This is a genomic window from Litorilinea aerophila (genome assembly GCF_006569185.2).
GTDB classification, from domain to species: Bacteria; Chloroflexota; Anaerolineae; order Caldilineales; family Caldilineaceae; genus Litorilinea; species Litorilinea aerophila.
In genome coordinates this window covers 173,014-230,684 of the sequence record NZ_VIGC02000006.1, presented here as the reverse complement: position 1 = coordinate 230,684, position 57,671 = coordinate 173,014, and the positions used below count along the sequence as shown (strand labels likewise).

General features: G+C 59.8%; 40 protein-coding genes, 6 tRNA genes and 1 pseudogene (2 of these 47 only partly in view). 20 read left to right on the top strand and 27 right to left on the bottom strand.

Features of this window, described 5'->3' with window-relative positions; genetic code table 11:
- Nucleotides 1–986: the final stretch of a glycosyltransferase family 39 protein gene (locus FKZ61_RS06390; RefSeq protein ID WP_141609237.1), read on the top strand. The gene continues 1,621 nt to the left of window position 1, outside the view; the window shows 986 of its 2,607 coding nt (coding positions 1,622–2,607); its start codon lies off the left edge, out of view; the stop codon is at nucleotides 984–986.
- 277 nt (nucleotides 987–1,263) lie between these two features.
- On the opposite strand, the gene FKZ61_RS06385 is transcribed toward FKZ61_RS06390, so the two are convergent.
- The 3 genes from FKZ61_RS06385 to pyrC form a co-directional block, all read right to left on the bottom strand.
- The gene (locus FKZ61_RS06385) at nucleotides 1,264–3,159 is read right to left on the bottom strand and encodes a hypothetical protein (RefSeq protein WP_141609236.1); all 1,896 of its coding nucleotides are present in this window, start codon (nucleotides 3,157–3,159) and stop codon (nucleotides 1,264–1,266) included.
- An 8-nt stretch (nucleotides 3,160–3,167) separates the two neighbouring features.
- A complete protein-coding gene (pyrB, locus tag FKZ61_RS06380; protein WP_141609235.1) occupies nucleotides 3,168–4,160 on the bottom strand; it encodes an aspartate carbamoyltransferase in 993 nt (330 codons plus the stop codon).
- A 138-nt stretch (nucleotides 4,161–4,298) separates the two neighbouring features.
- On the bottom strand, nucleotides 4,299–5,423 hold the full coding sequence (gene pyrC / locus FKZ61_RS06375) for a dihydroorotase (protein ID WP_170199349.1): 1,125 nt from the start codon (nucleotides 5,421–5,423) through the stop codon (nucleotides 4,299–4,301).
- Between the two features lie 340 nt (nucleotides 5,424–5,763).
- On the opposite strand from pyrC, the gene FKZ61_RS06370 reads away from it, so the two are divergent.
- From FKZ61_RS06370 to FKZ61_RS06355, 4 genes are all read left to right on the top strand, one after another.
- Complete coding sequence (locus FKZ61_RS06370) at nucleotides 5,764–6,939, top strand: SPFH domain-containing protein (RefSeq protein ID WP_141609233.1); 1,176 nt, start codon at nucleotides 5,764–5,766, stop codon at nucleotides 6,937–6,939.
- A 63-nt stretch (nucleotides 6,940–7,002) separates the two neighbouring features.
- A complete protein-coding gene (locus tag FKZ61_RS06365; RefSeq protein WP_141609232.1) occupies nucleotides 7,003–7,401 on the top strand; it encodes a DUF6941 family protein in 399 nt (132 codons plus the stop codon).
- A 189-nt stretch (nucleotides 7,402–7,590) separates the two neighbouring features.
- Nucleotides 7,591–8,361, top strand: coding sequence for a peroxiredoxin (locus tag FKZ61_RS06360; protein WP_141609253.1), 771 nt, complete (start codon nucleotides 7,591–7,593; stop codon nucleotides 8,359–8,361).
- Nucleotides 8,358–8,624: a glutaredoxin family protein gene (locus tag FKZ61_RS06355; RefSeq protein WP_211358439.1), complete on the top strand. Its 267-nt coding sequence runs from the start codon at nucleotides 8,358–8,360 to the stop codon at nucleotides 8,622–8,624. The genes FKZ61_RS06360 and FKZ61_RS06355 overlap by 4 nt, the downstream gene beginning before the upstream one ends.
- A 27-nt stretch (nucleotides 8,625–8,651) precedes the next feature.
- Here the strand turns inward: FKZ61_RS06355 and FKZ61_RS06350 are convergent, their stop codons facing one another.
- The 21 genes and pseudogenes from FKZ61_RS06350 to FKZ61_RS06250 all read right to left on the bottom strand — a co-directional run bounded on the left by FKZ61_RS06350 (nucleotide 8,652) and on the right by FKZ61_RS06250 (nucleotide 31,430).
- Nucleotides 8,652–10,265 (bottom strand): DUF2029 domain-containing protein, encoded by a 1,614-nt coding sequence (locus FKZ61_RS06350; protein WP_141609231.1) that lies wholly within the window; start codon nucleotides 10,263–10,265, stop codon nucleotides 8,652–8,654.
- The gene (locus tag FKZ61_RS06345; protein WP_141609230.1) at nucleotides 10,262–11,299 is read right to left on the bottom strand and encodes a radical SAM protein; all 1,038 of its coding nucleotides are present in this window, start codon (nucleotides 11,297–11,299) and stop codon (nucleotides 10,262–10,264) included. The genes FKZ61_RS06350 and FKZ61_RS06345 overlap by 4 nt, the downstream gene beginning before the upstream one ends.
- A 443-nt stretch (nucleotides 11,300–11,742) precedes the next feature.
- Nucleotides 11,743–13,470: a PhnE/PtxC family ABC transporter permease gene (locus FKZ61_RS06340; RefSeq protein ID WP_141609229.1), complete on the bottom strand. Its 1,728-nt coding sequence runs from the start codon at nucleotides 13,468–13,470 to the stop codon at nucleotides 11,743–11,745.
- Nucleotides 13,471–13,578: 108 nt separating this feature from the next.
- Nucleotides 13,579–14,319, bottom strand: coding sequence for a phosphonate ABC transporter ATP-binding protein (locus tag FKZ61_RS06335; RefSeq protein ID WP_141609228.1), 741 nt, complete (start codon nucleotides 14,317–14,319; stop codon nucleotides 13,579–13,581).
- A gap of 23 nt (nucleotides 14,320–14,342) precedes the next feature.
- Complete coding sequence (locus tag FKZ61_RS06330) at nucleotides 14,343–15,236, bottom strand: putative selenate ABC transporter substrate-binding protein (protein ID WP_141609251.1); 894 nt, start codon at nucleotides 15,234–15,236, stop codon at nucleotides 14,343–14,345.
- Nucleotides 15,237–15,355: 119 nt separating this feature from the next.
- Entirely contained in the window at nucleotides 15,356–16,348 is a 993-nt protein-coding gene (locus tag FKZ61_RS06325) for a radical SAM protein (RefSeq protein WP_141609227.1), read from the bottom strand.
- A 19-nt stretch (nucleotides 16,349–16,367) separates the two neighbouring features.
- Complete coding sequence (locus tag FKZ61_RS06320; RefSeq protein WP_170199347.1) at nucleotides 16,368–17,186, bottom strand: methyltransferase domain-containing protein; 819 nt, start codon at nucleotides 17,184–17,186, stop codon at nucleotides 16,368–16,370.
- Nucleotides 17,187–17,197: 11 nt separating this feature from the next.
- Nucleotides 17,198–17,890, bottom strand: a complete 693-nt coding sequence (locus FKZ61_RS06315; RefSeq protein WP_211358437.1) for a glycosyltransferase family 2 protein — start codon at nucleotides 17,888–17,890, stop codon at nucleotides 17,198–17,200.
- Between the two features lie 72 nt (nucleotides 17,891–17,962).
- On the bottom strand, nucleotides 17,963–18,640 hold the full coding sequence (locus FKZ61_RS06310) for a TIGR04282 family arsenosugar biosynthesis glycosyltransferase (protein WP_141609225.1): 678 nt from the start codon (nucleotides 18,638–18,640) through the stop codon (nucleotides 17,963–17,965).
- A gap of 12 nt (nucleotides 18,641–18,652) precedes the next feature.
- Nucleotides 18,653–19,324, bottom strand: coding sequence for a TQO small subunit DoxD (locus FKZ61_RS06305; protein WP_170199345.1), 672 nt, complete (start codon nucleotides 19,322–19,324; stop codon nucleotides 18,653–18,655).
- Nucleotides 19,325–19,340: 16 nt separating this feature from the next.
- On the bottom strand, nucleotides 19,341–19,883 hold the full coding sequence (locus tag FKZ61_RS06300) for an NUDIX domain-containing protein (protein WP_141609223.1): 543 nt from the start codon (nucleotides 19,881–19,883) through the stop codon (nucleotides 19,341–19,343).
- Nucleotides 19,884–20,258: 375 nt separating this feature from the next.
- Nucleotides 20,259–26,909 carry a CARDB domain-containing protein gene (locus tag FKZ61_RS06295; protein WP_141609222.1) on the bottom strand — a complete coding sequence of 2,217 codons (6,651 nt, stop codon included), beginning with the start codon at nucleotides 26,907–26,909 and terminating at the stop codon, nucleotides 20,259–20,261.
- 439 nt (nucleotides 26,910–27,348) lie between these two features.
- Nucleotides 27,349–27,420: transfer RNA gene (locus FKZ61_RS06290), tRNA-His, on the bottom strand.
- Nucleotides 27,421–27,494: 74 nt separating this feature from the next.
- Nucleotides 27,495–27,565: transfer RNA gene (locus tag FKZ61_RS06285), tRNA-Gln, on the bottom strand.
- Nucleotides 27,566–27,676: 111 nt separating this feature from the next.
- Nucleotides 27,677–27,749: transfer RNA gene (locus FKZ61_RS06280), tRNA-Phe, on the bottom strand.
- Nucleotides 27,750–27,779: 30 nt separating this feature from the next.
- A tRNA-Gly gene (locus FKZ61_RS06275) sits at nucleotides 27,780–27,851 on the bottom strand.
- Nucleotides 27,852–27,890: 39 nt separating this feature from the next.
- A tRNA-Ala gene (locus FKZ61_RS06270) sits at nucleotides 27,891–27,962 on the bottom strand.
- A 13-nt stretch (nucleotides 27,963–27,975) separates the two neighbouring features.
- Nucleotides 27,976–28,059 (bottom strand) — tRNA-Leu (locus tag FKZ61_RS06265).
- A gap of 736 nt (nucleotides 28,060–28,795) precedes the next feature.
- Complete coding sequence (gene moaD / locus FKZ61_RS06260; protein ID WP_141609221.1) at nucleotides 28,796–29,578, bottom strand: molybdopterin converting factor subunit 1; 783 nt, start codon at nucleotides 29,576–29,578, stop codon at nucleotides 28,796–28,798.
- Between the two features lie 73 nt (nucleotides 29,579–29,651).
- Nucleotides 29,652–30,125: pseudogene (moaC, locus tag FKZ61_RS06255) on the bottom strand (cyclic pyranopterin monophosphate synthase MoaC); the annotation flags it as partial.
- A 36-nt stretch (nucleotides 30,126–30,161) separates the two neighbouring features.
- The gene (locus FKZ61_RS06250; protein ID WP_141609219.1) at nucleotides 30,162–31,430 is read right to left on the bottom strand and encodes a molybdopterin-binding protein; all 1,269 of its coding nucleotides are present in this window, start codon (nucleotides 31,428–31,430) and stop codon (nucleotides 30,162–30,164) included.
- Nucleotides 31,431–31,833: 403 nt separating this feature from the next.
- Between FKZ61_RS06250 and FKZ61_RS06245 the strand changes: the two genes are divergently transcribed.
- The 15 genes from FKZ61_RS06245 to FKZ61_RS06175 all read left to right on the top strand — a co-directional run bounded on the left by FKZ61_RS06245 (nucleotide 31,834) and on the right by FKZ61_RS06175 (nucleotide 54,142).
- A complete protein-coding gene (locus FKZ61_RS06245; RefSeq protein ID WP_141609218.1) occupies nucleotides 31,834–32,712 on the top strand; it encodes an ABC transporter permease in 879 nt (292 codons plus the stop codon).
- Between the two features lies 1 nt (nucleotide 32,713).
- On the top strand, nucleotides 32,714–33,835 hold the full coding sequence (locus tag FKZ61_RS06240) for a virginiamycin B lyase family protein (RefSeq protein ID WP_141609217.1): 1,122 nt from the start codon (nucleotides 32,714–32,716) through the stop codon (nucleotides 33,833–33,835).
- Between the two features lie 2 nt (nucleotides 33,836–33,837).
- Nucleotides 33,838–35,199: a glycosyltransferase family 39 protein gene (locus FKZ61_RS06235; protein WP_141609216.1), complete on the top strand. Its 1,362-nt coding sequence runs from the start codon at nucleotides 33,838–33,840 to the stop codon at nucleotides 35,197–35,199.
- A 58-nt stretch (nucleotides 35,200–35,257) separates the two neighbouring features.
- Nucleotides 35,258–36,916 (top strand): glycoside hydrolase family protein, encoded by a 1,659-nt coding sequence (locus FKZ61_RS06230; protein ID WP_141609215.1) that lies wholly within the window; start codon nucleotides 35,258–35,260, stop codon nucleotides 36,914–36,916.
- Nucleotides 36,917–37,103: 187 nt separating this feature from the next.
- Nucleotides 37,104–38,588 (top strand): glycoside hydrolase family protein, encoded by a 1,485-nt coding sequence (locus tag FKZ61_RS06225; RefSeq protein ID WP_141609214.1) that lies wholly within the window; start codon nucleotides 37,104–37,106, stop codon nucleotides 38,586–38,588.
- A gap of 23 nt (nucleotides 38,589–38,611) precedes the next feature.
- A complete protein-coding gene (locus FKZ61_RS06220) occupies nucleotides 38,612–39,925 on the top strand; it encodes an ABC transporter ATP-binding protein (RefSeq protein ID WP_141609213.1) in 1,314 nt (437 codons plus the stop codon).
- 5 nt (nucleotides 39,926–39,930) lie between these two features.
- Nucleotides 39,931–42,654 (top strand): ArnT family glycosyltransferase, encoded by a 2,724-nt coding sequence (locus FKZ61_RS06215; RefSeq protein ID WP_141609212.1) that lies wholly within the window; start codon nucleotides 39,931–39,933, stop codon nucleotides 42,652–42,654.
- 20 nt (nucleotides 42,655–42,674) lie between these two features.
- Nucleotides 42,675–43,391: a class I SAM-dependent methyltransferase gene (locus tag FKZ61_RS06210; protein WP_141609211.1), complete on the top strand. Its 717-nt coding sequence runs from the start codon at nucleotides 42,675–42,677 to the stop codon at nucleotides 43,389–43,391.
- 34 nt (nucleotides 43,392–43,425) lie between these two features.
- Nucleotides 43,426–44,946 carry a hypothetical protein gene (locus tag FKZ61_RS06205; protein ID WP_141609210.1) on the top strand — a complete coding sequence of 507 codons (1,521 nt, stop codon included), beginning with the start codon at nucleotides 43,426–43,428 and terminating at the stop codon, nucleotides 44,944–44,946.
- Nucleotides 44,947–45,093: 147 nt separating this feature from the next.
- On the top strand, nucleotides 45,094–47,004 hold the full coding sequence (locus FKZ61_RS06200; RefSeq protein ID WP_141609209.1) for a right-handed parallel beta-helix repeat-containing protein: 1,911 nt from the start codon (nucleotides 45,094–45,096) through the stop codon (nucleotides 47,002–47,004).
- Nucleotides 47,005–47,137: 133 nt separating this feature from the next.
- Nucleotides 47,138–48,478 (top strand): glycosyltransferase family 2 protein, encoded by a 1,341-nt coding sequence (locus tag FKZ61_RS06195; protein WP_141609208.1) that lies wholly within the window; start codon nucleotides 47,138–47,140, stop codon nucleotides 48,476–48,478.
- Nucleotides 48,465–50,765: a glycosyltransferase gene (locus tag FKZ61_RS06190; RefSeq protein WP_141609207.1), complete on the top strand. Its 2,301-nt coding sequence runs from the start codon at nucleotides 48,465–48,467 to the stop codon at nucleotides 50,763–50,765. Before FKZ61_RS06195 ends, FKZ61_RS06190 begins: the two co-directional genes overlap by 14 nt.
- Nucleotides 50,766–50,804: 39 nt before the next feature.
- Nucleotides 50,805–51,533, top strand: a complete 729-nt coding sequence (locus FKZ61_RS06185) for a hypothetical protein (protein WP_141609206.1) — start codon at nucleotides 50,805–50,807, stop codon at nucleotides 51,531–51,533.
- Nucleotides 51,534–51,617: 84 nt separating this feature from the next.
- The gene (locus FKZ61_RS06180) at nucleotides 51,618–52,904 is read left to right on the top strand and encodes a glycosyltransferase family 4 protein (protein WP_141609205.1); all 1,287 of its coding nucleotides are present in this window, start codon (nucleotides 51,618–51,620) and stop codon (nucleotides 52,902–52,904) included.
- The gene (locus FKZ61_RS06175; RefSeq protein WP_141609204.1) at nucleotides 52,901–54,142 is read left to right on the top strand and encodes a glycosyltransferase family 4 protein; all 1,242 of its coding nucleotides are present in this window, start codon (nucleotides 52,901–52,903) and stop codon (nucleotides 54,140–54,142) included. The genes FKZ61_RS06180 and FKZ61_RS06175 overlap by 4 nt, the downstream gene beginning before the upstream one ends.
- 99 nt (nucleotides 54,143–54,241) lie before the next feature.
- Here FKZ61_RS06175 and FKZ61_RS06170 read toward each other — a convergent pair whose 3' ends face one another.
- The 3 genes in view from FKZ61_RS06170 to FKZ61_RS06160 are tightly spaced (at most 26 nt apart) and all read right to left on the bottom strand, a layout consistent with a single transcriptional unit that may run on beyond the window.
- Nucleotides 54,242–55,225, bottom strand: a complete 984-nt coding sequence (locus tag FKZ61_RS06170; protein WP_170199343.1) for a nucleoside hydrolase — start codon at nucleotides 55,223–55,225, stop codon at nucleotides 54,242–54,244.
- Between the two features lie 26 nt (nucleotides 55,226–55,251).
- Nucleotides 55,252–57,009, bottom strand: coding sequence for an adenine deaminase (locus FKZ61_RS06165; RefSeq protein WP_141609202.1), 1,758 nt, complete (start codon nucleotides 57,007–57,009; stop codon nucleotides 55,252–55,254).
- On the bottom strand, nucleotides 57,006–57,671 hold the 3' portion of the coding sequence (locus FKZ61_RS06160; RefSeq protein WP_141609201.1) for an ABC transporter ATP-binding protein. 516 nt of this gene lie beyond the right edge of the window; the window shows 666 of its 1,182 coding nt (coding positions 517–1,182); its start codon lies off the right edge, out of view; it ends in the stop codon at nucleotides 57,006–57,008. The genes FKZ61_RS06165 and FKZ61_RS06160 overlap by 4 nt, the downstream gene beginning before the upstream one ends.

The window sequence follows — 57,671 nt, the reverse complement described above, 5'->3', positions numbered from 1 at the left end:
CGGTGAGTGATCCCAACGGGCTCATCCGGACCTGGCTGGCCGACCACGGGCGGCTGCTGCTGGATCAGGCGTACCCGGGCCGGGACTACCTGCGGCTCCAGCTTTTCGAGACGGAGGGCACGGCCGCACCCACGGATCCCGCGATCGCCGATGGGGTGACCTTCGGCGACCCGCTCCGGCTGATCCAACACTGGCAGCCCCAGGAACAGGCGGCCGGCTCCTGGCTCTATGTGGCGCTGGATTGGGCGCGGACAACAGAGCCCCCGGGCGATCTGGCCATGAGCCTGCGTCTCTACGACGCCCAGGACGAGCTCTGGGCCCAGCAGGATCAGGGACCCTTGCCGCCCGTGGCCGAATGGCCCGCCACCGGGCAGATCCAGGTGCTGGGCCTGCCCATCCCCCTGGCCCTGCGGCCCGGCACCTACCGGTTGGAACTGGTGGTCTACCGGCGGGAGAACGGTGAACCCCTGGCCGTGCCCGAGGGAGAGCGCAGCCGCTTCGGCCAGCGCTGGCTGCTGGGCCAGGTCACGGTGACGCCCCCTCCCGAGGCGCTGCCCCTGCCGGCCGCCTGGCCCAGGCTGGCCCGCTTCGACTACATCGACTTGCTCCAGGCCAGCGTGCAGACGCCCACGCCGGCCCCCGGCGCTGCGGTAACACTGGATCTCATCTGGCGGCCCAATCCCAGCCCCTACCAGGACACCTACGCCGCGGTGCTGTCGCTCCAGGATGGCCAGGGCCGTCTGCGCCAGCAGTGGCGGGAACCCCTGGGCGGCGACAGCTACCCCAGCGGCGCGTGGCCCGCCGGCGTGCCCGTGTGGGATCGCCTGCACCTGCCCCTGGCGCCGGACCTGCCGCCAGGCCGCTATCGCCTGGTGGTCGGCCTGGTGCGGACCAGCGATGGCCTGGCCATTCCCGCCCGCCGCCCCTGGCGGCCCTGGCCGGTGGACGGGGTGGAGATTGGGGAGATCGCGATTCCGCGCCCATAGGAGCACGCCGTTCACCCGGAGAACGGCGCTGGTTCCATGGCAGGAACCAGAGATTCCACAGATTTTTCGCCCCCCATTGGCCCAAGGCGGATGGCATCCCGTGCCGTAGGTGCGGCCAGAGGCCGCACGGTGGCGCCCGATTTGAGGGGGCGTGGGTATCCCGTAGGGGCGGGCCCCCGTGCCCGCCCGATGGTGCCACACCCAGGCGGGTGGAGGAATGGCAACGGCTTGGGGACGAAATATGTTTCGCCCCGACGAGTCGCGCCCGGCGCGAGGCTTAGCGGGCGATGACTGGCAGGAAGATCTGGCTGGCCGCACAGAGGAGGTTGACCCGGGCCACCTGTTCCACCACGCCCTGTTCGGTGCTGGCCACCACCCGCACGCCGGTGCTCACGAAGTCGGCGGGGCGGTCATTGGGATTCACCGTGACCAGAACCGTGCCCGGCGTGGTGCCGCTGGCCTGGTCCAGCTCCAGCCAGGCGGCCTCGTCGGTGATGGTGGCGGCGTAGCTCAGGCCGGCCGTACCACCCACGTGCAGGGCCTGGGTCTGGGCAGGCAAATTCGGGCCGCACGGGACGTAGTGAAAATTGAGGCTTTCCGGATCCAGGATCAGGCCGGGGCGAACGGTGAGCGTCAGATTCACGAAGAGGGGTGAATTGTCCACGCCGGCCTCCTCGGCCTCCACGATGAGCCGGGTGGTGTGGGTGCCCAGGGGAAGGTCCCGGGCGTTGAAGCGCACCTCCACCGTGGTCGGGGTGGTGTCCCTGGAGAGGGAGAGGCTGCTGATCCACGCAACGGAGCTCTCCAGCCGCGCCGAGATGGGCACCGCCGAGCCGGTGGTCACATCCGAAACGGCGATGCCGTAGGGATCGCTTTCGGCGTTGGCCACCAGCTCCACCGAGAGGGTGGTGGGCGCGGCGCCCAGCCGGGGGCGGTCGCCCACACCGTTGGCATCCAGGTTGGCGATCTGGATGCTGTGTTCGTTGGTGCCCACCTCCCGCTCTACCCGGGACACATCGATCTCCGGCTGGGTGTAGAGGCGGAGGCGATTGTCCCGCATGATCACCAACTCGTCCCGGCCGTCGCCATCCACATCGCCGCCCGCGCCCACCCGGTAGCCGTTGTCCGCGTCCAGGGTGTCCTCCATCCAGTCATCCCGGTTGTTGGAACGGATAAAGAGGCGAGCCCGGGGCTCGAACTCCGGCCGCACCACCCGCAGCATGGCTGCTTCGTCGTCCCCGTCGCCGTCCACATCGGCCAGGAAGACGAATTTGGGCGGCGGCAGGAAGAAGCGGCTGTAGAAGTCGTCCAGGGTGTCGGCCACGTACTGGAAGGCCAGCAGGTTGGCCAGGGGAGAGTCGGCCGAACGGACCGCCAGCAGCTCGGCCGGCCCGCCCGCCAGGAACTGGCCGAAGGCCACCGCCTGCCAGGGCCGCTCCTGGGCAGAGTTGCGGTAGAAGCGCTCAAAGCCGTTGGCCGTCACCCGGTAGACGCTCAGGTTCCCCCGCTCCCGATCCACCAGGGCGATCTCGTCGATGCCGCTGCCGTCCAGGTTGCCGGCGGCCACCTGGGTCCAATCATTGCCCGTGTCTTGGGTGGTCAGGACGTTCCAGCTGCGGCCGTCGGGCTGGGCGGCGGCTGCCCGCAGGATCACGAAGCGGAAGGGGTCGTCGGGCTTGACCCGATCCTGAACCGGGAGGAGGTATTTGTAGATGATCTCGTGGCCGGGCCGGGCGGTGTCGAACTCGCCGGTGGCCACCAGGGAGGGGATCCCCGGCAGGTTGACCGCGTAGAGGGTATCCCAGGGGATGCCGTTGATGACCTGGTCGGGATTGGGGGCCGGCCCCACCACCACCGGGTCGAAGACAGCCAGCTTGCCCGTGGCGCCGTCCGCGCCGATGGCCACGATCTCAAAGTCGCCGTCGGCGTTGAAATCGCCCAGGGCCAGATCGATCCAGCCGGCGGAGGGGCTGACCCACTGGACTTCCCGACCGTTCACCGGGGTGGGGTCCCACACCCGGATCACGCCGTCCTGGCCGATGTAGACCACTTCCTCGTCGCCGTTTTCAGACTGGCCCCTGGCCGCGGGCGTCCCCGCGGCCAGGAGGGCGGCCAGGCAGAGCAAGGCAGCCAGGAAGAGGGCTCCAGGGTGACCCGGGTGCAGGGTTCTCACGGTCAGCCTCACGCCCTCCCCAGGACGGCGGCCAGCAGGGCCATGCGGATGTACATGCCGTTGCGCATCTGGCGGAAGTAGGCGGCCCGGGGGTCGTCGTCCACCGCGTAGCTGATCTCGTTGACCCGGGGCAGGGGGTGCATCACGATCATGCGCTCCTTGGCCCGCTGCATCAGCTCGGGGTCCACCACGTACTGGTCCTTCACCCGGTCGTACTCGGCCAGGTCGCTGAAGCGCTCCTTCTGGACCCGGGTGACGTAGAGGACATCCACCTCGCCGATGACGTCGTGGACATCCTCGGTGACGGTGAAGCGGTGGCCCGAGGCCCGCACCACGTCCAGCACGTCCTCGGGCATGCGCAGGATGTCCGGGCTGACGAAGACGAACTCCACGTCGTAGTTGGTGAGCAGCTTGGTCAGGCTGTGGACCGTGCGGCCGTACTTCAAATCGCCCACCATGGCCACCTTGAGGCCATCCACGCCGCCCAGCTCCTCCACGATGGTGAAGTGGTCCAGCAGGGCCTGGGTGGGGTGCTCGCCCACACCGTCGCCGGCGTTGATTACCGGCTTGCTGGCGTAGCGGGCGGCGGTGGCCGCGGAGCCCACCTCCGGGTGGCGCAGGACGATGACGTCGGCGTAGCATTCCAGGGTGCGCACCGTGTCCGGCAGGCTTTCGCCTTTGGTCACCGAGCTGTACTGGACGTTGTTGATGGGGATCACCTGGCCGCCCAGGCGCAGCATGGCCGCCATGAAGCTAGAGCTGGTGCGGGTGCTGGGCTCGTAGAAGAGGTTGGCCAGGATCTTGCCCTGGAGGAGGTCGGCGCTGCCGAAGCGCTCCACCAGCACCCGCATTTCGTGGGCCACGTTGAAGATGTACTCCAGGCGGGTGCGGTCGAACTGGCTGACGCTGATGATGTCCTGGCCGTAGAAGCCGTTGTCCCGGTTATGGCCGGGCTGTTGCCCCACATCTTTTAAGGTCACTTTTGCATTTGAATCTACCATTGGCCTGTTCCTTTGCTATCCTTTCACGTTGCGGGTTTGCCCCATAGTGGGGCTCGCCGCCAAGAACCGACTGGGCGTTCGTTGGTTTCCATAAAAAAGCCGACGGTTGCATGTTCCGTCGGCGCCCCAACATCTCTGTCACGTGGGTTGAAACAGGACCCGGCCGCTGCCCGGCTCGGCCAGCACCCGGCCCTCCTCGTAGACGGTCCTGCCCCGCAAGATGACCCGCTGCACCCGCCCGTAGACGGGCATGCCGGCGAAGGGCGTCCAGCCCACCCGGGTGTGCATGGCCTGGTTTTCCAGGGTGTAGTGGGCATCCACATCCACTTCCACCACCGTGTCCGGCTGTTCGGGCAGGCCGTAGATGCGGCGGGGTGCGGTGACACAGCGCTGGACCACGTCCTCCAGGGTGAGGCGGCCAGCGTGGACCGCGGTGAGGAGCAGGGGCAGCATGGTCTCCACCCCGGGCACGCCGGGCGGTGGGGATTCCACCGGCTGGCCCTGGAGCCCCTTCTCGGCCAGGGTGTGGGGCGCGTGGTCGGTGGCGAAGATGTCGATGGCCGCCAGGTGCTCCCAAAGTGCGGCCACGTCGTCGGGGGTGGCCAGCCGGGGCCGCATGTCCCCCAGCGACCCCAGACGGGGGAGATCTTCCATGCTGAGGAAGAGGTGATGGGGCGTGGCCTCGCAGGTCACCTGCACGCCCCGCTCCTTGGCCCGGCGGATGGTCTCGATTTCGCTGCGCCGACTCACGTGGACCACGTGCAGGGGGACGTCGTAGAGCTGGCTCAGGGCCAGGCAGGCGGGCACCATGAGCTCTTCCGCGTGGACGGCCACGGGGCCAAGTCCGTGGGGATTCTCGGGCGAGCGGTAGCCGATCTGGGCGGCCCGTTCGGCCCAGGTGCGGAAGAGGCGATGCAGCAGATCCAGGGTGTCGATGCGCAGGCTGCCGAAGGTGTCGTTGACATAGATCTTCAGGCCGCAGGCCCGGTGGGCGGCCGGCAGGTAGGCGTCGCCCTCGGTGCGGGTGGCGCCCACGAAAAGGCCCACATCGCAGACGGCTTTGGCCTGGGCCAGCCGGGCCTTTTCCGCCAGGCGTTCCGGCGTGGATGTGGGCGGGTTGGTGTTGGGCATATCCAGCACGGTGGTAACGCCGCCAGCCAGGGCAGCGGCAGTGCCGGTGTAGAAATCCTCTTTATGTTCGTAGCCCGGCTCTCGCAGATGCACGTGGGCATCCACCAGGCCGGGCAGGCGTTCAATGGCCATTGCTCCTCCCATGCCATGGGGCGGTTTCTGTGGGCCCATCGGCCCACCATCCCTGACATTGTAGTCATCCCGGCACAAAGGCCCAAATGGCCAATGTCGTTGTACCGGCAGCTATCTTGGGGCATTGGCGGTTCCCGGGTACAATAGGTCGGCCAGAAACAGTGGCTGCTGTGGGAAAGGGGCCGACCTTGCCACAACCCGCTTCCGCCCCAGGGCTACGACAGGCGGGCGGAAATCCCACAGCCGCAATTCAACGACATCCCTCCTGGCGGAAACCAGCGACGAATCTCTGCCGGGGCTTCCAACAGGTCTCGACAACCAGATTGCAGAAAGGCACGCCATGTCCAATTCAACCCGACTCTCCCTCCCCATGCGCCCCATCGTGCTGGCGTTGCTGGCCATCATCGTGTTGCTCCTGATCTTCAGCTTCTCCAGCCAGTTCTTTTACTTCTTCGAACGGGTCGACGAGCGAGAGGTGGGCGTCCAATTTGTAAGCGGGCGCATCAAAGATGTGGTGGGCCCTGGCGTCTACAGCGATTTCGGCCTCTTCGTGGAGCTGAAGCGGGTCTCCAGCCAGGCCATTCCCTTCAGCGTGGGTGACGAAGAGCTGATCACCAGGGACAAGCAGCGCATCGGCCTGATGGTGACCGGGGATGTCTTCCGGCCTCGCCTGGAGGAGAAGGACCTGCTCAAGTCCCTCTGGGCCGAATACAGCGAGCTCTACCTGAGCGACGATGCCGCCCGGGTGCGCATCGAAGATCGGGCCAAGCAGGCCATGAAGGTGTGCGTGGGCAACCGCAACTTCGACGACGCGGTCATCGGCACGGCACGGGATGAGCTGCGGGAGTGCATCGACGACGAGCTCAACAAACTGGCCCAGAACTATGGCCTGCGGGTGGACAACGTGGCCGTGCCCGAGGTGATCCTCTCGCCGGAGGTCCAGGCCCGGCTGGACGAGATCGTCCAGAGTCGGCTCCAGACGGAAAAGGCAGCCCAGGACAAGCTCAAGGCCGAGGCAGAGGCGGCCGCCGAGCAGGCCCGGCAGGAGGGCGAAATCCGCATCCAGCAGAGCCGCATCCAGGAGGAAGCCCGCCAGCAGAAGACCCTGGCCGAGCTGGAGCAACAGAAGATCGCGGCCCAGCGGGCCGTCATCGAGGCAGAACGGGCCAACGAGCTGGCCCGGGTGGAGGCAGAGCGGGCCATCATCCAGGCAGAGAAGGAAAACGAGCTGCTGGCGGCCCAGCTGGATCTGGAGATCCAGAGCGCCCGGGCCCGCGCGGCCACGGAAAAGGCCAAGGCGGAGATCGCGGTGCAACTGGCCCTGGCCGAACTCTACGCGGCCAACCCCGGCTATCTCCAGCTCATGATGGTCCAGGCCAACGCCAGCGCGCTCCAGCCCAGCGACAAGATCATCTTCACGCCGGAAGGTACCATCCCCACCCTGGTTCTGCCCGGCCCTGGCATTGTCCCCACCATCGAGACAGGCACGGCCGATGCCGCCCAGACCACGCCCTGACGGCGCCGGCGCCCGGCCCATTCACCATCCAGCAGCGGCCCCGGCACAGGGGGGAGCGCGACCATGCAACTGGAGATCCTGACCTTTTGCGATGCGGCGACGGAATACGGCGGGCGCCTGAACATCCTGGGGGCGACCGACTCCTTGCTGGTGCCCGCCCTGCCCTTTCGCTATCCTCACTGCGCCATCGTCATGCGCTTCCGGGTTTCCCGCATCGAGGAGGGAGACCACACGGTGCGCATCATGGTCATCGACGCGGATGGCCGGCCCATTCTGAATGTGGCCGGCCATGTGGTCATCAAGCTGGGCGGCGGCATGAGCGGCGCGGTGAATATGATCGTCAACGCCAACACCCTGGAGTTCAAGGAAGCCGGCGAGTATGCCATCGAAGTGGCCGTGGACGGCATCCAGCTGGGCTCCAGCCCCCTCTTCGTCAAGCTGATGGAGCAAAAATCGGGCTAGCCCCCTCCATCTCCGTCCCACGGTGCAGACAAAACGCTTGCATACCTCCAATGGAAGGCTAACATTCAGCCCGGGCGCACTAACTTCCCTATAACGTTTCTGCGCGATAGATCCCCATAAAGGAACCATAGCGAAGTCATCGATGCAATCGGTGGATGCCAGAACACAGAAAGGAGGAGACCTATGCTCATGGCCAACCTTCGCCATCAGCGTTTGCAGGAGCTGCAGGAATCCTTCTCTCAGCTGGAATCCCAGGTGCCGGCCGGGCCGGTGAAGGACGCCCTGGCCCTGCTCCACGCCATGATCCAGGAAACCTGGCGGGTGGGCAACCTGCCCGGCGGCGCGCAGGCGGAAAATGAACAGGCCTTCCGCAAGCTGGAACAACTGATGAGCTATCACAAGCACGCGCCGGCCATGGAAGGCCCGGCCCAGAACAGCGGCCTGCCGGTGGGTACCCCCGCGCCGGACTTCGAGCTGCCGGATGCCAACGGTCGCCCGGTGCGCCTGTCCGACTTCCGGGGCAAGCCCGTGGTCTTGGTCTTCTACCCGCTGGACTGGAGCCCGGCCTGCAGCGACCAGCTTTCCCTGTACCAGATGGAGCTGGACGAATTCCGCAAGCGGGGCGCGGTGCTGCTGGGGATTTCGGTGGACTCCATCTACAGCCACGGCGCCTGGGCCCTGTTGCGGGGCCTGGAGTTCCCGCTGCTCTCCGACTTTGAACCCAAGGGCGCGGTGGCCCGCCGCTACAACGTCTACCGGGAGCAGGACGGCTTCTCCGAGCGGGCGCTGTACATCGTGGACGGCGAGGGCATCATTCGCTACGCCCACGTCTCGCCCCAGCTCCACCACATCCCGGACATCTACGAGCTGTTCGAGGCGCTGGACCGGGTGAACCAGGGCACGGCCGAACCGGCCACCGCAGAGGAGGCCCATTCGCCTGTGAAGGAGGTGGTCGCATGATCGGGATGCTCGGCTATGCACCCAACATCCAGCTCTTCGGCAGGCGCTGGTGCGCCCACACCCAGATGCTGCGGCGCTACCTGGACCGCCTGGGCGTCCCCTATGTCTACCGAGACATGGACCGGGATCCCCAGGCCCGGGCTCAAGTTCGCTGGTGGACCGGCCGGGACGTGAACCCGGTGCTGTACATAGACGGCAATGTCCTGGTCGAGCCCACGTTGGAAGAAGTGAACTGGGCCCTGCGCAGCCACGCCTACGCGTGACATCCTCCCCACAGCCCCGGCCTGACCTCACCGGGCCGGGGATGGCCAGGAAGACGCCTCCACCCCCTGGAGGCGTCTCAGCCGTAGCCTGCGCCAGGCCAACCCAGCGCAGGCCAACAGGGCCGGCCCCCAGATGATGGCCACCATCCCCGCGTAGAGTGCCGTCCGCGAGACCACCGGCTCCGGCTGGCGGGTCAACACATCGTAGACCACGTTGCTGGCCAGTGCGCCCCACCCCAGCCAGGGCAACACCCGGCGGGCCATCAGCCCGTGGGGCAGCAGCGCCGCCGGCGCCGCCGCCCAGAGCACGTACCAGTGCTGAAACCAGAAACTCCCCACCGCCAGGTAGAGCAACGCCACCAGGAGCATCCCCCGCCAGAGCTGCCGTCCGGGTGAGTCAGACGCGCCGCGCCAGGCCAGCCAGGCGGACGCGGCCACGGCCAGCAGGACGAACAAATAGGTAGGCACGCGGATGGTGTAGAAGCGGGCTACATCCAGGGGCCAGCCCTGCTCACGCAGGAGGTGGTAGGCCAGCTGCCACGGGGAATTGGCCACGAACAACATGCGCTCCTGGAGCATGCGGGGCAGGGTTTCCCATCCCCCCAGGGGCCGGTAGAGCAGCCAGGAGACAGGCAAGCCCACAGCCAGGGCTACCACGCCGCTCCCCACAGCCCGGCCCAGCCCCTGCTGCCGCCAGAGCCACAGCCCCCAGAGGGGAGCCCAGATCAGGGCCGTCAGCTTCACGTGGGCGGCCAGCAGCAGGGCCAGCCAGGCCAGCGTCGGCCGCCGCGCCTGCAGGCAGAGGAGCCCCCCCACCAGCCAGACCAGCATCAGGGCGTCGTTGTGCGCGCCCAGGGCCGTGGCCAGGATCACCACCGGGTTCCAGAGCCAGTAGACCAGCGCGGCCAGGCTGTGGGCCGGCTCCTCCCGCGACACCAGCCGGTAGATGAAGAAGCCCGTCACGCCGGCCAGCAGGATGGACAGCAGCCGGTAGCCGGTGACATAGGCAGCCAGCATGACGCAGGAGCGCTCCGAGAGGGGACAGGTGGGCGCGGTGGGTGCCCAGGCCCCCCGCCAGCGCAGGCCCTGCTGAACCAGCCAAGAGACGCCGCCGCTGGCATATTCCCACACCGGGCCGTAGGTATCCACATGGCGCTTCCAGGCGGTGTAACGGTAGAAGGCCTGCCGCACCGTCTCCTGGGGCGCCACGGCCAGGGGGCTCACCCCCTGCTCCACCAGCAGCCGCCCCCGATACAGGTAGTCGTAGACGTCGTGGGAGTCGCCCGCGGGCGTGGCGGCCAGCAGGAGCAGGGACGCGGTCAGCCAGATCCCCACCACCAGCCCCCGGGCCAGGCGCTCCCCACGTCTGCCCAGGGCCAGGGCCACGTGCAGGCCGCCCATCCAGAGCAGGGTCAGGGCCAGGTAGACGGCCAGGTGCACGGGCAACGGCCCCCATTCGGCCCGTTCCGGAGGGAACCAGCCGCCCCGGGGCCATTGGAAGGAATCCCACAGGGGGTAACGCCACGCGATCCAGGCATAGCCCGGCAGGGTCAACGCCCCCAGCAGGGCAAGGACGCCCGGGGAAGGCCGGAGCTGGGGGAAGAAAACGAGGCGGTTAAGGAGGCGGAAGCAACGGGTCATAGACTCCACTTCACGCCGCAATGTTGGCAGGGCCAGGGAGCCGGGTCGGTGCTGAGGACGGCTTCCCGCAGGGCCTGGTAGCGCGGGCTGTTCCAGACCTCGGCCAGGGGCTGTTGGAAGACGTTGCCCAGGACGATATCCGGGTAGTTGGGCGTGGCGAAGGGGGCGATGCAGCAGGGCAGGGCGTTGCCATTGGCCGTGATGTACATCAGGGTCCACGGCCGCAGGCATCCTTGCCAGGGGGAATCGCCCCGGACCGCCACACTCTCATGGGGCGTGGTGGCACCGGAGGCCCGGAAGGTCAGCCCCAGTTGGTCGGCCAGGGCTTCACATTCCAGAATGAGGGCCGCCTGCTGCTCTTCCAGGGTGCCAAAGAGGGATTGCTCCGGGACCATGGTGGCGTCCTCGGCGATGCGGTGGCCGTCGCCGAAGTAGACCAACCGCTGGAGGTAGACTTCGGGCACCCCCAGCGCCGCGCCCAGCCGCACAAAGTCCGGCAATTGGTGCAGGTTTTCCTGCATGCCCACAAACCAGAGGGAGACCCGGGGGCGCTCCCGCCCCCCATGGCGTCGCACAAAGGCCCGCAGGTTCTCCACGATGCGGGGCAGGGCGTCGATCCCCCGCAGCCGGGCGTAGAGTTCCGGCGTCACCGCGTCCAGGGAGATCCGGAGCTCGTCCAGGCCGGCCTCCACCAGGGCATCCCCCCGCGCCTGGTCCAGCAGGACGCCGTTGGTGTTGAAGAGGACGTGGGCGCCCCGCTCCTTCAGGTGGGCCACAAAGCGGGGCAGGTTGCGGTTGAGCAGGGGCTCGCCGATGCCATGGAGCACCGCCCGGTGGATCTCGGGGAGCTGATCCACGATCCGGCAGAAATTTTCCCAAGAAAGATGATGTTTGGGCTCGAAGGGCAAGAAGTGGTCATAGGTCAGCGGACAGGAGACGCACAGGGAGTTGCAGTGGTTGGTGACCTCGATGTAGAGCTGGGTGGGCAAGCGGGCTACCTGGGTCTCCCGGTCCTCCAAATGAATTTGTACCATGGTGCGCTCCTTTCCAATCGCGGCCGGCGCTTACCGAAAACCGGTGCCGTCCCTTCACCTATCGGGGGTCAATCGGGGCGAAACATGTTTCGCCCCCACATCCCGGCCTGCGCATCCGTCGCCGGCCCTTTACCCACCTGGGTCCGGCGCCATCGGGCGGGCACGGGGCCCGCCCCTACAGGACACCCACGTCCCCTCAAATCGAGGGCCACCGTGCGGCCAGAGACCGCACCTGCGGGACACCGGTCCCCCCTGTCGTAGGCGCAGCTCGAAGCTGCGCATCCGTCGCCATCCCTTCACCTATCAGGGTTCAATCGGGGCGAAACATGTTTCGCCCCCACATCCCGGCCTGCGCATCCGTCGCCGGCCCTTTACCCACCTGGGTCCGGCGCCATCGGGCGGGCACGGGGGCCCGCCCCTACGAAAACCGACATCCGCCCTGTTCAACGCAGCAGTCGCCGGGCCCACGCGCTCCCCAGGTCCACCAGCCCGGTCAACAGGAAAAAGACCAACAAGGTCGCGCTGACGCTGTGATAGTCGAAGCGGACCAGCTGTTCCTGGAGCAGCCGCCCCAGCCCCCCTGCACCCACCAGACCCACCACCACCGTAGCCCGGATGCAGACTTCCCAACGGTACAGGGCATACCCCACAAAACGGGGCAGGGCCCGGGGCCAGACCGCGTAGAGAAAGGCCTGCAGCCGGCTGGCCCCCTGGGCCTGGATGGCCCGGGTAGGACGCTCATCCAGGTTCTCCACCACCTCCGCGTTGAGCCGCCCCAGGATGCCCAGGTTGTACAAGCCCAGGCCCACCGCCCCAGGCAACAGGCCGGGGAAAAGGACGAACATGGCCAGCAGCGCCCAGATGGGCTCCGCGATGGAGCGGGTCAACAGGAGAAGGCCCCGGGTGAACCAGGCAACAGGCCGAACCATCCAGCCGACGGCGTCTTCCGCCCCGCCCCCCAACCAGGCGGCACCCGCCGCTGGAAATGCCAACAGCATCCCCCCCACCCCGGCCACAGCACTGGCCAGAATGGACATGGCCAGGGTATCCACCGCCGAAACGGTGAGCTCCCGCCAGAAGGCCAGCTCCAGCCGGGGCGGAAACATGGTGGCCACCATCTCCCGAAACAACTGGCCGCTACGGGGTGCCCACAGCAGCTCCCAGCGGGCGCCGATAAACCAAAAGGAAAAGAGGGTCAGCCCCAAGGCCAGCCACAGGGAGGAGCGGAAGAGCCGGTCGTTAGGGCCGGCTGTGGCCTCCCCATCAGTGACCTTGCAGACGGCCAGGGGCCGGGAGAGGCTCAGGCGCCAGCGCAGGCGGGCGCTCCACAGGTCGGTCAGTCCACAGAGCAGGATCAGGGCGTAGAGGAAGGTCCACATCTGCTCGTAGCGCAGGGACTGGAGGCTCAGCAAGATCTGGTAGCCCAGGCCGCCCGCGCCGATGAGGCCCAGAATGGTGGCCGAACGAATGGCGCACTCGAAACGGTAGAAGGTGTAGCTGAGCAGGTCCGCGAAGGCCTGGGGGATCAGGCTGTAGAAAAAAGCCGCCAGGGGCGGTGCACCACCGGCCCGCAGCGCCTGGAGGGCCCCCCGGGGCGTCTCGTCCAGGATCTCGCTGAAGACCTTGGCGGTGATGGCGCCGAAGGGGATGCCCAGGGCCAGGATGCCGCTCACCGGGTCCAGGCCGAAGATGTTGATGAAGATGAGTCCCCAGATGGCTTCGTGGATGGCCCTGGGCACCGACAGGAGGGAGCGGACCACCAGCCAGGGCGCGCCGCCGGCCACCAGGCCCCCTTCTCCTTGAGAGGCCCGCACCGTCTGCCACCAGACTTCCGACGAGAGGATGCCGCCTACCACGCCGATGGCCAGGCTCAAGGCCGTACCACAGACGGCGTAGGCCAGGGTGATCAGGGTGGAATGCAATGTCAGGCTGAGCAGGTCCGGGGTCAAATCCGGCTGCAGGGCGGCCCGGCCAAAGCGCAGGGCCAGGACCCACCCCCCCGCGTTGACCAGTTCGCCCTCCAGCAGCCCGGCCCGCACCAGGGACCAGCCCACCAGTAGCAGGGCCACAGCCAGCACCCCGTTGCGGCCATTCCAGGGGGACGGCCGCCGGATGGGCCGGGCAGATGGGCGGGAGAGGCTCAGTTCCGTCACGGTGCTGCCTCGTGTCATGACTTGGAGTCCACTGCGGAAACCACAGATTTCACAGAAAGGGTATTTTTTAACGCAAAGGCGCAAGGGCGCAAAGATGCAGAGAAACGCAGGAGAGAATTCCTGATATTACAACTGATAGAGCCCGGCCAGCAAGGTGCCATCCACGGCGCCGGCCGGGCAGTCAAACTGGACCCGCCCCTGGCGCAGGCCGACAATGCGGTGGAAGTGGCTCTGGGTGAACTCGATGGCGTGCAGGCTCACCACCAGGGTCTTGCCGGTCGTCTCGCTGATGTGCACCAGCAGGTCCATGATTTCCCGCCCTCGCTCCGGATCCAGGTTGGAGATGGGCTCGTCGGCCAGGATGGCATCCGGGTTCTGGACCAGCACCCGGGCCAGGGCCACCCGCTGCTGCTGGCCGCCCGACAGGTCGCTGGTGCGGGCGAAGAGCTTCTCGGGGATGCCCACCTGTGCCAGCGCCGCGGCCGCCTGGTCCACCCCCAAAGGCCAGGCCAGGGAGATCAGGGATTTCCACAGGGGCCAGGAGCCCAGACGGCCGGCGTTGACGTTGTGGATCACCCGCAAATTTTCCACCAGGTGAAACTGCTGGTAGACGGTGCCGATGCGCCGCTGGATGGCTTGACGCTCTCGGGGGGAGAGGCGGGCCAGGGGCCGCCCCAGGACCCGCACTTCCCCTTGGGTGGGCCGCTGGGTCCCATTGAGCAGGCTCAGGAGGGTGCTCTTGCCGGCGCCGCTGGGGCCGATGAGGGCCACCCGCTCCCCCCGCTGGATGGTGAGGTTGACCTGCTCCAGCGCGGCCAGGTTGCCGAAGCGGACCGTCACATTGTCGAGCACGAAGATGGGTTCCATGGCGTCAGCTCGGGGGAGGCCGCCTACGGCTCGACGATCAGGCCGATTTCACGGGCCACCGCCTCGATGGCCGCGTAGTTTTCATCCTGGGTGGGGATGAATTTCTGGGCGCCAAACAGGTCCAGGATCTCCTTGTGCTCAGGGTTGGCCGGGTCCAACTTGAAGAGGGCCTCCTGGATGCGGGTGACGATTTCCTCGCCGTAGCGTTCCACCACGCTGGGGTGGAGCACCCAGTGGTAGTCGTAATATTCCGGCGTGGTGTAGAAGACCTGCACCCGCTCCGTGTCCACCCGCCCCTCCGCCAGCCGGCTGTTCCAGACCTGGGCATTGAGGGCACCAGCATCGTAGGCGCCAGCGGTGACCAGCTCGATGGTCTTGTCGTGGGAGCCTGAGAAGCCCGGCTGCCCCTTGAAATCGCTGAGCTGGATGCCATGCTGCTGGAGGAAGTACTGGGGCATGAGCCGGCCCGAGGTGGAGGATTCGCTGCCAAAGGTGAAAGTGTGGCCCGGAAGATCCTCCAGGCTGGTAATGCCGCTGGCCGTGTTGGCGATGAAGACGCTCACAAACTTTTCGTCGATGTCCCGCTGGGCGATGGCATGGGCGCCAGGCACCTGCAGCCGGGCCTGCACACCCGTCAGGCCGCCGTACCAGACCAGATCCAGGTCGCCCACCTTGAAGCCCGTCACCGAAGCGGCGTAGTCGGTCACCGGCTTGTATTCCACCGGGATGCCCAGCTCCTGGGCCAGGTAGTCGGCCACCAGGCCATAGAGGCGCTGGAGCTTCTCCGGATCCTGGTCAGGGATGGCGGAGATCACCAGGGGCCGCTCTACCGTCTGCATGGCGCCGTTTGTCGCCCCAGGCTGAACCGGTGCCACACAGGCGGTCAGCCCCAGAGCTACAGCCAACCACAGGGCCATCCAAAGCCAGAATCGACGATATCGACGATACGGTGCCGTCATGTTCTTCTCCTTTTGCGATGGTAATGTTTGAGGTAGACAGTAGACGCCCGACTACTGACTACCGTCTACCATATCTATCACGCGACGATCGTCGTACAGACATTGCGGCTGCGCACCAGGTCCACCGCGGGGGCGGCCTCCCAGGCCAGGTCGATGGTTTCGCCCCGGGCCCAGGGGCAGTATTCGTCGTGGTCGTCCAGACGGCCGTTGATGGCGCGGCGGCTGGCGCAGCCCCCCTGGCAGGGGCAAGCGGCCGCGGTGGATGGGATGGTGCGGGCATCGGCAAAGAAGGGGTGTTCCAGCACCGACTCGCCCCGGCCGGGGAGATCGGCGATGGTGTAGGGTTCGTGCTCCACCACGGGCCAGTAGACGCAGGGGATGATCCGCCCCCGCATGTCGAAGCGAATGCTGTTGTGGCCGCAGGGCGAAGCTACGTCGGGCAGGCCCATGGCTGCGCGCACGATGGGCTCGCTACAGCTCACCACCTTACCGGCCGAGAAGAGGCGCTGGTAGGCCTCCCAGAACTGCTCATAGGTGAGGCGGAAAGCGTCGGTGCGCACCGCCTGGTAGACGTTGACCCGCAGGTGCGCGCCCAGGGAGCGGGCCAGCTCCACCATCCGGTCCATCAGGTGGTAGTTGGTGCACATGAGGGTGGCCAGGATGGAGACCGATTTGCCGGCCGCGTGGCAACGCTCAATCGCCCGGTGGACCAGATCCCAGTTGCCGGGTCCCCGCAGCGCGTCCTGCTGCTCGGCCGTGGGGTAGTCGATGGAAAGCTCCAGGTCATTGAACATGGCCAGCAGCTCATCGCTCATGGTCATGATGCTGTGGCCGTTGGAGGCGATGCTCAGCTTCACGCCCCGGCCGTGGAGGTAGCGCACGATGGCCTCAAACTGGGGGTGCAGGATGTTTTCGCCGGTGCCCATGCCCATGCTGCCCACTGGCAACGACTCACAGATGGCCTGGATCTGCTCCAGGGGCACGTAGTCGATGCGCTCAGTGGGGCGATAGCAGTGGGCACAGGCCAGGTTGCAGGCATTGGTCAGGCCAATGCCGACCGAATAGGACATGGTTTCCTCCTGTCGTTCCCTATGCCGTTACCACCACAATATACTCGTTGATGCTGGCAAAGAAAAGCCCGGCCGCCAGGCGCTCATCCAGCTCAGCGACCCAGGCATCGTGCTCCGCCTGGGTGATGACGCCCTGTTCCAGGGCCAAAGCCGCACAGCGTCGCAGGCTGCCGAAGTGGGTGGTCTCCTCGTTTCGGCCAATGGAGACCAGGCCCTGGACCGTACGCACCTGCCAGCCGGCCTCCAGACAGCGGCGCACCAGCTGGCGGCCCATCCAGTTGTTGCCGTCCACGTGGTCGGTGCGCCAGGCAAGAATCCGGCGGGTCAACTCCCGCTGGCTGTGGTCCACGGCCACCGTGCCCCAATCCGCCTCCAGGATGGCCAGACGTCCTCCGGGGATCACCACCCGGCGCAGCTTCGCCAGCACGGCCTGGGGCTCGGGCACGTGCATCAGGGTGCGGGCCATGAGGGCGCCGTGGAAATAGCCATCCGGGAAGGGCAGGGAGGTTGCGTCGGCCTGTTCGTAGCGTGGCGCCGGGGAGACCTGGTCCGCCGCTGTCTGCTGCCGGGCATAGTCCAGCATGGCCCGGCTGATGTCCACCCCCACCACTTCACCGCTGGGGCCCACCTGGGCGGCCAGCCTGCGGGTCAACACACCGCTGCCACAGCCCAGATCCAGCAGACGTTCGCCGGCCTGGGGGGCCAGGGCAGCCAACAGCGCGTCGTGGGCCTGTCGCTGGTCGGGCCGGGCAGCCCGCTGGTCGATGAAGCGAGCCAGATCCTGGGCTTCCTCGGCTGGCAGACGATCTGGGTTGGACCAGGGGTTCTCTCGTGACATGGTCGATAGTGTCATTGGCTGTAGCGGGCCAGCACCTGGAAGATGCGATAGGTGGCCCGGACGGTGCCGATGGGATGGCCTCCCACCTTGGAATGGCCGCCCAGCCGTGGACGATAGGTCACCGGCAGCTCCATCACCCGGGCCTGACATTGGGCGGCCTTGATCAACATCTCCACCGGCCAGCCGTAGGTGCGTTCTTGCATGTCCAGGTGCTCCAGGAGCTGGCGCCGAATCGCCCGAAACGGCCCCAGGTCGGTGATGGGCAGGCCGTAGCGCCGCCGCAGGATGGACGCGATGAACTGGTTGCCCAGGCGCTGGTGGAGGGGCATGGACCCCGGCGCCATGCCGCCTAGCATCCGGGAGCCCACCACCAGGTCGGCCTGGCCCTGGCGCAGGGGGGCCACCAGCCGGGGTAACTCCGCAGGCAGGAAGCTGCCATCCCCGTCCATGAAGGCCACCAGGGGCGCCGACGTCGCGGCCACCCCCGCCGCGCAGGCGTAGCCGTACCCGCGACGGGGCTCCTGAACCACCCGCGCGCCGGCCCGCCTGGCCTCTCCGGCGGTGTCATCGGTGGAGCCGTTGTCCACCACCACCACCTCGGCCGCCTCCCCCGGTGGCAACTCCGCCAGGAGGGGACCGATACAGGCCGCTTCGTTCAACGCTGGAATGATCAGGGCCACATCCGTAGGCAGCATGGGTCGCATAAAGGGTTGATTTCTGTGACAAGGTGACTGGGGGATTGGGTGATGGGCACAGTGCCCTGCCCTCCCAATCCCCTACGCCCCCAATCCCCTTGCGGCGAACCAGCCACGGGTAGCCGGAGCCACGGTGGCCGGCAGGGTGGCCAGCTCCTGTTCCAGGCGTTCCAGCTCGGCCGCGGTGTCCACATCATACCAGGTGGGCAGGAGCGCCACTGCGAGCCTCAGCTCCCGGGCAATGGCCAGGGTATCCTGGAGCACATGGTCGGTGCTCATGGTCACCTCCCGCAACAGCCGGGGTTGGGGCCGGGTCAGGCCGATGAGGTAGTAGCCGCCATCGTCGCACGGCCCCAGGACCACATCGGCGCCCTGATCCAGCGCCTGGAAGGCGTCCGCCAGATAGGCTGGCGGCAGGGTAGGGCTGTCGCTGTCCATGACCACGGCCTGGCTGGGGCCAGGCGTCCCGGTTTCCTGCAGCAACCCGGTGAGGAGGTTGTCCAGCCGTTCACCCAGGTCCGCACCCTGTTGGGGCACCAGGGCGAAATCAGGCGCCAGCGCCCGGAAATAGGCCAGCTCCTCCGGCGGCGCATAGGCCAGCGTCCGGCAGACATCGGGAACCTGGCGCATGAGGGAGAGGGTATCCTGCAGGAAACAGGCATACAACGTCGCCGCGGCCGTGCCATCCAGGGGGGGGCAGAGCCGGGTCTTGGTCTGGCCGGGCGCCGGCCGCTTGGCCACCACACTGAGGAAGCGCATGGGCCCGGTCCCTCAGGTCAACAGTTGGACCAGCCGCGCCACGGGTCCGCTGCGCCCTGAGAATCGGCGGCGCAGGGCAGCATCCACCCCGAAGTGGCGCCCCGCCCCGGCCCCCAGCAGGACCACCGCCAGCAGGACCATGGTGCCGTAGGACCATTCCCACTCGTAGGGCCGGGGGATGTTGGCCAGGCCAACGTAGAGCTGCAGGGATACGCCGATGGCCACCAGGGCGCCCAGCCGCGTCAGGAACCCCAGGGCCATGGAGAGGACGATCCAGAACTCCGCCAGCCAGATCAGCCAGCCAAAGACCGCGATGCCCGGCCGGATGACGTTGTCGATGAGCAGGGCGTTCAAGCGGGCCAGGGGCGTGATGGTGATGCCGATACGGGGCAGGCCCGCCGGGCGCATATCGGCGACCAACACCTGGCGGGGCTGGTCAGCGTAGATAGACTCCATGCCCAGCCAGAAACAGAGGCCGCCGCTGCCGTTTCCTTCCCAGTAGTTCTGGGCGGCCGGCACCGGAAAGGCGAAGTCGTTGGTACAGCCAAAGGTGGGCGGCAGCTTCCAGAAGAGCTGGGTGAAGAAGAGGTACGCCAGCCCCAGGCGGCCGATGATCACGGTGAGGGTGCGCAGACGGCGTTCCCAGCTGGCAGGGTCCGCAGACGGCGTGGAAAGGGCGGTCAATGGATGGTCACTCCTTTCAGCCCTGGCGGGAGAGGGCCGCATGAAGCACTGCGATGACGGTCATACTGTCCCGGATCTCACTACGCCGGACCATCTCCAATACTTCTTCGAAGGGGAAGACGGCCACTTCGAAGAATTCAGTCTCATCCGGGGGCAGGCTGGACTGGCGGAGATCGTAGCCCAGGTAGAGGTGGGCGATCTCGTGGCAGATGCTTTTGGACGTATAGTAGGTGCTGACCCATTCCAGGCGGCCAGCGGTATAGCCGATTTCCTCCTGCAGCTCCCGGCGGGCGGCGTCCTCGGCCGTCTCTCCTGCCTTGATTCCGCCTGTGGGCATCTCCCAGCGGTGGTTCTCCCCGAAGACATAGCGATACTGCCGCAGCAGCATCACATGATCCGGGTCCACAAAAGGCAAAACGCCCACGCACTCGCCAAAATCCACCACGCCGTACAGGGTGGTTCGGCCATCGGGCAACTCGGCAATGTCCTCCCGGAGGCACATCCACGGGTTTTCATACACAGGGCGGCTGGACAGGGTCTTCCATGGGCGTGGCGGCATGGGCAGCTTCTCCTGGATCGGGCTGGATTCGGTTGTGGGTCGCAGGGCCGGCGGCTGGCCTGTCGTTGGGCAGGCTCTCAACGCCAGGGGGACGTGGCAGGCCCGGCAAGAAAGGCAAGGCCATTGTATCAGAAGAGGGGAGAGGTTCGTCTGTAAGCCAGCCAACCTAGACCAGTCACCCTACCCAGTGCCGGGGGTGTCTGCAGCCCTATCACCTATCCCTGCGTGACCTACGATGGGATACCGCGCCGTAGGTCCGGCCTCCCGGCCGGACATGGATGCCGAGGGTATTTGCACCCATGTCACGCAAGGATGCGTGACCTACGGCTATAGCCCTTGCGTACCTCGATGGCGCCGATTAATGTGTTGGAGGGTTTAGCGCCGAACCGAAGGCAGGTAAAGCTGGTGGGCAGGCGTCGGCGTTGCAGTGCCGGTAGCCACCGGTGGGCTGCCGGACGTCGTAGGCTGTGGCGTCGGGGTTGGCGTGGACGTCGGCGACGTGGCGCCCGGTGGGTTGCCAGGTTGCGGCGTTGCTGTGGGCGTGGGCGGCACCGGCGTCGGGGTTGGCGTAGGTGGTACTGGTGTCGGCGTCGGTGTGGGTGGCACCGGCGTGGGGGTTGGCGTGGGCGTGGCCACGGGCTCCACCTGGGCTGAGGTCTGGGCCACGTTGTCGGTGGTGTCCGTCTCGGCTACCCGCCCGTAGGGGTTGACTACGGCCTTCACCGGCACGTCGCCGCTGAAGCCGGTGGTGTCCCAGTCCGTGCCCACTGTTACCTGCCCTCCGGCCGGAATGTTGGCCACAAAGTCGCTGCCGATATACCAGTCGCCCCAGCCCTCGGCCGTGGCGAAGAAGGCCACCGTCACCGGCCCGCTGTACCGGCTGCCGCTGTTCTGGACCACTGCCTGCACCGGGACCACGTCCCCTTCTCGCCAGGCAGCCGCCTGGATGTCCGCCGCCGCCACACTGACGCTGCCGGCCACCAGGTCTGTGGCCGGGTTGGCCGTGGCCCGGAACTCCTCCAGGCGCACTGGATGGTCCGGCGCGACGAAGATGCGGATGGGCACGTCCACCTCGCCGCCCTTGCCGCTCAGGGAGGCGTTGACCGCCCCGGCCAGGTTGCCGCTGAGCAAACGGTGGGGCAGGCCGGCCGTGGTGCTGGTGGACCAGTCCACCGTGCCGTCGTCGCCCACGTCCAGGGAGACGGCCAGGGGGCCGGAGCCGCTGCCCTCCACGGTGAAGTCCAGGTTGGAGGTGGTGTAGGTGGCGCCGCCGGGCAGGCGCACGGTGCGCAGTTTGCTGCCCGCGGTGTCCACCCGCAGGTTGGTGAGGAGCACCTGGCCGCCCTGGCTCAGGGAGACCTTGACGGGCACGTCCAGGGTCCCTGTGGTGGGCGCGCCCTGGGCCGACCAGTAGGCGTTGAAGGCCCCGGCCAGGTCGGCGGTGGTGAGGGTGGCCGCGTTGTCCACGTTCTGGGTGGTCTCCCAGTCCCAGGAGCCGTCGTTGCCCACGTCCACCCGCACGGTGACATCGCCGCTGCCCACCTGGCTGACCAGCACGTCCAGGGTCGCCGCGCTGAGCATGGCCGAGGGCAGGCGCAGGGTGGTGGCCTGCTCGCCGGCGTCGGCGAAGTCCAACCGGCGGCCGTACTGGACCTGGTAGGCGCGGCTCTCGCCGTCGGGGATGTTCTCCGGCAGGTTGAGACGGCCCTGGGTGTAGGGCACGGATTCCACCTGCTCGGCGATGTAGCAGTTTAGTTTCTGGGTGCTTGCGGCGGGGTTAGTGGAACCAGAAAGGGGTTCACAATACTCGATGTATATACGCCCTACACTGCCTGAACCTGCGGACTTGCCTCCCGCACCTCCAACTGCAGTAACACGACCAGCACCGAGGGACAATATGCCAGCTCGAATGATTATTGAACCGCCGGCGCCACCACCCCCGCCGCCATCGAAGACTTCGATAGCACCGCCTGCCCCACCATTAACGCTGATCGTTCCATTTACAACCAGTTGAGCAACTGAAAGGAATACGATGCCGCCGCCAGCACCACCACCACCCGCGGAATTTCCGTCCTTGACTCCGCCGCCGCCGCCGCCGCCAAATATCAACGGTTGGGGGGACGCAGAACTGAATCCAGTGCCGCCTAGGCCAGCTTCTACGGAACCTGCCACAGAACTGGCTCCTCCACCGCTGCCACTGGCAGCATTCCCACCGCCGCCACCACCTGCAAATGCAGCATCGGTCTTGTATGCTCCCCCTCCTCCGATCCCATTAGCTAGTCTTGATCCAACTCCTAGTCCTGCGTTACCTTCCCCTTGTTGTCCTTGAGCGACCACGAAGCAACATGTTGTGGAGTCCCCTTGCCCACCACGAAAACCTGCCCCAATACCGCCGGCAGCATATTTGTGGGGTGATGGATAGCTACCGCCGCCGATGAATGAACCATTATTACCTGTTGCTTGGATAGCACCGACAATTGTCATCGGACTGTTACATAATACTGCGAACAGACCGCCCTTTATGCCGTCCCACCCTAACAAGGGTGTGACCGTTCCAGTCACATTGCATGTCGAGTACTGTGGCACGCGCAACACCTGGGCATGGTTGTTCCCGCCGCTGGTATAGTTGCACTGCAGTGCCTTGGCTAGCTGAATCGTCGCCGTGCCACCTGCATAATCCGACACCGCCTTGTTCAACTCCCAACAGCCGGCATTCGTCCCCTGGGTCTGGTGGATGAGCACCACATCGCCAGGGTTGATGCGCCAGCCAGCGTAGGCGTCAGTCACGTTGATGCTTGTCGCGCCAGCCGCGCCGCTGTTGACGATGGCGATGCCGGCGCCGTTGTCGTTGTCCAGGTTGCCGCTGGAGGGCATGACGCCATCCCGCCCGTCGCCGAACATGTCGTAGGAGGCGGTGCCCGCGCTGAAGTCCGTGGCGTACTTGCCCACGCCGTGCAGCGTGCCGTAGTCCTGGCTGTACACCTTCACCGGGTGCAGGCTCTGCGGGTCGGGGCCCAGGTCGTGGGTGAACTCCACCCACTCGCCCTGGTTCCTGGGCCCCTGCACCGTCACCGCCACGTCCAGCGGGCGCAGGTCGTTCTGGCCGGCCGTGTCCCCCGTGGGCGCGGCGATGGTCCCCACCAGGCGCACGGAGACCGTGGGCCGGTTCGGGTCGCCGGTACGCAGGGTCACCGTACGGTCGTAGGGCCCCACGGGCAACTCGCCCGTGTTCAGCACCAGTTCGTAGCCCACCAGGTCCGCCGCGCCCACGCTGCGGGCCGTGCGGTTCAGGCGCAGGCCGGGCGCGGGCTCCAGGTAGGTGTAGAGGACGTTGTGGCCTGTGTTGGCCAGGGCCAGTTCCCGCCGCAGCAGGCTGCCCTGGGTCACCGTGCCGAAGTCCCAGGTGGGCTCGGTCCCCGCCAGCACGGGCAGCGGATCCTGCTGGAAGCTGCTCAGGGGACGGCCCGCGGTGTCCAGGATGTTGCCCTCGTAGTCGGTGAGGAAGGCCAGGACGATGGTCTCCTCATCCGGGTTGTAGGCGGGGTTGAAGGCCCCGGTGTCGAACTGGAGGGTGGTGTAGGTGGGGCCTGGAGGCAGGGTCACCTGCTGGCTCACCTGTGAGACCACCGTGCCGGTGATGTTGACGAATTCCAGGAAGAGGTGGGCGTCCTGCAGGGTGACCGAGGCGGGGTTGTTCACCAGCAGGTCCACGCTGTTCACACCCGGAGTGACGGCCTGATGGGTCACAATCTCCACGCCCACGTCGTCCAGCATCTGCCCGGCGAAGGGGGCCAGGTCGTCCGTGGGCGCGCCCAGGTCCATGGCCTGGGGCGGGATGACGAAGCGGTGGTTGCCCTGCGGGTCGTTGTAGGAGACGATGACCAGGGGCGGCGTGTAGGGCTCCCGGTTGATGGTGTACTGGAAAGTGTCCCGGGGCGTCAGGGCCTGCACGGTGAAGGTCTCGCCGTTCTGCACGCTGCCCGAGTAGAGGGCCAACGTCAGCCCCAGGTTGCCCACGGGCAGGAAGGTGGGCGAGGCGTAGCCGTCGCCGAAGTTAAGGCTGCCGCTGTTGCCCATGCCGTCGTTCCAGGCCAGGGTCCACGCGCCGCTGCCCACCTGGCAGCCGCCGGGCGCGCCGCACTGCACGGTGAAGGTGTAGGTGCGATCCTCCCGGCCGGTGTAGTAGCCGGCCGCGGCCGGGACCGCGTGGCCTTCCTGGGTCCAGGCCGGCGGCAGGGGCGATTGAAGCAGGATGCGGCTGCCCACGATGACCGACTTCAAGGCCCGCACCCGGCCGGAGCCGCCCACGGTGTTGTTGGTGATGGAGATGGAGTCGTCTGGCGCGACCATCACCGCCTCCACGCCGTAGGCGTCGTAGACGCCCGTGTTGAGCAGGGAGAGGGTGGCCGTCACCCGGCCCCCCTCCCGGATCTGGTGCAGGCCGGCCAGGAGTTCGGGCCGGGGGAAGGAGGAGGCGTCGTTGGGGTCCGTGCCCAGGCGGCGCTCCGAGCGGTCGGAGAAGCCGTCCAGGTCGGTGTCCTTGTTGAAGCGGAAGAGGGCCACACTGCCGGGCACAGCCTGGGTGTCCTGGAAGCCTTCGGAGCCGTCGCCCAGGCCGTCGGTGTAGATGTTCCACCAGTCTGCGGTGGAGAGTTCCTTCTTGCACCAGACCGCCTTGGTGGGCTGGTCGGTGGGGCGGCGGGGCTCCCGGCACCAGGACGGCGTGTCGCTGCGGTACTCCGGCGTCCAGATGGCGGTCAACATGCCGTTGGCGTCGGTCTCGTGGGGGAAGTAGCGGGCCAGCACATCCAGCACCGTCTCCTGGCCCCAGGTGGGGATGAGGTAGGTGTCAATGGCCTCGTCGCCGTCGTCCGTGCCGTCCTCCATGGCGAAGAGGATGCCCGCGTTGGCCGCGTCATTGTACAAAACCTCATCGAAACCGTAACTGAAATCCTCGACAACAATACGAACAGGACCGCCCAGGTCGATGGCCTTCATCTGCTCCAGGCTGAGGGGGATCCGATAAGATGTATAAGTATGCTCCTCGCCTGGCATGAAGTTCACAAACAAAACATCATCGACCGGGGTGCCACATGAAGTCGATCCCACGTAATAGGTACAAACTGGATTCGGATTGTCGCCAATGTAGATATTGAAGGCCAGGTGCTTGATTTGGGTAGCGTACTCGGTGCCCGTGTTGCGCACCTTGTAGGTGAACCAGAGGTCTGCAGCGTGGGAAGAGTCCACGGCGGTGGCGGTGCCCCAGGATTCGCTGCTGGAGAAGGCCTCGCCGTTGGTGATGGTGTGCTCTTCGTATTGTTCGTGAGTAGTAGTTTGAGAACCGCCCCAGGATTTCCCTGTCGTTGTTGTCGTACTCTTAATAGGCATTGACAGTATGTAAGCTACGTCGTGAAGTCCTTGCGCAATAAGCTTTCCCGATTCTAAGTACGCATACCGAGATCCTTCAAGCGCATTGACTATATTACTTGTATCAAAATTTTGATTTAAAATAACTGATACTTCATTTTCAATTTGGTTTTGTAGACGAACATCAACTGATTGGTATTGGTTAATGTTAACTTGCTGCTGTATTTCATCTGGGGGTTGTTTTGTTCCATCTGGTTTCAAAAAGTCTAAAATCGTTACAGCGTCAGCTATTGGGCTAAGATACTCACCTGCTTTCTTCAAAAATTTCCCGGCGCCTTTTAATAACGGCCCAGCTTTTCTCAACAATTTGGAGCCTTTGCTAATAATTTTCCCGCCTTTTAATAGTAGTGAAGGCCAACCCATTGCCTGTTCTTGTTCTGTTTTTGCGAAGGTAGTTTGACTTCCAACCGGCACACGTTGTTGCAAAGACTCCGACACCTCCTGCCACTCATTCCACGTTACCGTGTTCGCCACACTGGTGCTGGTCCCCTCCGTCTTGGACGTGCTGTAGGATCTTTCCGTCCCCTGGCTGATGGTGTGGTCCGTGGTCACCGTGGTGACCGTCTCCACGTGCAGGGACGACTCCACCACGTCGATCTCCGGCACGGGGAAGGCCGCCACCAGGGGATGATGTCCCGGCGCCTTCACCCACGAGGGCATCTCCGCGAAGATCAGGCCCCAGTCCTCGTTGCGGGGCAGGGCACCGTAGCCGCAGAAGCCGCCCCCGCCCGTGCAGTAGGTGTTGCCGAAGAGCTCCTGGCCGTCGTCGAACTTGTCCCGATCCGTGCTCTCCCGGTTCGCGTTCAGCCCCAGCTCCAGCCGCTCCACCGCGTCGGGCACCGAATCGGAGTCATCGTCGTAGCAGTTCGCCTTCTGATGGGGCCAGCCCTGGAAGGGTTTGCCCGTACTGGGGGCCTTGGACAGCTCGTTGTTCATCCACGCCTTGAGCGCGGCCACCTCGTCGCCGTCGTTCACGCCGTCGAAGTCCGTGTCGGCCCGGGCCGGGTCGGTGCACCACCAGCCTTCCGCCGTGTCGGTCAGGCCGTCGTTGTCGCCGTCCACATCCTCCGCAGCCGCCAGGAACGCCTGCTGGGCCGCCGTGAGGCTGGCCAGTGCCGTCCGCAAGGCGCGCATGGCCGTGGCCTGGACCTCCTCCTCCGTAGGGAGCGCAGCCGCCGCAGCGGCCTGCGCCAGCAGGGGCGCCAGACTGCCGGCGACCGTCCGGTCCCGCCCTTCGTTGGCCGACACCAACAGGGCCAGTCCGTTGGTCCGGTCCGGGTTGAAGCGACGCCTGGCTAACTCCTCCAAACCTGCTTCATCGACGAGCACAGAAGCCCAGTCCCCACCCCGCGCCAGGATCACCACGCCCATCTGCGCCAGGGTGCGCCACTGGGCCGGCGTACGAACGGTGATGTGGGTGCGGAAGAGGGCTTCCGCCACCGGCCGCGCCGGGCCGTTGGCAATCCAGGGAAGAAACAGGGGTTGATCCCCCGGTTGGGCCAGAACGACGGGCGCCGCACTTTGGACGATCAGGCCGGCAGCCAAGATGCAGTGGAAAAGAGTAAGAAGCCGACGAGGAAGACGGGGAACAAGTCGCATGGGGACCTCCGGGAGATGAGAGTGGCTTCGATTTTGCATAGGATCCCTGTCAGGCCGAAAATCTGTTTCGGCCTGACAAGGAACAAAAGCGTCAAAACGTTCTGCTCGTCTTGATGGGCATTTTAGCCAACAATTCAGCAAAAATCAAACGCAATTGAAAGCTCCCTTACATTCGAGCCCCCCCGTAGCTCCAGGGCAGATGCCCCAGATTCTGCCCCAAATGCCCCCCCAGCAGACGACTCTGCAGTACGAGCTGCGCCTACAAAAGAGCAACCTTGCCCCATTGGTACATCTGCCCCTTCTACGAAATCGATGTCATCTGTGGATTGCACCTGTAGATTGAAAAAAATGCAAGGATGGTAAAACAAAAAAAGAGCCCAACGTCATCCGTTGAACTCTTCTTCCTGGCTGACCGCGGCTGCGGTCTTGATTGATGAGGGGCGCTCGATGGGGCTCGAACCCACAACACCCAGATCCACAATCTGGTGCTCTGCCATTGAGCTACGAGCGCCATGGCGGGGAAAGACAACAACCACTTCTGGTTGCCAGTGACAGACCGGGGCAGGATCACCTGCCCCGACCGAGCTGGGGGACAGGGATTCGAACCCCGATTGACGGATCCAAAGTCCGTAGTCCTGCCGTTAGACGATCCCCCAATAATTGAAAACGCTCAATGATAAATGGACAATTGTTAATGTTTGGGGATCACGTCATCTCGACAATTTTCCCATTAACAATTTCCCATTATCCATTTACAATTACTAAGGTGCCGAGACCCAGACTTGAACTGGGGACACCAGCATTTTCAGTGCTGTGCTCTACCAACTGAGCTATCTCGGCAAAAAGGCCGGCCAGAAGCCGGCCCCGGTGAGCGGGCGATGAGATTCGAACTCACGACCTTCTCCTTGGCAAGGAGACGTTCTACCACTGAACTACGCCCGCAAAATTGGTTGCTACCTGTGACCTGGCAGCCGTGGGAAGTGGACCCGGTCGGATTCGAACCGACGATCTTCTCCTTGCAAAGGAGACGCCTTCCCACTAGGCCACGGGCCCGCGATTGCCCAGGTGCCGACGAGAGGACTCGAACCTCCACACCCTGACGGGCAATAGATCCTAAGTCTATCGCGTCTGCCAATTCCGCCACGTCGGCGCAACAGCCGCCATTGTAGCAGAATCGCCCTGTTTTGGCAAGTTTGAGCGGATTTGTACCCCCGATTCTGTCCGGCCTGGCTTCCGCCTGGCCGTGCTGTCATCTATCTCAGCGCAGCCATCCATGCTTTCGCACCAGACAACTGCACCTGGCGGCTTGTGGCTTGCCGGGTGTTACCCGGCCTCACCCGTACCGCTGCGACGAGATCACACCGGCGATGGCCATACATGATGGCTTCCAGCGTGACCCTCTCGCCTTGCTCCCAGTTGCACGCTCGCCTAGCCGGCCACATTGCTGTGACCGCTGGTGGGCTCTTACCCCACCGTTTCACCCCTTACCACCCACAACACCCATCGAACGGGGCGCCATGGAGGCGGGAATGCTTTCTGTTGCGGTTGTAGTCAGACGCCCGTTACCAGGCGCCCGCCCTCACTTACGGTTTCGTGAGGCAACCTTTCGAGCCGCCATCAACGGCCCGAATGGGAGTCGGGAAGTTCCTCTGCCGGCCTCTACAGCCGACAGCGACAGCTGCAAATCCGCCGACTCAGACGATTCATCCGAAATATCGGCCTGCGCCGACTTGCAACTTTCGGGCTGTTTCGGTTGTTAACCTGCCGACGCGATTTGGGGTGTCCTTCGTGGCCCCTGACCCGGGGCCCGCAGCCACTCCATTCTGCTTGTTAAATTTACCACAGAGGGTCTCTGATGTCAAATCTGGTCGACGACTGCACAAACACTAATCCGCTCCCCCTCCATGCTCCTGCCCCGGCGGCGACAGGTCCAGTTCTGGCTGGCGGGGCCCTTCCACCCACACCTGGCCGTCGGACCAGTTTTCCTGTTTCCAGATGGGCACGATGGCCTTGAGGCGCTCGATGGCATAGCGACAGGCCTCGAAGCAGCCGTCGCCCCGGTGGGGCGTGGCCACCGCAATGACCACGCTGGGTTCGCCAACTTCACAGCGCCCAATGCGGTGCATGATGCTCACCGCCTCCACCTTGGGCCAGCGGGCCTTGATTTCGTCGCCGATTTGCGCCAGCATACGCTCGGCCATTTCCACATAGGCTTCGTAGACCAGAAAATCGGTGTTGCGGGCGCCGGCTTCCGTGGCCGTCTCACCCCGCACGGTCCCGCTGAAGACCACCACCGCGCCACAGCTCACCCGGCTCACCCGGGCCGCCACCTCGTCCAGGGAGAGGGGCCGGTCGGTAATTTCATACAGTTTCGGCGCCGCCTGGCTGGATACCTCCTCAAGGACGCTCTCTCGCTCCCCGCCGGTTCCGCCCGAAACCGGCGGAAACAAGGCCACTTCATCGCCCGGGGCAAGGATCCGGTCCAGATGGGCGTACTCCTGGTTGACGGCCGCATAGACGGGACGGTCGGCAAAGGTCAGGTTTTCGTGCTCCTCTTCCAACCGGCTCAGGAGATCTTGTAAGGTGGCCTCGGTCGGCAGGTCAATGCGCCGCTCGGACCAACCGGCCTGCTGGCGCAGGGTAGCAAAGAGTTTAACGGTGACTTCCATGGGTATCCCCTTCCCCGTCTTCCAGCTTTCGCGGTCCAACGTCTTCGTGCAGATTCACATCGCCTCCGGCTTCCCGACGCCAGGGGCCCGACTTGCCGCCCTGTTTCTCCAACAGACGAATGCCGCCGATGGTCATGGTCTTTTCCAGGGCCTTGGCCATGTCGTAGATGGTCAACGCGGCCACGCTCACCGCGGTCAGGGCCTCCATCTCCACGCCGGTCTGGCCCTGGCAGCGCACGGTGGCGGTGATCACCACCCGGCTCTCTCGTTCGTCGATCTCAAAATCAACGGCCACCTTGCTCAAGAGCAACGGATGGCAGAGGGGTATCAGCTCGGGAGTGCGCTTGGCTGCCATGATGCCGGCAATGCGCGCGGCGGCCAGGACATCTCCCTTGGGGACGTTGCCCTCTCGGATGGCGGCCAGGGTAGCCGGCTGCATGCGCACTTCCCCCTGAGCTACCGCGGTGCGGGTGGTAACGGCTTTGTCGCCCACGTCCACCATGGCGGCGTGGCCATGGGCATCCAAATGGGTCAAGGGCTGGGCCATGAGTGCTCCCTTTCTGTTCCTTTGGCAAAGATGTATCTACCCCAAGGGGCCGATGAGGAGGGCGGTCACCACGTCCCCGGCCTCCAGCCGGCCTGCGCGCTGGGGGAGCTCCAGCAGGGCGTTGGCTGTGCGCATGCTGAGCAGGCGGCTGCTGGCCTGGCTGCCGGTGCTGGTGGCCAGGAAGCCGCCCCGCCCCTGGTTCAGGGAGGGTTCCCAACGCAGGGTAGCCCGGTGGTACTCAGGCCGATGGGCATCCAGGGGCAGGGGTTGGGCCAGGTGGGCCTGAACCCGGGGCAAGTGCGGGTTCGGCCAGCCAGCCATTTGGCGCATGGCAGGCACGGCCATCAGGTAAAAGGTCACCAGGCTGCTCACCGGGTTACCCGGCAGGCCGAAGATGAGCTTCTTGCGGCCGGCCACCTGCGCGGTGGCGAAGGTGAGGGGCTTGCCGGGCTTCATGTGGATACGGCCAAAGTGGACTGTGCCGGCGTGTTCCAGCAGCGGCTTGATCAGGTCCAGCTCGCCCATGGAGACGCCGCCAGAGCTGAGCAGGATGTCCGCTTCGGCCAACCCCCGTTGGACGCCCGCTTCCAAAGCCTCCTGGCTGTCGCCGGCGATGCCCAGGTCCACCGGGATGCCGCCGTTGGCTGCCACGGCCGCCAGAAGCATGGCCCGGTTGCTGTCCCGAATCTGGCCGGGGCCCAGGGGCTGGTCGGGCTCCACCAGTTCATCGCCCGTGGAGAGCACGGCCACCCGGGGGCGGGGGTAGACGGGCACCTGGGTGACGCCTGCGGTGGCCAGGAGGCCGACCTCGGCCGGGCCGATGTACTCGCCGGCAGCCAGCACCTGCTGTCCCGCGGCCACGTCCACGCCCACGGGGCGAACATCGTCGCCAGGCTTGACCCGGGCGTGGATCCGCACCCGGGGCGTGCCATCATCCGTGGGCAGCCGCTCGGTCTCCTCCACCATGACCACGGCATCGGCGCCCGGAGGCAGGGGCGCGCCGGTGGTGATGTAGGCCACCGTGCCCGGCGACAGGCGAAAGTCGGCCACCCGGCCTGCGGTCACCTCGCCGACCACGGGGTAGTCGCCGGGACCGTCCGCGGCCACGACCGCGTAGCCGTCTTTGACCGAGGCGGGAAAGGGCGGCAGGGGCTCCCGGGCCACCACGTCGGCTGCCAGGATGTGGCCCAACGCCTGGGCCAGCGGCACCGTCTGCGCCGGCAGGGGATGGGCCTGGGCCAAAACTACCTCCAGCGCCTCGGGCACCGGCAACATGGGATAGGGCGATTCGGGTCTGGCTGTCATGGGTCTGATCCGGTCTGCACAGGGTTTGGTCTCATTCGAATCGCGACACGTCCATATTGTAGCATGGAATGAGGGTGAATCGGTAGGATCGCGCCCGCTCGGGGTATAGCAGCGTATTATAATCCAGATGTATCTTTGACCATGTTTGGCCTACTACAGACGGATTTGGATGTTTCGAACCCAATGGAGAATCGGACAGATCGGTTCAACCAGTTGGAGGTCCGGGCAATACGCCAGTATAATTCGGGGAAGTGGCTGGAAAGCAATCGGACATGCGGATCCCGGTTGCACAATGTGCCCCCATCATTATGATTATGTCTACTATGTCATGTCTCTGGTAATATCTTCCGTACATATCTCCGGTCTGCCCTAGAACGGCCAGAGCAATTTCAGGTTAAAAATTATGAAGAGGCAGTCAGCTCATTTGTCAAAGACGGCGCAATTCACTTGGTCAACTCTTTTGCTCAATAACATAGGGACACGCCTCGTTTTACTGATCCATTATCGGTCTCTTATTTATAACTTGGTGATACGTGATTTGAAGGTGCGTTATCGGAATAGCCTATTCGGTTTTTTGTGGAGTTTGCTCAATCCGCTAGGCATGATGCTCGTTTTCACCATTATCTCGCCACTGCTATTCCGAGATCAGTCAATTGTCAATTATCCAGTCTTTTTGCTGAGTGGCATTTTACCCTGGAATTACTTCTCCGCAAGCGTCATGACTGGCACAAATAGTGTTGTTACGAATGGACATCTTATCAAGAAAATCTATTTTCCCCCCGAGGTATTGCCCGTTGCGACGACGCTCTCTAATCTTATCAATTTTTTGTTGGCGCTATTGATTTTATTTGTTCTGATTTTCATCTCTGGAATTCAGCTCAGTCCATGGATTGCGCTTTTGCCCATTGTGATTCTAATTCAAACGGTCTTGACTCTGGGCATTGTCTTCTTTTTAAGCGCTATACAGGTCTATTATCATGATACATTGCTGATTATGGACGTCGTTATGTTGGCATGGTTTTTCTTAACACCGGTGTTTTATTCGACATCGATGCTCCCGGCAACCTACGAACTTTTCGGCATTACGCTCAACGTTCATCGACTTCTCTATATCTTGAACCCTATGGCCTCCCTCATTAACATGTATCGAGACCTCTTGTATTGGAGTTATCGAACCGATATAGATTTTTTCTTACGTACTTCTATCACGGCCATCTTGTTCTTAATTGTTGGATATTGGTTCTTTGTACGTTATAGTAGCCACTTCAGTGAAGAGGTGTAAGATGCACCCGCTGTTCAAACCTCAAAACTGGAAATTCTCAAGGGAGTCTCTTCCCCTGCTCGGGAGAAAAGTCCTTATCTTTATTGGTTTGACTGCATTCTTGATATTTATTTCATCCCCATCACTCCAGGCGGAAACGGTGGAGTCTCCGGTAAAAATCTTTCCGCTGCCAGCATCCCCTTTTGATGTTCAGGTAGAAAATGCGAACAAAGTATGGTTTACACTCCCAACAGCGAATAAAATTGGCTCATTAGAGATCCTTTCCGCCTCTACGCCAGAGCAATATCTATATACTTTCTATACGCCGCCAACCCCCAATAGCGAGCCTTATCGACTCGCCATTGATGAACATAATGTCTGGTTCACACAGAGACAAGGCAACCGAATTGGACGCCTTTCCAAGGAGAGCGGAAGCATTGTTGAATATGAAATTCCTACACCGAACAGTGAACCGACCGGCATCGATATTGCTCCGAATGGATATGTCTGGTTCGTACAAAATAAGGGGAACAAAATCGCATCCCTCATACCCGCCAACGGTACGATTCAAGAGATCAATGTAGGTTATGGGAATGCCAATCTCGATAGGATCGATGCCACCGCTTCTTCAATTGTCTGGGTGACAGCCCCGGGAATTAATTATCTGCTGGGATATCGGCCCGCTTTTAATGATATTGTGACTGTTAGCGTGGTAGACAATCGGCCTGGTGGTGGCCCTGGCACAGTGAGTGGACTGGCCGTGACAAGTACCGGTGTGCCCTGGATTTCCACAAAAAATCTCCCTAAACTAGCCGTCTACATGTACGGCACGCTGGCTACCTGGCTGTGGTACTCATATCCATGGACAACAGCGGAGTTGACAGATATTGACCTCTGGATTGATTCCAATCAAACATTTTTGTGGGCGCTGGATGGAGCCAACCGCGAAGTTGTGCAGATTGATGCGACAACCACGCGCGTAGTACAACGCATAGGATTAGGTAGGGAGATCAGCATATTAGCGTCTTTGGATTTCGAGCCCACAACCCAAATCATTTGGGTCAGTGATGTGGGGGCTTCAGCTCTTTATGCCCTACAACCGCCCTACCATCTCGCAATCTACTTGCCTGTGATAGCACGTTGAAGGTGATCAAAAAAACTATCTTGTCATACACAAATTGGCGATTGGTGATTGTCCCCCCTACACTTCTCTATCTGTTTTTGGTCACATTATATTTTCTGACCATTCCCCTTGGAGAAAGTCCAGATGAACCAGGACATTTACAGTGCATCCAACAGGTTGCGTTGTATAACCGCCTTCCGATTGTCGAGCCCAAACCACAAGGGGAGTGGTGGAAGCCTGGCGTTACCTTGTCTGGACGCATGTGCTATCACATGCCCCTTTACTATGTAGGTACAGGCTTATTGCAAAAGGCAATCGGCTACATGACGGGGAGTCCAGTAGCCATCGATTTCCCGGCACATAACGAAGCGTTCGGCGAAACCGGCGTGATGTTTCTGCATTCAAATCGACAAAGCCTGTGGCAACGCGAAGAGCCCAGCGTAGTGATCGGTGTACGGATCGTCTCAATTTTGCTGGGATTAACAGTGGTATGGGCCTCGATGGCAATAGCTCACCAGCTTTTCCCCAAAGCGCCGATCGCCGCCCTGCTTACTGGTACCTGGGTTGCTGGCTGGCCACAGTTTTTATTCCTGAGCCGGGCAATTAGCAATGATGTCTTGGCCACAGCGTTGGCCTCTATCACGCTGGCACTGCTTCTACAACCAGGAAAGCCCGGGCGATATGTTCTGCTGGCAGTCCTTTCAGCACTGGCAGTACTCACAAAGGTGACCATGCTTTTTGTTATCGGAGCAATTGTCGCCGCCTGGTTGCTAGAATTCATCCGATTGCCACAACAACGCCGGAATCTGATCGAAAAATTCGGTTTGATGCTACTCATATGGGGTGCAACTGCAGCAATAGTCCAACTGACCCCCACGATTCGAACCAATTTTTGGTCAAGTGCTCAAACGTTTAGCCGGGTCGGAGAACGAGTCTTGCAGCTAGAATATTGGCTGGAAGTAATCCGTTTAACCTTGAGCTCCGGTTGGGTTCGATTTGGTTGGATGAATGTAGCAGCGCCAGATGTCTCAGCCTATCTATGGTGGAGTCTTATCTTTGGCCTTTCATTTGTTGGCTGCAGAAATTGGTGGCGCAGTGGACTACGCGAACGCAATCTGATAGCCGCCATTCTCGTTGTCTGGTGCTTAGGCGCTACAGCTGCGTATATACGGATTAACATGACCGTTTTTCAACCACAGTTTCGCTTTCTGCAAAGCCTTATCCCAATTTTCAGTACGCTTGTGGCAGGAGGATTGCTCAGTATTATGCCGCGACAACCTCGTCGACAAATTTTTGTCAGCGGTACCTTAATCTTGCTCGCAATCGTTGTAAATGCCCTGATCATCTGGGAAATCGTAATCCCGCATTACGGATTGCTGAGTTGACGCAGAGTTCATGGGTTGACTACCCTTGAATGTATTGGAGTTGTAAAGGAGAATTTCCATGAAGATGCCCTTCCCCAAGGGAAAACGACCACTTCGTCCTTCCTCCCTGGCTATCGCCCTGCTATTAGCCTGCACAGGCTTTCTTTTCGTCCCGAGCATGGCCTACGCTGCATTCAATTTCGATACCGATGAGGTATTCAAACTGGCCACAGGCGTAAGTGCGACAGCTCCTAATTGTCGTTACGGTGTCACTGCCTCTCCGAAGGGGGCAAGCCAGGTGGAATCCATGAAAATCGGTTGGGTGGTCACCTTCGGGCCCGACCGACCCAGCTGGCTACCGGCCAATGTCGCACATACGCCGATGGTTCGACTGAAGCAAAACCGCAACGAACAGGGGGCACGCCTCCCCTCTTATACGGCTAGTCCGCCCTTCACGGAAAGTGGATTGGGACAATACATCCAGGCCAATCCAGGTGCAGTCTGGATTATCGGCAATGAAGTGGACCGTGTCTACTGGCAAGATGATTTAATGCCAGAAATTTATGCCGATGCCTATCATGATGCCTACCACTTCATCAAAGAGAGAGATCCCAGTGCCAAGGTCGCAGTATCGGGATTGGTGCTTGTCTCGCCAGGGCGGCTCCAATATCTCGACAAGGTATTGGAGGCCTATCGCGCCAAATATGGTACCCCTATGCCAGTAGATGTCTGGACATTTCACGCCTATATTTTCCCGGAACGTATTGAAGAATATCAGCGTCCGAGCGATGGGATAGTTCCGCCAGACTCAGGCAATCCAGTGTTTGCATCCATTGCCAATGGAACAGATCCGTCGATTGCGCTTAAATTGCCCCACTGGTGGCGCCCTCTTTCTGAACAACTAGATCTCTGTTCACGTGATGACTACTACTGTATTTATGAACACGACAGCACTGATCTGTTCATCCAACAAGTGGTGGCCATGCGTAGATGGATGAAGGAACGAGGGTATCAAAATACGCCATTACTGCTCACAGAATGGTCATTATTGCACCAATATAAAGTAGATGGGAATGGCCAATGCCTTGGAACCAAGGATGAATATGGGAATTGTTTTACCCCTCAACGCGTCACTAATTTTATGGAAGAGTCGGTACAATATCTTGAAAATGCCATCGATCCCGATCTGGGCTATCCACTGGACAATGGCCGGCTGGTACAACAGTGGGCCTGGTTTTTGATGGACGATGCCAACCTGGGAGACTTTATCGATGGCAACCCCAGCCTGTTGATTGACCCGGTTCACGGGAATCTGACAGAGATGGGACAAAAGTATCGCGATTTAATTGCGGCCACAACAACTCAGCCCAACTTAGTGATTGATCAAGTTTTTGCCGCCGTGGTCGACTCGGATACTCAGAACGGAGCCGCAACGGCAACGCTGAAAGTCAGTATTCGTAATAACGGCAACACGCCAACTTCGCAACCATTCCAGGTGAAATTCTATCAGGATGCCAGCCTTTCTCAACAGATCGGCGAGGCAACGGTACCTGCCGGACTGGAGGGCTGCGCCATAAATGATATGGTGGTCGAAGTGGAGTGGGAGAATCTTGGCCCGGGCACCCATCGCTACTGGGTCACGGTTGACAGTGAAGAAGTGTTTGGTTCAAGCAAGACCAGCAGCTCCATCGTCATTGTCGACCCTAAACAGATTTTCTTACCTATGTTATATCGGTGATAATCCCACACCCCCATTTATTTTTCATTTGGAATAGGATTCTCCTGGAACAGGATGCAACAGCACCCGAAGAGTAGGCAGAGAAGGATGCATCAGATGTTTGACGTCCTTCCATCGGCCTGCTTTGGGTTGATTCAGGAGAAAGGGCAACAATAGGTCTTGCAATCTAGCTAGAGGAGGCATCATCGTGTTTCTCCGCACATCGCCGAAAGGCAAAAAGCTGGCAACCCTCTGCTCTGGACTTTCGCTGGCAGTGATTCTACTCTTTTCCATGCCCAGCCCAGCTGGCTCAATGGCGCAAGCACCAGCAGAACCGCTGTGCCGATTTGGCGTTAATCATCATGGCGAAGTGAGTTTGACATCCATTCAAGTGGAGTCATTAAATGCAGGATACTTTATTGACTATCGGGCAAATACAGCTGAAAAACCTGCCTCTATGCAACAATTGCGCATGGTACGTTTAAGGCAGCCGGACAAGAGCAGAACCGATTACATTGTGAGCCCCGATCCATCTACTATTGTGACATTGGCACAGTCCAACCCAGGCTCATTCTGGTTAATCGGCAACGAACCCGATCGACAAATCTACCAGGACGACTTAACACCTGCGGCATATGCACGGGCCTATCACGAACTTCGCCAGATCATCAAAACGGCCGACCCGACGGCCATCCTGGTTGCTGGAAATATCGTGCAGGCCAGTCCAATACGTTTAAAATACCTTGATTTAGTCTTGGCTGCCTACCGAGACGCTTACGGGACTAAAATGGAGGTAGATGCTTGGGGAATTCATACATTTATTTTAAATGAACAACCTGGACAGTGGGGAGCTGATATCCCTCGTGGAGTTTCACCAGAAGGCGGCTGGGTATTGGGAACACATCAAAACGCTGATTTTACCCTGTTCCAACAACAGGTGCTCGCCTTCCGTAACTGGATGTATTATAACGGCTACCGCAACAAGCCACTTTATATTACCGAATATGGCGTCCTGATGCCGGATGCTCCTGGGTATGGCTCATTTTCGCCAGAAGACGTCAGTAATTATATGGTGCGCACCTTTGATTATCTATTGAATACGAGAGACTTAAAATTGGGATATCCGGCTGATGATTATCGGCTGGTACAACATTTTTCTTGGTACAGTATTAACCACAAAGCTAAACTGGTAAACGGTCAATGGGAAGGGTTTAACGGCTATCTTTTCGATCCTGACACAGGAAATTCACGCACCCCCATGGGTGACACCTATGCCGACTACACCACACAGTTGAACAGTGAAATCGATTTTTTGATTTCAGACTTACGCATATCCCCCGCAGCTCCACTGGCAAACAACGGACCAGTCACAGCCACTATACAAATTCATATTGGCAACGCAGGCAATACAGTTTCTGCGAAAAACTTCACCTTGCGGCTTTATCTGGGTGATCCAGGCCAGGGGGGGACGTTGTTAAGCGGAGGCGAGTTCTCAGGAACCCTTAAGGGATGCGGAGATAAACAGGTCATTGAGTACGTTTGGCCTAATGTAAACCCGGCGAAATACGAAATCTTTGCCATTATTGATCCCGCCCCCGGCGCCAGCGACGTGAAGCCATCCAACAACCAGTTAAAGCGAACTTTCTTTTTTGCCACGGATCAGCTTTACCTGCCCTTAGTACAGCAAGACTAATGAGTTGTGGGTTATAGAATACGATGAAGATTATTCCCCAGAGTCCAACGTATGATCAACCACTCATTGAAGTTGTCAATGTTTCTAAACGTTTTCGACTACAGCGTGAATATCAGCGCTCATTTCAAGATCTATTTATCCGTCTCTGGAAACGACAGCGGAGCGAGGTGGAGTACTTTTGGCCACTACGCGATATATCTTTGCAAATCTACCCAGGGGATAGCATCGGCATCCTAGGGCAAAATGGATCGGGTAAAAGCACGTTACTCAAGGTCATCACGGGGGTATTACCACCCACCAGTGGCTACGTATGCACAAATGGACGCATCGCCTCCCTATTGGAACTTGGAGCAGGCTTTCATCCAGATTTAACAGGACGAGAAAATGTATTCTTAAATGGTTCGATTTATGGCATGGATCGAGCGACGATCCGTCGCAAACTGGATCAGATCATTGAATTTGCCGAGCTCGGCGATTTTATTGATACACCCGTTAAACATTATTCATCTGGCATGTATGTCCGGCTAGGATTTTCTGTCGCGATCCATACTTCTCCGGATGTCTTAATCATCGATGAAGTGCTTACTGTTGGAGATCAGATTTTCCAACAAAAGTGTCTCCAACGTATTTACGAAATGAAAGCAGCCGGGGTTGCCATTGTTCTGGTCTCTCATAATCTAGAAGACATCCGACGCCTGTGCGATCGGGCCATCTGGCTGCAGAATGGGCTCGTTCGCGCGGATGGACCGGCCAATGACATTGTTGACGATTACCTGGCCTATACAAACGAACTCTATTATGCCAGACGCCGTGCAGAACAAGCTGCAACGACAACGAAAACACAAGAAGATCCCACACCTTCAGAGCAGCGACGATGGGGAACCCATCAGGCAGAAATTATTCGCGTCGAATTATGCAATGAGCAGGGGAAAGCGGTGGACCAGTTCCAGCAGGGTGCCACCCTTTGTGTGCGTATTTACTACAAATGCCACGAACGTATCCTTCGACCTACCTTTGGCCTGGCCATCTACCGGCAAGATGGCACGCATGTGAATGGCCCTAATTCGGTTGATGAAGGGTATCACATTGAGGCCATTGAGGACTATGGCATGATGGAGTATCGGATCGATTCTCTGCCGCTCAATCCAGGTCGGTATGAATTGACGGTAGCCATTTACAATCGAAACTCCACAATAGCCATTGACCATCATCATCGCATGTATCCATTTGAGGTCCTCCAGCCTCGTGGACGTGCTGAAGAAGGGGTTGTTCACATCCCTGCTACCTGGCGCCATGTTTCATCCATCGAGCCAGCTCTAACCACAGAAATATTGTGATATTCATGCAATCTTCTGCCGGTGCAATTCTCCTTTTTTCCATTAACGCCCTTGGTTTCCTGTTAATCAATCTTTTCTATTTCAGCCCACACTTTAGGATCCATCAGCAGGAGCCGGACTGTCTTCTAAGACTCTTCATCTCTCTTGTAAGCCTAGTGATTCTAGTGGGTTGGATCGCCACTAGTTTGGCGATGCTCGGGATATACGAGTTGAAATGGGTAGCCATTAGTCTGCTGGCGATTAATGGAGGCTTCATTAGCATTGTCCTTTCACGAAGGCTAGTACAGCCTGGCGTAAAGACCACGGCAGAAATTCCGTGGCACTCCCCCTGGAGGAAACTATCGGCAAATTTCTGCCGGGATTTACTAGCTGTTCGGTTTCAGTGCAAGGGAAATTGGAATGAACTGGCTCTTACGATCCTTGTACTGATTAGCGCGGGCTTGTATCTACATCCACATGAGTATGTATTGGGCGGCAACGATGCAGGCAGCTATATTAACATTGCAGCCGCAACGGCCCGCACCGGCACTTATTTACAAAGAGATGAGTGGAACCTGTTTCTGGCGGAACATGGGGCAGCGACATTGCGCACACAGCCTCGACCGATGCTTACCCGACACTTACAGTTTGTCGGCTGGTACATCGATGACGAAGATCCGGCGATATCTAGACCCCAATTCTTCCCATATCATCCCAGCCTCCTGAGCATTGCGATGAGTATAGGCGGTGTACGAGCAGGCTTCTATGTTACCCCGCTCGTCGCCATTTTAGGGATTGTCGCCCTCTATCTCTTGGCACGCCAATTATTTAACGAATGGGTTGCATTGCTTGCGGCGTCTTTTCTAACTATCACCAGCACGCAGATTTTCTTTGCACGCTACCCGACTACCGAACCGCTCACCATGCTGCTGCTGTTCGCAGGATTTCTAGCTTTTCAAGTGCTCTGGGATGAGGCGACACCTTCGCCGCTGTGGGGCGCTTTCGGCGGCGCTGCTTTAGGGAGCGCGCTGCTAACGCGCATCGATCTGCCTTTAGTGCTGGCGATGGTGATGGCAGGTCTCATTTGGCTAGCCTGGCAACGACGTTGGCATTTAGGATGGAGCGCCTTCGCGTTAGTTTTGTTGGCCTTTGCTTTACAGATGTTCTTGATCATTTGGTTCTTTACATGGCCATATTTTTGGAATACCTACCGAGCAGTATATGGACTGGTCATTCGTTCCTCATGGCTCCTCATAGGAACCGCCCTGAGTGCCTTGGTAGTGTGCCTAGCCGCTCTTCTCTTGGGCCCTCGCCGGTTTCAAGACCGGCTTCAACGGCTGAAACATTCGGCATCTGTCCGATGGATATTAGGGGTGGGCATTATCGCATTAAGCCTTTATGCTTACTTTTTACGACCGATCTTGGAACCAACTCGCATTATCACTTCCTGGCCAGGCAATGTTGAAGTTCCATTGTTAAATGGACAAAACTGGCTGCGCATGGGGTGGTATATAACGCCACTAGGCATTGCACTGGCAACTATAGGGCTGGCCATGATCCTTATACGAGAGCGGCTGGCACGGCTGACTATTGTGCTCGGCATCGGCGTGCTTACCACTGTTCAATATGTCTATAACATCATGAATATGCCTTATCATATCTACACCATGCGCCGTTACGTGCCAATTGTTATCCCGATGTTATGGATATGCGCCGCCTACGCCATCGTGGCGCTTCCTCGATTCTTCAGGCCATGGATGACGCTCGCCGTTCGTGGGATTCTGGTTGCAGCGTTGGTCGGCGGCCTCGTTTACCAGGATCGCTATGTTGTCAGGGCGCGTGATTACGCAGGTTCCCTCACACAACTATATGAACTTCACCAGCAACTGCAAACCGATGCTATCCTTTTATTTGCTGAACCAGGCGAAAGCACCTTCTCCGATGCATTCGGTGTCCCCTTGCATTCAATTTTCGGCCATCCTATTGCAACGATACGCACCGGCAATCGCGCTTCAGAGGAGGATACTTCAGCCGCGTCGTTGCAGCACGAACGAGCAGTGGTGGAATTTCTAGAAGCGCTTTTAATGCGGGCCAAAGCACAAAAACGCCCAGTTCAACTGTTAGCAGTCGATCCAATCCCGGCCACGGTGCGCAATCACCTGACGTTGCAACCGTCGGGTTATTATGATTTTACGACTCAAATGCTGATGAATACTTTCGATGCCTTTCCCTCGGTGACCCAGACGATTCATTATGGAATCGAAATCTATGATGTAGCCCCACCGGATAGCATGCAGCTGGCGCAGGAGAGTATTACGGTCGATATCGGCTCAATGGACGGAGCATATCTAGACGATGGCTTCTGGGGCAAGGAGTACATACCAGGAGCACCCTCCATGCGTTGGACCCAAGCTGTTGCTACTTTAACGCTCCCACTCCCTGCTCCATCCGATGGACCAGGCTGGGAAATTCAAATTCGTGCAATGATCTATCGACCAGACGGTATTGAACCCACCGATGTGATTGTGCGCGCAGGCAATCATACCATCGGGAGCTTCATCCCTACCGAAGAATGGACAACGTATACTTTTCAAGTGGAAGCGACTGATCTCGAATCGCCGGATTCAATACAACTGCAGTTTATTGCCACCCCTTTTGTTCCTGCCGAGTTGGGTCTCAACAATGATCAACGTCAACTTGGATTCTTGTTGGACTGGATAAAAATCACACCATCCACCTGGACGCGCTAAATCGAGGCAATCAAGAAATCATGAGTATCGTTCAAAGGCTTCGTCATCTCCTTTATGGAAAAGCAAAACCAGCCGAAACATCCGATCTTCAATTCCGCGCAGCCCAGCGCAAAATTCCCCGGTTCGATGTAACGCCCTTTGCGGCGCAATTCGACCTGCTCTGGTTAGAGCCGATTCTACATGCTCCGGCCTGGATGACCCGGGCGGAGCGGCTCATGCTTTTTACTCTGATTTTTTGCCTGCGCCCTCAACGCTACCTGGAAATCGGAACCTTCCAAGGCGGCTCTGCCCTGATTATATGCCGGGCACTGGATGCGCTAGAAAGTGACGCACGGATGTATCTGGTCGACCCTTCTCCCCAAATCCTGCCCAATAACTGGGAAAAAATTTCACATCGAGCCGAGCTTTTCCAGGGACATTCACCGGATATTTTGCAAACAGCCGCCAATAAAGCACAAGATTCTTTCGATTTTGTATTTATCGACGGAGACCATTCTTATGCGGGGGCAAAACGTGATGCGGAAGGAGTTCTCCCGTTCGTGAAAACCGGCAGTTATATCCTTTTTCACGACAGTTTTTTCGAAGAAGTGCGTAGGGCCATCGATGACTTTATCGATGAACATTCCGGGCAGGTCATGGACCTCGGCCTGCTCACACGGGAAATCACCACGCAACAAACCTCTGAAGGTCAAAAGGTCGAATGGGGAGGCCTACGACTGCTCCAGGTGATAGGTTAGCTTCACCAATTGCCCGAATGCATACAAGACAAGAATGCGCCTACCGCTTTTGTGTCCTAAATTTATCCGTCGGCCTCATATTCATGGGTTTCATTGGGCCGGTATCATCTTTATCTTTGGCGTGAATGGGGCTTTGGCCAGCTTTTTAACGTTACGGATATCCATTACTGCTGATCCTCGCATGGTGTTGCAGCCATGGCTGCTTAACCAGGGATTTATCCCCTATCTCCACATTGCAGACGAGCATAGCCCTCTGCTCCCACACCTCTTAGCTGGATTGCAGACGCTGGTTCATAATGACGGAATTCTTGCGCTTCGCCTGGCACATGCTTCCACATTGACACTTTTGTTCGGGCTTGTAAGCGGATGGTTATGGATGCGCTATGGAATCTGGGCAGCTGTCGCAGGCATCAGCTTTATTTGGGCATTTGCTGTTCGGTTTGGGATCACAACTTTCTGGTACAACCTTGCCCTGGCGCCTTTGTTTTTCGGATTTTTCATCCTTCTCAGTATTTTTTCATCGGAGCAGCGCCACCTCTGGCGGGTCGCCCTAAGCGGCTTGCTGGTCGGAATTGGCGTTTTATTGAAACAACAGGCAATCGTCCTTATTCCTGTTTTCCTAATTTGGTTGGTGCTGATGCACTGGAAACGTTACCTTGATTGGCGTTCGATACCCAAAGCACTTCTCCTTTTTATCGCAGGCGTGATCGTACCGGTCATTCTATATCTTGCTTTCTACCTATCCCACGGCGGAAGCCTGACCGCTTTGGTAGAATGGACTCTCCTCTTCAACCTGACTAGCGGCTATGCCCGTTTAGGCTTCCTGCTCCCCAGCCACTTCGATTTAATTGCCATCTGGCCAGCTTTTCTCCTGGCGGTTCCATTTATCGCATCGCTATGGATGCCTGGCACCCTTACCACACAGGAACGGCTGCTTCGGCTCTGGCTGGCAATCTGTACCGTGAGTAGTCTGATTTTCCTTTACCCCCGATACTCGCCTCCCCATTGGGCAGCGGCATTTGGATTTATAGCGGCGATGTCGGCCATCGTCAGCGCAGATATCATCAAAACGGGAGCAGTGCTTCCGTCTGTGGCCTACCTCTTGCGTACGCTTGCAATTACGTTCCTCATATTTTGGGGAGCCTACGGCACCTTCTTGCTGTGGCCCGGCATCGCCGGCATTAGCCAGCCTAAATTGCTAAAATTCGACGAACAGCGTGAACTGGCTGAATTACTAAAAACTGCGCTCCCTTCAGAAAGCTCACTTGTGTTCGTCCCTGACAATGAAGCCGTAAGCAATGTATACTATATTCTTCAAAAAACTCCTCCAAAGTTCTGGATGATGCACTATCCCTGGTTCATGCAACCCCATATTCGTGAACAATGGCTGGCAGAGCTGGGTAAGAACCCACCCGATTTTGTGGTCTGGATTGAGGGCTTGCAAGATCTTTCGGCAACGGGTCCGGAAATCGAACCCTTTATCTTCGAACGATACGCGGAGGTGAACCACTTCTTTTGGCAGGGACATACCATCCGTCTGCTACAACGCCGGTAGGAATGAAGGTCATCGTTCGTAGGCGAATAGAAAACCAGGCACTGATTTCGCAACAAGCTCACTCAACCGCACTGCTTTACAGTAGACGGGTTCATTGGCGTTTGAGAAATACAAAATTGCGTAAATCAGAATCAAAAAAGGATTGGCATGACCAAGATTTTCATCTCTCGAAAACGAATCGTTCTATATTGCCTGTTTGCCGTTGCCTTAGCACTGATTGCCCGTGCCACCTATGCAGAGGCAGCGGAATACGCGCCGTACGCGAGAACCCTCTATGTTGACGCCCAAAACGGCAATGATAATGGTAACTCCTGCCTGACCCCAACGATCCCATGCCGCACCATCCAATACGCCATCAACCAGTCTACCAGTGGCGATACGATCCTGGTGGCAGCCGGTGTGTACACCTATGCCGGCGTCGATAACCCCTGCGAACGTTACCTCGGTGGACAAAGAGCAGTCGCGTGTATTGTTAACAAACAAATCACACTGCGGGGAGGGTACGCGAATGGAAACTGGTCTGTGGCAAACCCTGCTGCGAATCCAAGTGTCATTGATGGAGAAAGTCGGTTTCGGGGAGTTTGGGTGCAAGGAACAGAACCGGGCAATTCTTCTTTACTGGCCGGCATCGAGATGGAAGGTTTCACCATTCGCCGGGGTTACATTCAAGGAGCCTCCAGCGGCGGAGACGCTCAGACGTTTGCGTTCGGCGGCGGCATGCTGACCGACCATGCAACAGTCGTACTTCGTAATGTGCGTTTTGAGGATAACGTGGCAAAAGGTGGCGGCGCCCAAAATGAGTATGGAGGCAGCGCCTCGGGCGGTGGCCTGGCAATTCGCAAAACACCGACGCGGGCATGGTTGGAACGCCTGGTTTTCGTCAACAACCGTTCGGAGGGAGGTAACGGACGGATACGTGGAGGATATGCGCTCGGTCCTGGCCTATTTATTCTGCGGTCAGAGGTGGATGGTTCTGCGCTAGAATTCTATGATAATCTCTCCCAGGCAGGCAGCACTTCGGGCAATGGGCGTACCTCCGATTTCCAAACAGCCGACGCGTTTGGTGCGTTGACCATCATGGGCTATGCAGATGCGACCCTCTGGAACGTCACAGCCCAACGCAATCAAAGTATCGGTGGCAATGCAGCAGTGAACGCTGGCGGGGCATTCGGCGGTGCTATTACAATTGAAGGAAACCCAAATGTCGATGCCGACGGAGACGGCATTTATGAAACGGCCACAGTGCGCCTGGTTGGCTGCCAATTATCCGATAACCTCGTCCAAGGGGGAGATGCAGCCAATGGAGGCATCGCCGCCGGTGGCGCCCTGGAGACCATCCATAGCACCCTCTGGCTTGAGAAGTGCAGCATCCTTAACAACAGATCCCAGGGAGGAAATGGAAGTAGTGCTCAGGGACCTGCCGGCGGTGGCGGACTGTACCTGCAAAATATCTTTTACGGAGAGCCGACAGCCACCGTTAAAAACTCGATTATTGCTTTTAACCAGGTCGCGGCAGGACAAGGTCCCGCAGTGGGCGGCGGTGGAGGTGGGATTTGGCTCCAAGGCGTTACAGCGACACTGCACCATAACACCATCGTCGGCAACCGTATGTTAACCACACCGCTACAGGGTGCAGCCATCCTTGTGATGAGCGATGGAGCCACAGGAGGAGCCAAGCCGGCCGACATCCGATATAACATTATTGCCGATCATACAGATGCGGGCTTTTCGGCCCTCCATGTCAGGCCATCCAATACGGCGAATCTAGCATACAACCTCTTTTTCGGTAATACCAGCAATGTCAACACCGCTCAAGCCGGTGCAATCAATGGAATGGGCACATCCATTTTTCAAGATCCATTGTTTATAAGCATTACGCCGGGCCCGAACCTATTTCGCATTCCCGCGTCCTCCCCCGCAGTCGATCAAGCAATGGGCAGCGATGAAACAGTCGATGTCGAATCCAGCCCACGTCATGGCGTCCCGGACATCGGTGCGTATGAGGCGACTTCTTTCCGTGCCGAGCTTTTCATCTATCTCCCCATGATCGAACGATGATCTTGCGGGCCAGAGAGACACTTGCCGCTTTCCTCTCTGGTCCGCAGCCCCTCGGAAGCCTTCGGCCAGCAGTTGCCCATCCACTGCTGCAGAAAAGTCTTTGAGAAGTTTTTATGTGATATAATCCGATGCTATGTTGACTAGCATCATCATCCCGGTCTGGAATGGCGACTCTGTCCTTGCAGAATGCTTACGCGCCGTTCACATGCACACCGGTGATTATCCATTAGAAGTGATCTGCGTTGACAACGCTTCTGTTGACAGAAGCGGAGAGATTATTCGTTCCCAATTCCCGGAAGTGAAGCTCCTCACCCAACCTGTCAACCTGGGATTCGCAGGGGGCGTTAACGCCGGCATGGAGGTTGCTCAGGGAGACATTTTTGTTTTGTTAAATCAAGATTGTCTGGTTCTCCCTGGCTGGCTAGATGGACTGCATGCCACCTTACGCGAGCATCTTGATTGTGGTATTGCGGGCGCAGTGATTGAAGATTCGCAAGGCGTTATCAATCATGCAGGAGCATTCATTGAGCGTCCGCTTGGCTATGGTCGCCATCGGACAGATATCCCCTCCCATGATATTGCCGTTGAATACGTCACGGGGGCAATCTTTGCCATCCGCCGCGTCACATGGGAAAAGCTGGGTGGCATGGATGAAGAATTCTATCCTGCTTATTATGAGGAAAGCGACTATTGCTACCGGGCGCGGCGCAACGGCATAGAAACATATCTCTCCATACAGGCACGCGGACGCCATCTTTTTAGTAGCCGCGAGTGGCAACAGGAACCAATTCGTCATACCGCCAACCACCATCAATCCCGTTATCGCTTCATCTGTAAGCAATTTTCTGAAGCAGAGCTAGTTGAATTCATCCATGCCGAGAAAGAAGCCGCGGAAACAGAATCTTCATTTTATGAATCCATCGGTCGGGCTCTGGCTTCTGCCTACACGCGACAGCACCTGGAAGAAATTTTTCAACAGCGCGTGATAGATGGGAACACACCACTTACGTCGTCGATCAAACGCCTCATCTCCACAGGGATGGCGGAAATCTATCGCCGGGCCTACCGGCGTAGCGAACAATTGGCATTGCCTCAAACAAATGACGAGAGTACTTCGCCCGCTTCATTTGAAGAATGGCAACAAGAAATCGGTAAAATCCACGAACAGATCAGCGCAAGTTTAGCCGCAATTAGAGCAAAGCGTGAAGAATTAGAGCGATTATCCAGCTCGCCATGGAACCATTCTTCTTTACCCATCCATAAAAAACTCCAATATACTCTCTACAGATTATTTGGCGTTATTCATATGGATCAATTCATGCAATTAAAGACACTGGAAGATGCACAGGTAAAAAGTCTGGAACATCACCTGCAAATGTTGAATCATCGCTTGAATTTATTGGAAACACAAATTACCTTGCAAGAATATCGGCGCCGATTACTCGATTTATTGTTAGCTTATGGCCAACGTTGAACATACCTTCTCTGTCGTCATCAATACCACTGATCGTGCCCGCTCCTTGCAAACATTACTGCGGACGCTAGAACATCAGTCGTACCCGCATTTTGAGGTGATTGTCGTCGTCGGCCCCACCAATGATAACACCCTTGAAATCCTCAAAGACTATGAGGATCGTCTTCGCGTGCTTCATTGCCCAGTGGCAAATTTAAGTGTGTCTCGCAATATTGGCCTGCGAGCCGCCCGGGGCGATATTGTCGCCTATATCGATGACGACGCCGTGCCTTCTCGCAACTGGCTCTTGCAGTTGAATCGACTCTTCGCCAATCCCCTCATTGCTGCAACTGGCGGCGTGGTCTACTTGATTCATCCTACACAACCGACCGTTCAACACAAACAGGGCATCATTTCGGCCCTGGCCGAGCAATACGATGTCCGCGCAAGCCTCCTTGATAAACTGCCGCCGGAAGGGTTGGGGCGCTTTTGGACGATGCGGATGATGGGCGCCAATATGGCCTATCGCCGCAGTGCGCTGCTATCCATTGGCGGTTTCGATGAATTTTATGAATGGGTTTATGACGACGCCGATGTGGCGATTCGGCTGGCGGCGGCAGGATTTTTGGTACATCCTGTCTCAGAGGCCCCAGTGTATCATGTGCCGGCTTCTAGCCGTAATCGAGAAGTATTCACGTTCCATGGGCGATGGTGGATCCAAACCAAAGCAGCCGTATATTTCACAATAAAAAATGGTAAAGCCGTTGGCGTTCCTTCCCGCGATATTTTACGGCGTATCGGATATTTTGTTCATGGACACTGGCTTTGGAATCTTCAACTTTTCCAACAGAAAAAAATATCGCTGAAGCAGCTACTCAAAGCCTCTGTTCTCGAGGTGCGAGGTGCCATAGTTGGAGCCACCAAGGCATTATTCTTCGCCCAGTCTCCCTCTACAAAGGAAGATTTACAAGAACCCCTGAATTCAATGAATGCTTCGATACAACCTTTTCTGAACGAGTCCTCAGCAACACAGACAGCTATAGACCCGGTGAGTGGGCGCCAGCCGCTGATTCAACTCTCCAATTCACCATTACGCATTGCTTTATTAAGTTTCAACTACCCTCCAGAACGATATGAAGGGGTGGGACGTAGCACAAATATGCTCGCGAAGGGCCTTTTTGAACTGGGCCATACAGTACACGTCCTGACCCACGGAAATCGGGAGGCGGTTAGTTTCTACGATGGCGCTTACGTTCACCGCGTACCCTACCGCCTGAATCGCTACATGCAGTTTCGTCATCTACCCAAAGTTCATCATGTGCTCAATTACAGCCATGCTGTGCATGAGCGCCTGCAGCGTCTTCTCCTGAATGATGACATTCAAATTGTCGATACGCCGCTTTGGCTTACCGATGGATTTGTCACAGCAGTCTCCGGCATGCTTCCTGTTGTGGTGCGTCCCGTAACAGCACAGCGCCAGATCGCAGAACTCCAACACCACCGCGATGATGACCTGCGTTTAATGGGAGAAATCGAAGAGGAGCTCCTCAGGCATGCCCAATTTATTGTCGCCAATACCCAGGCAACAGTTCGAGCACTCGATCAAGTCTATCATGTGCTCAACAAAACAAATTCCGTTCAAGTGATCCACTATGGCATCGAACCTGCTGCTGATGAAGCAACGCGGCCGTTCCCATTGGATTATCCCCCCACGAAATTCACCGTGCTTTATGTGGGACGACTCGAAAAGCGTAAAGGTATTCAAGATCTGTTCACTGCCATCCCCAAAGTGCTGCGCCGATTCCCTCAAGCGGAATTTGTCATCGCTGGCGCCGACAACAGCGAATCGGATGGCTTCAAGCGAAAGACCGGTCTTAGCTACCCCGCCTATTTCCAAAAACGTCATTCTAAATATGCCGCCAAAGTTCGCTTTCTAGGCGAGGTCTCCGAAGAAAAGTTGCAGGCGCTCTATCAGAGCTGCCACCTCTTTGTGGCACCGTCACTCTATGAATCCTTCGGATTGATCTATCTGGAAGCGATGAACTACGCCAAACCAGTGATCGGATGCCGGGCAGGCGGCATCCCAGAAGTGGTTGACGACGGCGTCACTGGCCGCCTGGTGGATCCAGAAAGCCCGGAACAACTTGCCGAGGCAATAGTTGAATTGTTGCAGTCACCTCGAACCTTATATGAATATGGTCTTGCAGGACGCCAACGTCTATTAGATCGCTTTACGTATATCCACATGGCACGTGGTTTTGAACAGATCTATCGCCGCGTGCTGGCAGAAATAGCGGCAAGGTCCTAAGCTTCACTTGCACGTCACCAGGAAGGCAGGGACTTCATCATGAAACGGCCAATCACGATTAGCGATATTCTCAACTCGGTGGAGTTCGAATTGCTACAACATGCATTAATGGAGGACGAAGTCTCCGAGGGAATTCAACGCCTCCGCACTTATCAGGCTCGCACGCGCGCCGAGTTGTTCGGGGAAGGCCCCTCCCCTACATTTGATGATATTGTAAAGGTGCAGTTTAACGCCAATGAAATGATGGCAACGCTCATTCAAGCCATGAACCATCGGCTTGAAGCGTTGCGCCAGGAGGTGCGTCAGGCGGCGTACCTGAAACAACACATGCCTCCCATCCCCCATTCGCTACCCGATCAGGAACTTTTTTCCGATCACCACCTTAATTCAATCAATACATCCTTCTCCACATTCGACCCCATGCCGCCAGAGCCCATCGACATAGGCGACAGGATGAAAGCGCTAGATGCGCTCGCTGAGTCAATTCAGGATGCATCCCACGCGATGGAAATGGAAGTGCGTCAGAGCAATGTGCCCATCATCGGCGGGTTGCTGAATCGCCTCCGCCGGGCATTGCATGAACTGGTGCTATTTTACGCAAACAAAATCGTACGGCGACAGTCTGAGGTCCACGCAGCCTACTATGCTGTGCTCCAAGAATTAATTTCGCTTAACCGAGCACAGGCGCAGGAGATAGCACAGCTCCGCCTACATCTGCAAAGCCTGAGCAGCGCGGAGAAGAGAGCCAATAGGGCTCCGAACCAGTGAAAGTGCCTCGCGAGGGAGAATAGCTTCGTTCATGATATACAAAAACGTGATTGACCTCCCTGTGCGTCCCATGAAATCGACCCCATGCGTATTCTGCACGTAACGCAACGTTACCTTCCCGCTGTCGGTGGCGCAGAACTGTACCTGGAAGGCGTATCCAAACGACTGGCAGCCGATGGTCATGATGTCACAGTCGTCACTACAGACGCGTGGGACTTTGAACTGTTTTGGAATCCAGATGCGCGTCGCATTCCGCAGCCAGAAGCTATCATCGATGGAGTACGCGTCTTGCGCTTTCCGGTGCGCCATCTTCCCTTGTCACACTGGAGCTATCCGGCAATGCGGCGCTTACTGTGGATATTGGCAAGCGTGTCTGCAATCCCATCTCCCTGGCTGCATCGGCTGGCGCGCTACACGCCCTGGACGCCTGAGCTTTTTCGCTGGTTTGCCACAACCCAGGAACGCTTCGATCTGGTGGCCGGCATGACGATCGTATTCGAGCCCCTCATCGCCGCCGCCCAACAGTTTGCTTGGCAAAATCAAAAGCCGTTTGTGATTTATCCGCTGACCCATCTGGGCGTGGGGCAAGAACCGGGCCAGGACCCAGTGAGTCGCTTTTATACCATGCGTCATCAGGTAGAGCTGGTGCTCAATAGCGCTTTTCTATTGGCCATCAATGCCGATGAAGCTAACTTTTATCGTCAACGTGGACTGTCACCCGATCGCATCGCCGTAGTGGGGCCCGGGGTCAATCTAGCCGAACTTCAGGGGGGCAACGGCTCTCATCTGCGCCAACGCTATGGGTTGAAAGGTCCCATCGTGGGTATGCTTTCCACAATGGCCTACGATAAAGGCACCATGCACGTTATTGAAGCCATCCGCACCCTTTGGCAAAAAGGCGTGAATGTACATTTAATCCTTGCAGGAAGTGTCCTGGAGCAATTTCGCCACTACTGGGACAACTTACCGACGACCGAGCGGCAGCGAATTATTCTGCTGGGAGCGATTGACCATCAGACCAAGCTGGATCTGTTGGATGCCATTGATATCCTGGTCTTACCGTCTCGAACCGACTCCTTTGGCATTGTCTTTCTCGAAGCCTGGACCTACGCCAAACCAGTCATTGCAGCACAGGCATGGGGCGTACGCACTGTAGTTGACCATGGACGCGATGGGCTATTAATCCCCTTCGGAGACGTGCAAGCTTTGGCGGAGGCGATACAGACGCTCATTGAAAATCCTCAACTTCGGCGCCAAATGGGAGAAGCAGGTCGCCACAAGGTGCTTCATCAGCATACCTGGGATCATAAATATCCACGGATTCGAGAGATTTACGGCGCCCTTGCCCATCGAGGAACATCGACAATATGAAAGTACTCTATGTAGTTCATCAATATCCGCCGGAGTTTATTGGTGGAGTTGAAGTTTATACGGAAGAATTGGCGCAAGCAATCCTACAGCGAGGCTGGCAGGTCGGGGTATTTCACCGTTCATATTCCCAAGAAAAATTCCAGAAAGTGCGTCAGCTCGGAGGCCTCCCGATTTTCAGCATATCTGTCGGTGCCCTTTCCCCCTCGCAGCGCTTTTTATCAACCTGGCGCCAGCCGGCGATCGATGATTTTTGGAAGAAAACACTCGATCAATTCAAGCCAGATTTGGTACACATACAACATTTAATGGGTCTACCGGAGAGCATACTTGAGCGATTGACCCAACTCGATATCCCCTACATCATTACTTTATGGGACTATTGGTGGGTTTGCGCCAATGCCAACTTACTGACAAATTACAGCCAAACTGCTTGCCATGGCCCTCGCTTTTTTCTCAACTGTACCCGCTGTGTAGTCGCCAGATCGGGTCAGCCTGCAACATGGATTGCTTCTCCCCTTTTATTGGGACTACTGCTCGATCGCAATCGCAGATTAAATAATCTCCTCCGAGGCGCTATGCGACTATTGTCGCCATCCATCTTTGTGCGCGATTGGTATAAGCGACACGGTGTTCCCCAAAACCATATCCATATTGTCAGGCCAGGGGTGACCCCATTAACGCAGCCCCGTTCATACCGCAAACCGAGAGGAGAGGAAATTCGCTTTCTATACGTTGGAGGATTAGCACCGAACAAAGGTGTCCATATTTTGCTAGAAGCCCTCCGCAAGGTAAAAGGCAAATTCCAGCTCTCTATCGTTGGCGACATATCAGCACACCCTCATTATGCCAACCTTCTTCATCGGATGGCAGATGAACGTGTTACTTTTTTAGGGAAGGCCGATCGTTTAGACGTGTGGAGGGCATTCGCTGACGCTGATGCCGTAGCAGTTCCCAGCCTTTGGCATGAAACCTTCTGCTTGGTAGCCCATGAAGCCTTAGCGGTTGGAACACCGGTGCTGGCTTCAGAGATGGGCGCTCTGACAGAGGCAATTCGTGATGGCGTTAACGGGCTTTTGTTGCCACCAGGAGATATAGAAGCCTGGAGAATTGCTCTGCAACAGTTGGTCGATAATCCACAAATTTTAGATAGAATGCGCAGTCAAATGACGGCTCCACTGTATTTTGAACAGCATGTTGATCATATCGAAAATATCTATCGAGAAATTTTAGAAGGCTAGTCAGTCTTCATGACATAACTTTCAACACACTCTTTCTACAATATCATAGCCTCTGAAACTCCAATCCATGGGTTCCTCCTAACGCGACAAACTTACGCATTACATTTTACGATTCACGCTTTCTAACTCCACCCCGCCCACCAGCTGCCCGAAGAGCGCCCGGTAGCGCGCGGCGTCCACAGTGTGGATCACGTCCACTTCGGCCGGGGCCGGCTCGCACCATTCGCGCAGCCGCGCCCGACTCTCCGGCGGCCGCCGGTCCACCGCCGTCTGGCCCCGGCTGATGGTGCCGCCCAGCTCCACGGTGATGGGCAGCTGCTCCCCCTGGACCCCCTCGGGCTCAATGACCGCGGCCACTGCGCCCGCGTCGCCGATGAGGGCCCGGTCGCTGCGGAAGTAGTCGCAGCTGTGGCGCAGGATGCGGCCGGCTACCTGCGCCACAGGATCCGGCTGGGCGATGAACTGCTCGATTTCCTTCCGGCGGATGGCCACCCGCCGGAAGACGTCCAGGGTGTAAAGGCGGATGGGCAGGCCGCTGGCCAACACCACGGCCGCGGCCTCCGGGTCGTGGCGGATGTTGAACTCGGCCAGGGGCGTGGTGTTGCCCGCCGCCGCATAGGTCCCGCCCATGATCATGAGCTGGCCGACGCGGCTGTGGAGCTCCGGGTACATGCGCAGGAAGACGGCGATGTTGGTCAGCGGCGCCAGCGCAATGAGGGTGACCGGCCGGCTGGCCGCGGCCAGGGCCTGGCGCAGGAATTCCACCGCATGAACCTCCACGGGACGACGGGACGACGGCGGCAGACCCAGATCCGCCATGCCATCCCGGCCGTGGAGGAGCATGGGCATCCGCAACGGCTCCAGCAGGGGCAAGGTCATGCCGGCTGCCACCGGGATTTCCGGCGCCTCGGCCACGTCCAGGATCTTCAGGGTGTTGGTCACCACCTGGGGCAGGCGCTGGTTGCCCACCACACAGGTGATGCCCAGGACTTCCAGCTGGGGGGCGCGCAGGGCCAGCAACAGGGCCAGTGCATCATCGAAGCCAGTATCCACGTCCAGGATGACCGGAATGGGCTGGGACATGGGTGCCTCCATCTGCCAGGGGAAGGTTACAGGAAGAGATCGACCAGACGACGTTCCCGGGCATCCACCAGGCCCAGGTCGGTGATACGCAGGCCAGAGCTGACGGGCAATGTGAAGGTGGAGATGCGCATGAGCCAGTAGGGGTGATCCAGGCCCAGGCTGCGTAAGGCCTGTCCCACGGCCGCCACCTCCCGCGCGGCCTGCTCCACCGGCGCGGCCGAGAGGATCCCCGCGATGGGCAGGGGCATGCGGGCCAGCAACCGCTCACCGGCCACCACCGCAATGCCGCCCTGGGTCTCGATGACCGCGTTGGCCGCGGCTGCCATCTCCACCGGGCTGCACCCCATGACGGCCAGGTTGTGGCTGTCATGGGCATAGGTGGTGGCCACCGCCCCCCGGCTCAGGCCCAGCCCCCGCACGATGCCAAAGGCCCGGCCGCCGTGGCGGCCATGACGTTCCACCACCGCCAGATAGGCCAGGTCGCCATCCGGCGGCAGCTGGAGCCGCCCGCCATGCACCGGGAGCACCGCCTCCCCGGCCCGCACCAGGGTCGTCCCAGGGACGCACTCCATGACCCGCACCCGGACTTCTCCCTCCGCCACCGGCGCAGCGATCTCGAAATCCTGGGGCTGCTGGGCAGGCAGGTGCACGGTGTGGGTATAGGCCAGCAGGGGATCTTGGGTCGGCGGCTGCCAGAGGCAGCGCCCCTCTTCGGCTACCAGCTGGCCGTTCACAAAGACACGATGCGCTTCGAAGCTTTCCAGGCTGGGGGTCAGGACGAGATCGGCCGCGCGGCCGGGAGTGATGGCGCCCCGATCCCACAGGCGCAGACGCCGGGCGGGGTTCCAGGTGGCCGCCCGCAGCGCGTGCATGGGCGCCATGCCCAGTTCGATGGCCCGGCGCAACACCCGGTCCAGGTGGCCGTATTGGAGCAAATAGTCCGGCGCCACGTCGTCGGTCACCAGGCAGACACCGCAGTCCATGGGCAGGGACATCAGCGCGGCGATGGCCTCGGCCGAGAGGTAGCGCTCCTGCAGCATGAGGGTCACCCCCTGGCGGGCTTTCTCCACCAGGTCTTCGGGCGTGGCCAGGGTGTGGTCCGAATCCACGCCCGCGGCCACGAAGGCGGCCAGGGCGCGACCCCGCAGCATGGGGTTATGGCCCTCGATGACGCCAGGGCTGTCGGGGCCACGCAGGCCGTTGCCGCCGCCCATGGCCGCCAGGATGCCCAGCAGGCGGGGGTCCTCGGCAAGAAGCGCCGCACCGTCCATCACCTCGGCCAGGCCGATGACATGGGGCAGGGCGCGGAGGGCCTCCACTTCCGCGGGGCCGATCTCGCCGCCGGAAGTCTCCAGCCCCACGGCCGAGGGCACGCTGGAGCTGATCAGGTACTCCACCTTGAGGGGCAGGTCCGCCGAGGCGGCCAGCATGGCGCGGATGCCCTCCGCGCCCAGGACGTTGGCCACCTCGTGGGGATCCTCGGCCACGGTGGTGGTGCCCCGGGGCAGGACCCCGGCGGCAAAGTGGGCCGGCGTCACCAGGGTGCTCTCGATGTGCAGGTGCGCGTCGATGAGGCCGGGCACCGCCAGCATCCCCTGGCCGTCCAGCACCTGGACAGCGGGGCGCAGAGGTTGGCTATGGGGTGGCTCCACCGCGGCAATCTTGCCCTGGTAGATGGCGATGTCGGCCGGGTAGATCTCGCCGGTGATGACGTTGGCCAGCCGGACGTTGGTCAGGAGCAAATCCACGGGGATGCGGCCCAGCGCGGCCTGGATCAGGCTCACGGCAGCACCTCCTTGCTCACTGCATTCTTGTTCGCTGCTTTCTTGTTCGCTTCTTTCCCGGTTAATTCCTGCCTGGTCCCTTCGGCTCCCGAGGAAGGCTGCAGCAGGTCGTCGGCCCGGGGCATCACCACCAGGTTGCGGGGCGCCAGTTGCAGGTGGGCCGGGCCAGCCTCGAAACGGGGCTGCTCCTCGTCCATGTGCACCATGAACTCGCCCAGCCCGCTCTCCACCACATACTCCACGCTGCTGCCCCGGAAGGTGGAAAGGAGGATCCGGACCGGGATGCTGTTGGCTGCCGGCTCGGTGCAGAGGTATCCACCCTCGGGCCGGAAGTAGACGGAGACCGGCTCCCCAGGGCGCACCGCTGCGGTAGAGCGACGGCGGGTCACCGCCAGCCGGTGGCCATCCGCCTGGAGGGTGATGGTCTCGCCCTGGACCTCCGCCACCGTGGCGGGGAAGCAGTTGTCGAAGCCCATGAAATCGGCCACGAAGGGGGTGGCGGGCTGGTGAAAGATCTCCTCGGGCGTGCCGATCTGCTCGATCTGGCCCCGGTTCATGACCACAACGCGGTCGGAAAGGGAGAGGGCTTCCACCTGGTCGTGGGTGACGTAGAGCATGGTGATGCCCAATCGCTGCTGCAGCCGGCGCAGCTCGGTGCGCAT

What these genes read in the sequence shown, in the direction of transcription:
- pyrB (WP_141609235.1), bottom strand. Translation starts at nt 4,160, where the DNA reads ATGGTAGATTCAAATGCAAAAGTGACCTTAAAAGATGTGGGGCAACAG.
- pyrC (WP_170199349.1), bottom strand. Translation starts at nt 5,423, where the DNA reads ATGGCCATTGAACGCCTGCCCGGCCTGGTGGATGCCCACGTGCATCTG.
- FKZ61_RS06370 (WP_141609233.1), top strand. Translation starts at nt 5,764, where the DNA reads ATGTCCAATTCAACCCGACTCTCCCTCCCCATGCGCCCCATCGTGCTG.
- FKZ61_RS06365 (WP_141609232.1), top strand. Translation starts at nt 7,003, where the DNA reads ATGCAACTGGAGATCCTGACCTTTTGCGATGCGGCGACGGAATACGGC.
- FKZ61_RS06360 (WP_141609253.1), top strand. Translation starts at nt 7,591, where the DNA reads ATGGCCAACCTTCGCCATCAGCGTTTGCAGGAGCTGCAGGAATCCTTC.
- FKZ61_RS06355 (WP_211358439.1), top strand. Translation starts at nt 8,358, where the DNA reads ATGATCGGGATGCTCGGCTATGCACCCAACATCCAGCTCTTCGGCAGG.
- FKZ61_RS06350 (WP_141609231.1), bottom strand. Translation starts at nt 10,265, where the DNA reads ATGACCCGTTGCTTCCGCCTCCTTAACCGCCTCGTTTTCTTCCCCCAG.
- FKZ61_RS06345 (WP_141609230.1), bottom strand. Translation starts at nt 11,299, where the DNA reads ATGGTACAAATTCATTTGGAGGACCGGGAGACCCAGGTAGCCCGCTTG.
- FKZ61_RS06340 (WP_141609229.1), bottom strand. Translation starts at nt 13,470, where the DNA reads ATGACACGAGGCAGCACCGTGACGGAACTGAGCCTCTCCCGCCCATCT.
- FKZ61_RS06335 (WP_141609228.1), bottom strand. Translation starts at nt 14,319, where the DNA reads ATGGAACCCATCTTCGTGCTCGACAATGTGACGGTCCGCTTCGGCAAC.
- FKZ61_RS06330 (WP_141609251.1), bottom strand. Translation starts at nt 15,236, where the DNA reads ATGGCCCTGTGGTTGGCTGTAGCTCTGGGGCTGACCGCCTGTGTGGCA.
- FKZ61_RS06325 (WP_141609227.1), bottom strand. Translation starts at nt 16,348, where the DNA reads ATGTCCTATTCGGTCGGCATTGGCCTGACCAATGCCTGCAACCTGGCC.
- FKZ61_RS06320 (WP_170199347.1), bottom strand. Translation starts at nt 17,186, where the DNA reads ATGTCACGAGAGAACCCCTGGTCCAACCCAGATCGTCTGCCAGCCGAG.
- FKZ61_RS06315 (WP_211358437.1), bottom strand. Translation starts at nt 17,890, where the DNA reads ATGCGACCCATGCTGCCTACGGATGTGGCCCTGATCATTCCAGCGTTG.
- FKZ61_RS06310 (WP_141609225.1), bottom strand. Translation starts at nt 18,640, where the DNA reads ATGCGCTTCCTCAGTGTGGTGGCCAAGCGGCCGGCGCCCGGCCAGACC.
- FKZ61_RS06300 (WP_141609223.1), bottom strand. Translation starts at nt 19,883, where the DNA reads ATGCCGCCACGCCCATGGAAGACCCTGTCCAGCCGCCCTGTGTATGAA.
- FKZ61_RS06295 (WP_141609222.1), bottom strand. Translation starts at nt 26,909, where the DNA reads ATGCGACTTGTTCCCCGTCTTCCTCGTCGGCTTCTTACTCTTTTCCAC.
- moaD (WP_141609221.1), bottom strand. Translation starts at nt 29,578, where the DNA reads ATGGAAGTCACCGTTAAACTCTTTGCTACCCTGCGCCAGCAGGCCGGT.
- FKZ61_RS06250 (WP_141609219.1), bottom strand. Translation starts at nt 31,430, where the DNA reads ATGACAGCCAGACCCGAATCGCCCTATCCCATGTTGCCGGTGCCCGAG.
- FKZ61_RS06245 (WP_141609218.1), top strand. Translation starts at nt 31,834, where the DNA reads ATGAAGAGGCAGTCAGCTCATTTGTCAAAGACGGCGCAATTCACTTGG.
- FKZ61_RS06240 (WP_141609217.1), top strand. Translation starts at nt 32,714, where the DNA reads ATGCACCCGCTGTTCAAACCTCAAAACTGGAAATTCTCAAGGGAGTCT.
- FKZ61_RS06230 (WP_141609215.1), top strand. Translation starts at nt 35,258, where the DNA reads ATGAAGATGCCCTTCCCCAAGGGAAAACGACCACTTCGTCCTTCCTCC.
- FKZ61_RS06220 (WP_141609213.1), top strand. Translation starts at nt 38,612, where the DNA reads ATGAAGATTATTCCCCAGAGTCCAACGTATGATCAACCACTCATTGAA.
- FKZ61_RS06215 (WP_141609212.1), top strand. Translation starts at nt 39,931, where the DNA reads ATGCAATCTTCTGCCGGTGCAATTCTCCTTTTTTCCATTAACGCCCTT.
- FKZ61_RS06210 (WP_141609211.1), top strand. Translation starts at nt 42,675, where the DNA reads ATGAGTATCGTTCAAAGGCTTCGTCATCTCCTTTATGGAAAAGCAAAA.
- FKZ61_RS06205 (WP_141609210.1), top strand. Translation starts at nt 43,426, where the DNA reads ATGCGCCTACCGCTTTTGTGTCCTAAATTTATCCGTCGGCCTCATATT.
- FKZ61_RS06200 (WP_141609209.1), top strand. Translation starts at nt 45,094, where the DNA reads ATGACCAAGATTTTCATCTCTCGAAAACGAATCGTTCTATATTGCCTG.
- FKZ61_RS06195 (WP_141609208.1), top strand. Translation starts at nt 47,138, where the DNA reads ATGTTGACTAGCATCATCATCCCGGTCTGGAATGGCGACTCTGTCCTT.
- FKZ61_RS06190 (WP_141609207.1), top strand. Translation starts at nt 48,465, where the DNA reads ATGGCCAACGTTGAACATACCTTCTCTGTCGTCATCAATACCACTGAT.
- FKZ61_RS06185 (WP_141609206.1), top strand. Translation starts at nt 50,805, where the DNA reads ATGAAACGGCCAATCACGATTAGCGATATTCTCAACTCGGTGGAGTTC.
- FKZ61_RS06180 (WP_141609205.1), top strand. Translation starts at nt 51,618, where the DNA reads ATGCGTATTCTGCACGTAACGCAACGTTACCTTCCCGCTGTCGGTGGC.
- FKZ61_RS06175 (WP_141609204.1), top strand. Translation starts at nt 52,901, where the DNA reads ATGAAAGTACTCTATGTAGTTCATCAATATCCGCCGGAGTTTATTGGT.
- FKZ61_RS06170 (WP_170199343.1), bottom strand. Translation starts at nt 55,225, where the DNA reads ATGTCCCAGCCCATTCCGGTCATCCTGGACGTGGATACTGGCTTCGAT.